General features: G+C 71.8%; 37 protein-coding genes, 5 tRNA genes, 2 pseudogenes and 1 riboswitch. Of the genes and pseudogenes, 20 read left to right on the plus strand and 24 right to left on the minus strand.

Annotated features, from left to right (window positions below):
* Nucleotides 1-429: 429 nt before the first annotated feature.
* Entirely contained in the window at nt 430-981 is a 552-nt protein-coding gene (locus AB0M27_RS34985; protein WP_067115199.1) for a MarR family transcriptional regulator, read from the minus strand.
* A 110-nt stretch (nt 982-1,091) separates the two neighbouring features.
* Here AB0M27_RS34985 and AB0M27_RS34990 point away from each other — a divergent pair, with 110 nt between their 5' ends.
* Complete coding sequence (locus AB0M27_RS34990; protein WP_365727914.1) at nt 1,092-2,381, plus strand: MFS transporter; 1,290 nt, start codon at nt 1,092-1,094, stop codon at nt 2,379-2,381.
* A 171-nt stretch (nt 2,382-2,552) separates the two neighbouring features.
* Here AB0M27_RS34990 and AB0M27_RS34995 read toward each other — a convergent pair whose 3' ends face one another.
* Together AB0M27_RS34995 and AB0M27_RS35000 are read right to left on the minus strand one after the other, a co-directional pair.
* A complete protein-coding gene (locus AB0M27_RS34995; RefSeq protein ID WP_365727917.1) occupies nt 2,553-4,199 on the minus strand; it encodes a SpoIIE family protein phosphatase in 1,647 nt (548 codons plus the stop codon).
* 132 nt (nt 4,200-4,331) lie between these two features.
* Nucleotides 4,332-5,711 (minus strand): NAD(P)/FAD-dependent oxidoreductase, encoded by a 1,380-nt coding sequence (locus AB0M27_RS35000; RefSeq protein WP_365727918.1) that lies wholly within the window; start codon nt 5,709-5,711, stop codon nt 4,332-4,334.
* A 375-nt stretch (nt 5,712-6,086) separates the two neighbouring features.
* Between AB0M27_RS35000 and AB0M27_RS35005 the strand changes: the two genes are divergently transcribed.
* Both AB0M27_RS35005 and AB0M27_RS35010 read left to right on the plus strand, forming a co-directional pair.
* Complete coding sequence (locus AB0M27_RS35005; protein ID WP_365727920.1) at nt 6,087-6,863, plus strand: helix-turn-helix domain-containing protein; 777 nt, start codon at nt 6,087-6,089, stop codon at nt 6,861-6,863.
* Between the two features lie 304 nt (nt 6,864-7,167).
* The gene (locus AB0M27_RS35010) at nt 7,168-9,096 is read left to right on the plus strand and encodes a sigma-70 family RNA polymerase sigma factor (RefSeq protein ID WP_365727923.1); all 1,929 of its coding nucleotides are present in this window, start codon (nt 7,168-7,170) and stop codon (nt 9,094-9,096) included.
* Between the two features lie 33 nt (nt 9,097-9,129).
* Here AB0M27_RS35010 and AB0M27_RS35015 read toward each other — a convergent pair whose 3' ends face one another.
* Together AB0M27_RS35015 and AB0M27_RS35020 are read right to left on the minus strand one after the other, a co-directional pair.
* Complete coding sequence (locus AB0M27_RS35015; RefSeq protein ID WP_365727925.1) at nt 9,130-12,483, minus strand: BTAD domain-containing putative transcriptional regulator; 3,354 nt, start codon at nt 12,481-12,483, stop codon at nt 9,130-9,132.
* A 312-nt stretch (nt 12,484-12,795) separates the two neighbouring features.
* The gene (locus AB0M27_RS35020) at nt 12,796-14,871 is read right to left on the minus strand and encodes an asparagine synthase-related protein (protein ID WP_365727927.1); all 2,076 of its coding nucleotides are present in this window, start codon (nt 14,869-14,871) and stop codon (nt 12,796-12,798) included.
* A gap of 668 nt (nt 14,872-15,539) precedes the next feature.
* On the opposite strand from AB0M27_RS35020, the gene AB0M27_RS35025 reads away from it, so the two are divergent.
* The 4 genes from AB0M27_RS35025 to AB0M27_RS35040 all read left to right on the plus strand — a co-directional run bounded on the left by AB0M27_RS35025 (nt 15,540) and on the right by AB0M27_RS35040 (nt 20,607).
* Nucleotides 15,540-16,964, plus strand: coding sequence for an MFS transporter (locus AB0M27_RS35025; protein ID WP_351208724.1), 1,425 nt, complete (start codon nt 15,540-15,542; stop codon nt 16,962-16,964).
* Between the two features lie 61 nt (nt 16,965-17,025).
* Nucleotides 17,026-18,243: an L-2-hydroxyglutarate oxidase gene (gene lhgO / locus AB0M27_RS35030; RefSeq protein ID WP_365727929.1), complete on the plus strand. Its 1,218-nt coding sequence runs from the start codon at nt 17,026-17,028 to the stop codon at nt 18,241-18,243.
* Nucleotides 18,244-18,372: 129 nt separating this feature from the next.
* Nucleotides 18,373-19,221, plus strand: a complete 849-nt coding sequence (gene trmB, locus AB0M27_RS35035) for a tRNA (guanosine(46)-N7)-methyltransferase TrmB (protein WP_365727931.1) — start codon at nt 18,373-18,375, stop codon at nt 19,219-19,221.
* Between the two features lie 42 nt (nt 19,222-19,263).
* The gene (locus AB0M27_RS35040) at nt 19,264-20,607 is read left to right on the plus strand and encodes a PrsW family intramembrane metalloprotease (RefSeq protein ID WP_365727933.1); all 1,344 of its coding nucleotides are present in this window, start codon (nt 19,264-19,266) and stop codon (nt 20,605-20,607) included.
* Nucleotides 20,608-20,764: 157 nt separating this feature from the next.
* On the opposite strand, the gene AB0M27_RS35045 is transcribed toward AB0M27_RS35040, so the two are convergent.
* Both AB0M27_RS35045 and AB0M27_RS35050 read right to left on the minus strand, forming a co-directional pair.
* Nucleotides 20,765-21,709, minus strand: coding sequence for an aldo/keto reductase (locus tag AB0M27_RS35045; RefSeq protein ID WP_365727935.1), 945 nt, complete (start codon nt 21,707-21,709; stop codon nt 20,765-20,767).
* Between the two features lie 71 nt (nt 21,710-21,780).
* Nucleotides 21,781-22,809, minus strand: a complete 1,029-nt coding sequence (locus AB0M27_RS35050) for a M23 family metallopeptidase (RefSeq protein WP_365727938.1) — start codon at nt 22,807-22,809, stop codon at nt 21,781-21,783.
* Between the two features lie 7 nt (nt 22,810-22,816).
* Nucleotides 22,817-22,963: riboswitch (cyclic di-AMP (ydaO/yuaA leader) on the minus strand.
* Nucleotides 22,964-23,274: 311 nt separating this feature from the next.
* On the opposite strand from AB0M27_RS35050, the gene AB0M27_RS35055 reads away from it, so the two are divergent.
* A tRNA-Met gene (locus AB0M27_RS35055) sits at nt 23,275-23,348 on the plus strand.
* Nucleotides 23,349-23,408: 60 nt separating this feature from the next.
* Here the strand turns inward: AB0M27_RS35055 and AB0M27_RS35060 are convergent.
* Nucleotides 23,409-24,542 carry a dihydrofolate reductase family protein gene (locus AB0M27_RS35060; RefSeq protein ID WP_365727940.1) on the minus strand — a complete coding sequence of 378 codons (1,134 nt, stop codon included), beginning with the start codon at nt 24,540-24,542 and terminating at the stop codon, nt 23,409-23,411.
* A gap of 62 nt (nt 24,543-24,604) precedes the next feature.
* Between AB0M27_RS35060 and AB0M27_RS35065 the strand changes: the two genes are divergently transcribed.
* Both AB0M27_RS35065 and ribA read left to right on the plus strand, forming a co-directional pair.
* Nucleotides 24,605-25,126, plus strand: a complete 522-nt coding sequence (locus tag AB0M27_RS35065) for a MarR family transcriptional regulator (protein ID WP_365727942.1) — start codon at nt 24,605-24,607, stop codon at nt 25,124-25,126.
* Nucleotides 25,127-25,209: 83 nt separating this feature from the next.
* Nucleotides 25,210-25,842, plus strand: coding sequence for a GTP cyclohydrolase II (gene ribA, locus AB0M27_RS35070; protein WP_365727944.1), 633 nt, complete (start codon nt 25,210-25,212; stop codon nt 25,840-25,842).
* 123 nt (nt 25,843-25,965) lie between these two features.
* On the opposite strand, the gene AB0M27_RS35075 is transcribed toward ribA, so the two are convergent.
* Both AB0M27_RS35075 and AB0M27_RS35080 read right to left on the minus strand, forming a co-directional pair.
* Nucleotides 25,966-27,444: a DHA2 family efflux MFS transporter permease subunit gene (locus AB0M27_RS35075; protein ID WP_365727946.1), complete on the minus strand. Its 1,479-nt coding sequence runs from the start codon at nt 27,442-27,444 to the stop codon at nt 25,966-25,968.
* A 19-nt stretch (nt 27,445-27,463) separates the two neighbouring features.
* Nucleotides 27,464-28,135, minus strand: a complete 672-nt coding sequence (locus AB0M27_RS35080) for an NAD(P)H-dependent oxidoreductase (RefSeq protein WP_365727948.1) — start codon at nt 28,133-28,135, stop codon at nt 27,464-27,466.
* A gap of 152 nt (nt 28,136-28,287) precedes the next feature.
* Here AB0M27_RS35080 and AB0M27_RS35085 point away from each other — a divergent pair, with 152 nt between their 5' ends.
* Nucleotides 28,288-28,983, plus strand: coding sequence for a TetR/AcrR family transcriptional regulator (locus tag AB0M27_RS35085; protein WP_365727949.1), 696 nt, complete (start codon nt 28,288-28,290; stop codon nt 28,981-28,983).
* A 141-nt stretch (nt 28,984-29,124) separates the two neighbouring features.
* Here the strand turns inward: AB0M27_RS35085 and AB0M27_RS35090 are convergent, their stop codons facing one another.
* Nucleotides 29,125-29,409 (minus strand): hypothetical protein, encoded by a 285-nt coding sequence (locus AB0M27_RS35090; protein ID WP_365727951.1) that lies wholly within the window; start codon nt 29,407-29,409, stop codon nt 29,125-29,127.
* Between the two features lie 244 nt (nt 29,410-29,653).
* On the opposite strand from AB0M27_RS35090, the gene AB0M27_RS35095 reads away from it, so the two are divergent.
* Nucleotides 29,654-30,136, plus strand: coding sequence for a DUF5994 family protein (locus AB0M27_RS35095; RefSeq protein ID WP_365727953.1), 483 nt, complete (start codon nt 29,654-29,656; stop codon nt 30,134-30,136).
* A 24-nt stretch (nt 30,137-30,160) separates the two neighbouring features.
* Here AB0M27_RS35095 and AB0M27_RS35100 read toward each other — a convergent pair whose 3' ends face one another.
* The 8 genes from AB0M27_RS35100 to AB0M27_RS35135 form a co-directional block, all read right to left on the minus strand.
* Nucleotides 30,161-31,354, minus strand: a complete 1,194-nt coding sequence (locus AB0M27_RS35100; RefSeq protein WP_365727977.1) for a PP2C family protein-serine/threonine phosphatase — start codon at nt 31,352-31,354, stop codon at nt 30,161-30,163.
* A 77-nt stretch (nt 31,355-31,431) separates the two neighbouring features.
* On the minus strand, nt 31,432-31,872 hold the full coding sequence (locus AB0M27_RS35105) for a DUF5994 family protein (RefSeq protein WP_365727955.1): 441 nt from the start codon (nt 31,870-31,872) through the stop codon (nt 31,432-31,434).
* Nucleotides 31,873-32,037: 165 nt separating this feature from the next.
* On the minus strand, nt 32,038-32,979 hold the full coding sequence (locus tag AB0M27_RS35110) for an STAS domain-containing protein (protein ID WP_365727956.1): 942 nt from the start codon (nt 32,977-32,979) through the stop codon (nt 32,038-32,040).
* 491 nt (nt 32,980-33,470) lie between these two features.
* A tRNA-Lys gene (locus AB0M27_RS35115) sits at nt 33,471-33,543 on the minus strand.
* A 99-nt stretch (nt 33,544-33,642) separates the two neighbouring features.
* The gene (locus AB0M27_RS35120; RefSeq protein ID WP_365727958.1) at nt 33,643-35,178 is read right to left on the minus strand and encodes an amino acid permease; all 1,536 of its coding nucleotides are present in this window, start codon (nt 35,176-35,178) and stop codon (nt 33,643-33,645) included.
* Nucleotides 35,179-35,289: 111 nt separating this feature from the next.
* Nucleotides 35,290-37,479, minus strand: a complete 2,190-nt coding sequence (locus tag AB0M27_RS35125; protein ID WP_365727960.1) for a DEAD/DEAH box helicase — start codon at nt 37,477-37,479, stop codon at nt 35,290-35,292.
* Nucleotides 37,480-37,714: 235 nt separating this feature from the next.
* On the minus strand, nt 37,715-38,269 hold the full coding sequence (locus AB0M27_RS35130) for a hypothetical protein (protein WP_365727961.1): 555 nt from the start codon (nt 38,267-38,269) through the stop codon (nt 37,715-37,717).
* A 290-nt stretch (nt 38,270-38,559) separates the two neighbouring features.
* Nucleotides 38,560-38,910 carry a metallopeptidase family protein gene (locus AB0M27_RS35135; RefSeq protein WP_365727965.1) on the minus strand — a complete coding sequence of 117 codons (351 nt, stop codon included), beginning with the start codon at nt 38,908-38,910 and terminating at the stop codon, nt 38,560-38,562.
* A 115-nt stretch (nt 38,911-39,025) separates the two neighbouring features.
* Here AB0M27_RS35135 and AB0M27_RS35140 point away from each other — a divergent pair, with 115 nt between their 5' ends.
* From AB0M27_RS35140 to AB0M27_RS35155, 4 genes are all read left to right on the plus strand, one after another.
* The gene (locus tag AB0M27_RS35140; protein ID WP_365727967.1) at nt 39,026-40,558 is read left to right on the plus strand and encodes a metallophosphoesterase; all 1,533 of its coding nucleotides are present in this window, start codon (nt 39,026-39,028) and stop codon (nt 40,556-40,558) included.
* A gap of 80 nt (nt 40,559-40,638) precedes the next feature.
* Nucleotides 40,639-40,711 (plus strand) — tRNA-Glu (locus AB0M27_RS35145).
* A gap of 36 nt (nt 40,712-40,747) precedes the next feature.
* A tRNA-Asp gene (locus AB0M27_RS35150) sits at nt 40,748-40,822 on the plus strand.
* Between the two features lie 24 nt (nt 40,823-40,846).
* Nucleotides 40,847-40,920 (plus strand) — tRNA-Phe (locus AB0M27_RS35155).
* 95 nt (nt 40,921-41,015) lie between these two features.
* Here AB0M27_RS35155 and AB0M27_RS35160 read toward each other — a convergent pair.
* Entirely contained in the window at nt 41,016-41,216 is a 201-nt protein-coding gene (locus AB0M27_RS35160; protein WP_365727969.1) for a DUF1918 domain-containing protein, read from the minus strand.
* Nucleotides 41,217-41,629: 413 nt separating this feature from the next.
* Nucleotides 41,630-42,082, minus strand: a complete 453-nt coding sequence (locus tag AB0M27_RS35165; protein ID WP_365727979.1) for a hypothetical protein — start codon at nt 42,080-42,082, stop codon at nt 41,630-41,632.
* A 90-nt stretch (nt 42,083-42,172) separates the two neighbouring features.
* On the opposite strand from AB0M27_RS35165, the gene AB0M27_RS35170 reads away from it, so the two are divergent.
* The gene (locus AB0M27_RS35170) at nt 42,173-42,349 is read left to right on the plus strand and encodes a hypothetical protein (protein ID WP_365727981.1); all 177 of its coding nucleotides are present in this window, start codon (nt 42,173-42,175) and stop codon (nt 42,347-42,349) included.
* Nucleotides 42,350-42,355: 6 nt separating this feature from the next.
* Here the strand turns inward: AB0M27_RS35170 and AB0M27_RS35175 are convergent.
* From AB0M27_RS35175 to AB0M27_RS35185, 3 genes and pseudogenes are all read right to left on the minus strand, one after another.
* Nucleotides 42,356-42,849 (minus strand): annotated as a pseudogene (locus AB0M27_RS35175) (ATP-binding protein); the annotation flags it as partial.
* A 128-nt stretch (nt 42,850-42,977) separates the two neighbouring features.
* Nucleotides 42,978-43,217: a hypothetical protein gene (locus tag AB0M27_RS35180; RefSeq protein ID WP_365727971.1), complete on the minus strand. Its 240-nt coding sequence runs from the start codon at nt 43,215-43,217 to the stop codon at nt 42,978-42,980.
* A 218-nt stretch (nt 43,218-43,435) separates the two neighbouring features.
* Nucleotides 43,436-43,633 (minus strand): annotated as a pseudogene (locus AB0M27_RS35185) (protein spdB); the annotation flags it as partial.
* A gap of 338 nt (nt 43,634-43,971) precedes the next feature.
* Here AB0M27_RS35185 and AB0M27_RS35190 point away from each other — a divergent pair.
* From AB0M27_RS35190 to AB0M27_RS35200, 3 genes are all read left to right on the plus strand, one after another.
* Nucleotides 43,972-44,841, plus strand: a complete 870-nt coding sequence (locus AB0M27_RS35190) for a DUF4389 domain-containing protein (RefSeq protein ID WP_365727973.1) — start codon at nt 43,972-43,974, stop codon at nt 44,839-44,841.
* Nucleotides 44,842-44,962: 121 nt separating this feature from the next.
* The gene (locus AB0M27_RS35195; RefSeq protein ID WP_365727974.1) at nt 44,963-45,160 is read left to right on the plus strand and encodes a DivIVA domain-containing protein; all 198 of its coding nucleotides are present in this window, start codon (nt 44,963-44,965) and stop codon (nt 45,158-45,160) included.
* Nucleotides 45,157-45,519 carry a hypothetical protein gene (locus AB0M27_RS35200; RefSeq protein ID WP_365727976.1) on the plus strand — a complete coding sequence of 121 codons (363 nt, stop codon included), beginning with the start codon at nt 45,157-45,159 and terminating at the stop codon, nt 45,517-45,519. Before AB0M27_RS35195 ends, AB0M27_RS35200 begins: the two co-directional genes overlap by 4 nt.
* The last annotated feature ends 99 nt before the right edge of the window (nt 45,520-45,618 follow it).

The following is a 45,618-nucleotide window of genomic DNA, read 5'->3' on the forward strand; positions in this document are numbered from 1 at the left end:
CTCCGGGCGCTTCCCTTCGGTGTTTCCGACTCTATCAGATCTTTTCTCGACCCGATTTCCTCGGTGCTTTCCAGGTTCCCCGCGTTTTCTCGCGGTTTCCCTTTCCGGCGGTTCCGACTCTATCAGATCCTTTCGGCGTCTGACTCCCAGTCAGGGGGGCTCGTCTTCCCGGCCGTTGGGCCGTTCCGACGTCTCAAACCTTAGCGGATCCGCTCGGCGATTCCCAATCGGGCCGCCGGGCTTCCATTCGAATTGAATTCGGGCACGCCGAAAAGAACCCGTCCGGGAGATCGTGCTGATGATGTGAGGTGCCGCTCGGGGCGGCTGAGTGCTACCGAAGAACCGTTACGGCTCCGTGGCAACCCGAAGAACTTTACGGATCACCCAGGGGCGTGTCAACACCCCCTGTCAAGATCTTTTACGGAGGCCTCAGTCGAGGTCGCTGAGCCGGCCGCCGGCGTCCGGCTGGGCGTGCTCCACCCGGCGCAGGAGCCTGGTCAGGACCTCGCCGAGCACCCCGCGCTCCGCCGGCGTGAGGTCCTGGAGCAGGTCCTCCTCGAAGACGGTCGCCAGGCGCATGGCCTCCAGCCACTTCTCCCGGCCCTCGGGGGTCAGCTCGACGATCACCCGGACTCGGTTGGACTCGTCGCGCTCCCGGGTGACGAGTCCCTCGGTGACCATGCGGTCGATCCGGTGGGTCATCGCGGCCGGCGTGAGGCCGAGCCGCTTGGCGAGGTCGCTGGGGCCCATGCGGTAGGGGGCGCCGGAGAGGACCAGCGCCTTGAGCACCTCCCACTCCGCGTTGCTGATGCCGAGGGCGGAGGTCTGGCGGCCGTAGGCGACGTTCATGCGGCGGTTGAGCCGGGACAGCGCCGACACGATCTTCTCGACCTGGGGGTCGAGGTCCTGGAACTCGCGCTGGTAGGCGGCGATCTGCTCTTCGAGCGTCGGCTCCGTGACGTCAGGGGCGGTGTCGGCCATGGCCGCAGTATCGCACGTGGGTGCTTTGCATTGAAGTCCTTCCATGTGTAATCTTTAGCTTCGAACTTTAGGTTTGAAGTCTTCAGGTCTAACTAGTGAGAGAGGTGAACGTGACCAGGGCGATGGGCGCAGCGATGCGCCGGATCCACGTGGGCAACGCACTCAGCGCGTTCGGGCTCGGCTTCACCGTCCCCTACCTGTACGTCTATGTGGCGCAGGTGCGGGGCCTGGGAGCCATGACGGCCGGACTCGTGCTCGCCGTCTTCGCCGTGGCCGCGCTGATCGTGCTGCCGTTCGCCGGCAGGGCGATCGTGCGGCGCGGCCCGCTGCCGGTTCTGCTCGCCGCTCTGGTCACCGCCGCGCTCGGCGCGCTGAGCCTGGGGCTCGCGGGCAACGCCACCGCCGTACTGCTGTCGGCCGCGGCGCTCGGTGCCGGGCAGGCCGTGATGCAGCCGGCGCTGGCGACGATGATCGTGGACTGCTCCACGGCCGACACGCGGTCGCGGGCGTTCGCGATGCAGTTCTTCCTGCAGAACCTGGGGCTCGGTGTAGGCGGCTTCATCGGCGGTCATCTCGTCGACACCACGCGCGTGTCGTCGTTCACGCTGCTGTTCACGATCGAGGCGGCGATGTTCCTGCTGCTGGTCGGCGTGATGGCGACCGTGCGGATGCCTCACTCGCCGCGGATCGAGGACGCGCCCGCGCGGTCGGCGAAGGGCAGCTGGAAGCAGCTGCTCGGGAACCGGGCCATGGTGCAGCTGTGCGTGCTGGGCTTCGTGCTGTTCTTCGCCTGCTACGGCCAGTTCGAGTCCGGGCTGAGCGCCTACGGTGTCGAGGCCGCCGGGATATCCACCTCCGCGCTGGGGACGGCCTTGGCCGCGAACACGTTGATGATCGTGGTCGCCCAGTTCGCCGTGCTGAAGTTCGTGGAGCGTCGTCGGCGGTCCCGGGTCATCGCCGGTGTCGGTCTGATCTGGGCCATGGCCTGGCTGGCCGCCGGGTACGCGGGGCTGGGGCACGGCAGCCAGGAGATGGCCACCGCCGCCTTCGTCTCGACCTACGCGCTGTTCGGGCTGGGTGAGGCGATGCTGTCGCCGACCGTCGCGCCGCTGGTCGCCGACTTGGCTCCCGAGGGGATGGCCGGGCAGTACAACTCTGCGTTTGCGCTGGTCAAGCAGTTGGCGCTGGCCGTCGGTCCGGCGGTGGGCGGTCCGCTGGGTGCCTCGCTGCACGCGCCGTACGTCGTGACCTTCCTGCTGTTCTCGCTGGGGATCACGGTGCTTGCGCTGCGGCTGGGGCGGCGGCTCACCCCCGTCCAGGACCGGCCGTGGCCGGCGCGCGGGAGCCTGGTGGTTGCCCGGGGTGGGGCGCCTGCGGAGCCGGTGGCCGCGGAGGCGTAAGGCACCCGGTGCTGTGGCTGGGCACCTGTGGGGCGCTGCTCGCTGAGAGGTGCCGCTGCGGCGGCGAGCGCCTCGAAGCGACGGGACTGCAGCTTCCCAGGGGCGCGGGGAACTGCGCGAGCAGCCCACCACGCCCCCGCACCCGGCAACGGGCAGAACCCCGAACGGCGTCTAGCTCTTCGGCAGTACGAACTCGCACCACACGGCCTTGCCGCCGCCAGGCGTTCTGCGGCAGCCCCAGTTCGACGCGATCGTCGCCACGATGGCGATGCCCCGGCCGGACTCGTCCCCCGGTTCCGCTCGCCGGCGTCGGGGAAGGTGGTCGTCCCCGTCCGTCACCTCGATGATCAGGCGGCGGTCGGTGCGGCGGAGCCGCAGGCGCATGGGGGGCGTGCCGTGCTGGAGCGAGTTGGCGACGAGCTCGCTCGCGGCGAGCACACCGAGATCGTGCAGCTCGGCCGGGAAGCGCCAGCTCGTCAGCACGCCGGAGGCGAACGCACGCGCGCGTGGGGCCGCCTCCACGCCGCCGAGGAGTTCCAGGGCCGCGTTGCGGAAGAGGTCGCCGTCGGGGCCCGTACGGGCGGGGTGCTGGAGGACGAGTACGGCGACGTCGTCGTCGTGGTCGGCGGTGACACCGGCCGAGCGGACCAGGCGGTCGCAGATGACCTGTGGGGTGCCGGTCGCGCCGGCGAGGGCGCCTTCGAGGGCCGCGATGCCCTCGTCCAGGTCCTCGTCGCGGCGTTCGACCAGGCCGTCCGTGTAGAGGACGGCCGTGGAGCCCGGGCCGAGGGCGATGGAGCCGGAGGCGTGCATCCAGCCGCCGGTGCCGAGTGGCGGGCCGGTGGGCTCGTCGGCGCGGGAGACGGTGCCGTTCTCGTCGCGGACCAGGATCGGCAGGTGCCCGGCGGAGGCGTACACCAGCCGGCCCTCGTTGGGGTCGTGGACGGCGTAGGCGCAGGTGGCGATCTGGTTGGCGTCGATCTCGGTGGCCAGGCCGTCCAGCAACTGGAGCACCTCGTGCGGGGGGAGGTCGAGGCGGGCGTAGGCGCGGACGGCCGTACGCAACTGACCCATGACCGCCGCCGCCCGCACACCCCGGCCCATGACGTCGCCGATCACCAGGGCCGTGCGGCCGCCGCCCAGGGTGATCACGTCGTACCAGTCGCCGCCGACCGCGGCCTCGGTGCCGCCGGGCTGGTAGGTGGCGGCGATGCGCAGGTCGTCGGGTTCCTCCAGTTCCTGCGGAAGCAGGGAGCGCTGGAGGGTCACCGCCGTCTCGCGCTGGCGGCGCTCGCTGGCGCGCAGCCGTTCGGCGGCCTCGGCGTGGTCGGTGACGTCGGTGGCGAAGACGAGCACGCCGCCGTCGCGGTCGCCGCCCTTGTCGACCGGAGTGCAGGTGAAGGTGTACGAGCGGCCGTCCACGGCCTTGCGGGACTTCAGGGTGCGGGGCTTGCCGCTGCGCAGCACCTGGTCGAGGAGCGGGAGCAGGCCCAGTTCGGCGAGTTCGGGCAGCGCCTCGCGGGCGGGGGTGCCCATGGGCCGTACGCCGAAGGCCGCCACGTAGGCGTCGTTCACGTACGCGATGCGGTGGTCGGGGCCGTGCACCAGGGCGACCAGGGCCGGGACACGGTCGAGGACGTCTCGCGCGGGCAGTTCGTCGACGGCGGGCACCAGGGGTGTGCCGTCGGCGGGCTGCCCGGCGCGGGCCGCCGGGACGGAGCCCTCCCCCCGCCGGTCCGGGGAGACCGGGGTCTCGGTCCGCGCGGCGGCGCGGCGCTGCGTTCCGGGGAGCCGGGCGCTCCAGCGCGTGAAGTTCACTTGGGAAGAAGCCTCGTGGGTGCTTAAGGGCGGGCGGGTGACCCGTCCGAGGACGTGGGGCAGTCTGGCAGGGGGCAAGCCGCGGCGACATCCGTCAGACGCCTGGGCGGGCCGTGGAGTTCCTGGGTCCGGTCAGGACGACCCCTTCGGGTCGTCCGAGGGGCTGTGAGGAGGCTTTCCACCGGCAGCGAGTTCGAACTCCGCTCGCGGATGTTCGAGCGAACCGAGCGAGACGATCTCCCTCTTGAACAGCCCGGCGAGGGTCCATTCCGCCAGGACACGGGCCTTTCGGTTGAAGGTGGGCACCCTGCTGAGGTGGTAGACGCGGTGCATGAACCAGGCAGGGTAGCCCTTCAGCTTGCGTCCGTAGACCTGGGCGACGCCCTCGTGCAGGCCGAGGGAGGCGACGGAGCCGACGTACTTGTGGGCGTACGTCTCCAGGGGCTCGCCGCGCAGTGCGTGGGCGATGTTGTCGCCGAGGGTCCAGGCCTGGCGGACGGCGTGCTGGGCGTTGGGCGCGGTCTCGGTGCCGGGTGCGGCGGCGGTGACGTCGGGTACGGCCGCCGCGTCTCCGGCCGCCCAGGCGTGCTCCGTACCGTCGACGGTCAGCTGGGCGGTGCATTTCAGCCGGCCGCGCGCGGTGAGCGGCAGGTCGGTGGCGGCGAGCAGGGGGCTGGGCTTGACGCCGGCCGTCCACACGACCGTACGGGTCGGGAAACGCTGGCCGTCGCTGAGGATGGCGACGCGGTCGGCGCAGGAGTCCAGGCGGGTTTCGAGGAGCACCTGGATGTTGCGGCGGCGCAGCTGGGTGACGGTGTAGCGACCCATTTCCTCGCCGACCTCGGGGAGGATGCGGTCGGAGGCCTCCACGAGGATCCACTTCATGTCCTCGGGGCGGACGTTGTGGTAGTAGCGCGCGGCGTAGCGGGCCATGTCCTCCAGTTCGGCGAGCGCCTCCACACCCGCGTAGCCGCCGCCGACGAAGACGAAGGTGAGGGCCGCGTCGCGGATCGCGGGGTCGCGGGTGGAGGAGGCGATGTCCATCTGCTCGATGACGTGGTTGCGCAGGCCGATGGCCTCTTCGACGGTCTTGAAGCCGATGCCGTACTCGGCGAGGCCGGGGATGGGCAGCGTGCGGGAGATCGAGCCGGGGGCCAGCACGAGCTCGTCGTAACCGAGGAGTTCGGCCGGTTTTCCCTCCTCGGCGGTGGCGAGGGTGCGGACGGCGGCGGTGCGCACCGCGTGGTCGATGGACGTCACCTCGCCGACGACGACATGACAGTGGTTTAGGACGCGACGCAGCGGTACGACGACATGGCGAGGCGAGATCGAACCCGCGGCCGCCTCCGGAAGGAACGGCTGGTACGTCATGTAGGGGTCGGGAGTGACGATGGTGATGTCGACGTCACCCCGCCTGAGCTCGCCCTTCAGCTTCCGCTGCAGACGCAGTGCCGTGTACATCCCGACGTAGCCGCCGCCGACAACCAGAATGCGCGCACGTTCCTTCACCATCCCATGACGCACCCGGCGCTGTTGTTTGTCCACAGCCCCGGCAATTTGTGTGACTGGCGGCCGGATGTGCGTGGGGCCGGGCACGGTGCCGGGACGGGACGAAAGGGGGCAGGTCAGCAGGGGCTGGCGATGGGGCGCGAAGGTGCGGAAACGGGATGTACGAGACCCGTACTCCGATCGGGGGGCGCACTGTGCGGAACCTGCCCCTTCTGAATTGACTTCCTCTCAACTATGTTCGTGTGACAACGGGGTGTAGGGAATGTGCTCGAACGGGTGCCGCGACGGGCGGACCCGGTCGAGAACGACGTCAGTTCCACGCACTTCGGATCACACGCGGGGAGTCTCCGGGGGGAGACGTCATTACCGGGGGAACACATGCATGTTCAGAACACGCATTGGTCATCTGCAGCTGCCATCGCACCGGGTGGCGGAACGATGAGCGCGGCGGTGGGCAACGGACGCGCGGACGCGGCGCGTACGGCCCCGCTGCGGGTGGACGCACAGCGCAATCTGGAGCACGTGCTGCGTGCGGCGCGTGAGGTCTTCGGCGAGCTGGGATACGGCGCGCCGATGGAGGACGTGGCCCGGCGGGCCCGGGTGGGTGTCGGCACGGTGTACCGGCGCTTTCCCAGCAAGGACGTGCTGGTCCGGCGGATAGCCGAGGAGGAGACCGCCCGGCTGACCGAACAGGCCCGGGCCGCGCTCGGGCAGGAGGACGAGCCGTGGTCGGCGCTGTCCCGGTTCCTGCGGACGTCCGTGGCGTCGGGGGCGGGGCGGTTGCTGCCGCCGCAGGTTCTGCGGGTCGGCTCCGCCGGTTCCGCCGAGTCGGGTGGTTCGGGCGTGACGTCCGCCGAGGAGGCTCGGGTGCCTCAGCAGCGGGCGCAGCCGGCGGCCGGTGAGCTTCGGCTGGTGCCCGGGGAGGCCTCCGGGGCCGCCGACGACAGCGGGGTCGGGGCGTTGCTCGATGTGGTCGGGCAGTTGGTCGACCGGGCTCGGGCGGCCGGTGAGCTGCGGGCGGATGTGTCCGTGGGGGATGTGCTGCTGGTGATCGCCACGGCGGCGCCGTCTCTGCCGGATGCCGCGCAGCAGGCGGCGGCTTCGGCTCGGTTGCTGGACATCTTGCTGGAGGGGTTGCGGTCGCGTCCCGCGTAGGGGGTCCCGCCGTCGGCGGCCGCGGGTGGGTGCCTTGTAGGCGGTTCGGGGTGGGTGGACCCGTAGTCGTCGGGCTGCGGGTCCGTCGTGGCTTGTCGCGCCCACCCGGCGGAGCCGCATTCCGACACGGGCCCGCGCCCCTGGGGAACTTCGGCTCCCTCATCCGAGTGGTGGTCGGGGGTTTGTGCTGACAAGAACCCTCGGATGAGTGGATGCCGCGAACATAGGGACCTTGAACAAAAAACCATGTGGCACCCTGAGCCGGTGACGGGTTGGGCTGGACCGGTGTCGGGGGCTTTCCGCGATGGGCGTTGACGGGTGGGACGAGTCACGCGACGCGAGCGCGGAGGCCGCCGCCGGCCTGACCCCGCCCCAGGTGCCGAATCAGGGCGGGCGTCCGGCTTCCACCGGCGGGCGGAGCGAGAAGAGCGTGCCCGCCCAGCGTGACGGCAGCGTGCTGCCGCCGCCCCGGGAGGTGCCGCCCGACGACGGCGAGCTGATCGAGCGGATGCGCGGCGGTGACGACTCCGCGTACGAGGAGCTCTATCGGCGGCATGCGGACGCCGTACGGCGGTATGCGCGCACCTGCTGCCGGGACGGGCACACCGCCGACGACCTGACGGCCGAGGTCTTCGCCCGGATGCTGCAGGCGGTGCGCGGCGGATCGGGGCCCGAGCACGCCGTGCGGGCCTATCTGCTGACCTCCGTGCGACGCGTCGCCGCGCACTGGACCAAGTCCGCCCGGCGCGAGCAACTCGTGGACGACTTCGCCGTCTTCGCCCAGCAGGCCTCGCGCGCCTCCGAAGCGTCCGACGCCACTGCGCCCACTGGCTCCTTCGGAGCGGGCCTGGACCTCGGCGCCGATGTGCGCGCGATGCACGAGGCCGAGCAGTCCATGGCGATGCGGGCCTTCCGCTCGCTGCCCGAGCGCTGGCAGGCCGTGCTGTGGCACACCGAGGTGGAGGACGAGTCCCCGAGCGAAGTGGCCGTGCTCTTCGGGCTGGACGCCAACGGCACGCGCGTGCTGGCGAGCCGCGCCCGCGAGGGGCTGAAGCAGGCCTATCTCCAGGCCCACGTCAGCGCCTCCCTCGCCGGTGACGAGGAGTGCGCCCGCTACGCCGACCAGCTCGGCACCTACGCCCGGCGCAAACTGCGTATCCGCGCCGAACGGGGCCTGCGCAAGCACCTGGAGGAATGCGCCAAGTGCCGGCTGGCGGCCACGCAGATCGAAGAGGTCGCCGGCGGTATCCCCGGTGTCGTCCCGGTCGCGGTCATCGGCTGGTTCGGGGCCGCCGGGTACGCCAAGGCGCTCGGCGTCATCGCCGGCAGCGCCGGGGCGGGGGCGGCGGGTGCCGCCGCCGCGGCCACCGGGTCGTCGTCCGGCGGGGCCGGCGGTGCGGGCGGTGCCGCGGCCTCGGAGGGGGTCTGGGCACCGGCGAAGGCGGGGATCGCAGCCGGTGTGGTCGCGGTGGCCGCCGCCGCGGTGGTACTGGCCCTGGTGAACGACAGCCATCCGCCGGCGAAGGAGGTCGCCAAGCCGACGCCGTCCGCGCCGGTCGCGCAGCCCCCGGCGCCGAAGCCGACCCCGTCGAAGAAGAAGCCCTCGCCGGAGCCGGTCGTGCTCGCACGCGAGCCGACCCCCACCCCGACACCGACGCCCACACCGAAACCCACCCCGACGCCGACGCCCAAGCCCACCCCGACGCCCAAGCCCACCCCGACGCCGACGCCGACGCCGACGCCCCCAACGAAGCCGACGCCCAGGCCGACCCCGACGCCCACTCCGCCGCCGGCGACCACCGTCTACGAGCTGAGCGATCTCGGCTACGACGTCGAGGGCGACGGCACCAAGCCCGAGATCCGGCTCGGCGAGAGCAGCTGGGTGTGGCAGCGCTACGGCATGTCGATCGACGGCAGGCAGTACGCGCGCGGGGCGACCGTGCACGGCGAGTCCTCCGTCACCATCGCCCTCAACCGCCAGTGCGGCTCATACGACGCACTGGCCGGCGTGGACGACATGACGCTCGACCTCGGCAAGGTGTCCTTCTCCGTCTGGGCCGACGGGGTCCGGCTGTGGCAGTCCGGGATGGTCAAGGGGCGCGACCAGGCCGTGGCCGTCCATGTGGACCTCACCGGGCGCAGGACCGTACGGCTCGTCGTACGGCCGCACAGCAACGTCTTCGACCAGGCGGCGCTCGCGGACTGGGCGGAGTCCCGGTTCACCTGCCGGTAGGCCGGAAGGCCGGTGGGCGGCTGCCGCCGTCCCTCACCGGGCGCGGTCGACGGCCGCCTCCTCGGCGCCGAGCTCGCGCAGCACGTCGGCCACGTCGAGGGACGCTCCCCGGGCGCGCTCGGCCGCGTACCGCTCGGGTGGCAGGGTCGCGCGGGCGCCGGCCTGCACCCGGGCGGCCTCACGGCCTTCCGGCTCGGGACGCGGATTACCGTCACGCCAATGGTCCGCGGCGGCGAACAGCCGGACCGCACCCGGCAGATCGCCGCACCGGGCCCGCAGACCGGCCGCGATGTCCACCAGCCCCGCCGTGATCGTCTCGGCGCACCGCTGGGCCACGGCCTCGCGCAACGCCCCGGCGACGATCGGCAGCCCGTGCGCGGGGCCCGACTCGTCGGCGGCGAGAAGCGCCTCGACGATGCGCAGGGCCGCCTGGAACTGCGGTGGTGGGGTGCCGCCGCGGGCCGCCGCGCGGGTCTCCTCGTACAGCTCGCGGGCACGGGCGGTCTGCCCGTCGTGCAGGGCGATGTGGGCGAGCAGCAGCCGTACGAAGGCACGCGACTCCGGCACCGCGTAGCGGTCCGCGGCCGCTCCCGCCTCGTCCAGGGCGGCCAGCGCGGTCTTCGGGTCGCCGGAGCGGTAGGAGATCTCGGCGAGCCGAGCCAGCAGGAACGGCGACTCGGCGTAGGCCCCCACCTCGTAGGCCAGGCGCAGTGCCTCCTCGTACTCACCGCGCGCCTCGGCGAACCTGCCGCGGGCCATGGCCGCCTCGCCGGCCGCGCTGCACACCTGGGCCCGCATCCAGCGGTCCCCGACGCGCCGGCTGAGCGTCCGCAGCACGGCCAGGTCCTCGTCCACGCCCCGCAGGTTGCCCGGGGAGTCGACGATCACATGGGTGCGGAACATCAGGGAGACGCCGATCTCCCAGTCGCCGCCGTACGCCCGGCAGTTGGCCACGGCGGCGGCCATGTCCGGGCCGACGTCCGCCGGGCCGCCCAGGTAGTAGGCGGTCAGCGGCCACACGATGCCCGGGAGCCGGGCGGCCCGGGGACCACCGTGCTCATAGGCGGCGCGGACGCGCGCGAGGTACTCCGGGGCGCGCGGGTCGGCCGCCAGGTGCTCGGTACTCGACTCGGAGGTCAGGAACAGATCGAGCATCCGCAGATCCATCCGCAACTCCCGCAGCGGATGCCCGGCCTCCCCGTCGGGCACGGCGAGAAAAGCGCCGATCGGATCGGCCGACTCCACCAGGGACACCAGGTCGGTGGGGCCGGCGCCGCGGGTGGGCGGGGCATCCGAAGCCGACCGAGCGTCCCGTGCCACGCCCAGGCGAAGGACCAGCCGTACCCAGGCGACCGCTTCCTGTCGGTGGTTGCGGAGCCACCAGAACCAGCCGATGGCCAGGACGATCGCGCCCGCCTCCGGCTCGTCGCCGGCGCGTACGGAGCGGTCCAGGGCAGCCCGGATGTTGTCCAGCTCGGTCTCCAGGCGGGAGATCCAGGGAAGTTGGTCCGCCGAACGCAGGCGCGGCTCGGCCTCCTCGACCAGCGCCCGCACCCACGCGCGATGCCGCCGCTCGGCCCTGGCGCGCAGTCCGGGGACCTCGACCGCGCGCTCGGTGGCGTACTCGTGGATGGTCTCCAGCATGCGGTAGCGCATGCCGCCGGAGCCGTCGGGACCGCTGGCCGCGGCCACGACGAGGGACTTGTCGACGAGGGCGCCGACCAGGTCGGCCGCCGGGCCGGTGCACACGGCCTCGGCCGCCGCGAGGTCCCAGCCGCCGGCGAACACCGACACCTCGCGCAGCACCGTGCGCTCGCGTTCGTCCAGCAGGTCCCAGGACCAGTCGACGACCGCGCGCAGGGTCTGCTGGCGGGGCAGGACCGTACGGCTGCCGGAGGTGAGCAGGCGGAAGCGGTCGTCGAGCCGGTCGGCGATCTGCCGCGCGGTCAGCAGCCTGAGCCGGGCCGCGGCCAGCTCGATGGCGAGCGGCAGCCCGTCCAGGCGGCGGCAGATCTCCGCCACGGCCCCGGTGTCGGCGAGCACCGCGTCGGCGTCGGGACGGACGGCCTTCGCGCGCTCGCCGAACAGGCGGTGCGCCTGCTCCGGGACCAGGGGCTCGACCGGGCGCACCGACTCACCGGGGACGCCCAGGGGTTCACGGCTGGTCGCGAGGATCGTGAGCCCCGGGCAGTGGGTGAGGAGGGTCTCGGCGAGGGCGGCGGCCGCGCCGATGACATGTTCGCAGTTGTCAAGGATCAGAAGTTGGCTGCGCGGGGCGCAGTACTCGATCAGCAGGGCGACGGGGTCGGCCTGCGGGGTCGCCAGCTCGTTGGTCCGCAGCACGGTCTCGCGCAGACCGAGCGCGCTGACCACGGCGCCGGGCACCGCCTCCGGATGGTCGAGCGGGGCCAGCTCGACCAGCCATGCCTGCGGGAGCCCCGCGGCGGCCTCCTCGGCGAGGCGGGTCTTTCCCGAGCCGCCCGGTCCGGTGAGCGTGACCAGGCGGGCCCTGTGCAAGTCCGAACGAATGGCTTCGAGTTCTGGTTCCCGCCCGACGAAGGACGTCAGGCGGGGGCGGAGATTGCCGGTGCGCTCGGGCGGTTGAACGGGAGCCGGCGGCGTCGGTGACTTCGGTGGCTGTGGCTGTGGCTGTGGCTGTGGCTGTTGTTCCTGCTGTCCGAGCAACGACGCGTGCAGCGCTCTGAGTTCCGGGCCCGGGTCGGTGCCGAGGGTGTCGGCGAGGGTGCGGCGGGCGGACTCGTACGCGGCGAGGGCGTCGGCGGGGCGGCCGCTGTCGCGCAGGGCGCGGATGAGCAGGGCGTGCAGGGGCTCGTCCAACGGGTGGGCCGTGGTGAGTTCCGTGAGCTCCGGTACGACGTCCGGGGCGCGGCCGAGGTCGAGGGCGGCGGCGGCACGGGCGCGGGTGGCCTCCAGGCGCCGGGCCTCCGGGCGGGTGGCGGCGGTGCGGTCGGGGAGGTCGGCGAGGGCGGGGCCGTGCCAGAGGGCGAGGGCCTCGGTGAGGATGCGGTCGGCGGTGGCCGGGTCGCCGGTGGTGAGGGCCTTGGTGCCGGCGTCGACGAGGCGTTCGAAGACGTACAGGTCCACGTCGTCCTCGGTCGCCTCGAGGCGGTAGCCGCCCGGGATGGAGGCGACGGTGTGGCGGCCGAGGATGCGGCGGAGGCGGCCGACCAGGGCCTGGAGGGCGGCGGGGGCGTCCTGCGGCGGGTCGTCCGCCCAGATCTCGTCGATCAGCGTTTCGGGGGTGGTGGGGCGGGATGGGCGGAGGGCCAGGGCGGTCAGGAGTGTGCGGAGGCGTCGGCCGCCGATGGGTACGGGGGTGCCCTCGTCGTCCGCTGCTTGGGCTACGCCCAGAATTCTGTACCGCACCCGGTCATTGTCGCGGGGGACTCGGGGTGGGGCACGGGGGTTTCGTCAGCGGTGCCTGATCGGTGCCCCGCGCTGGGGCCGGCCAGGGGTCAGGCGCTGCTCGCTGAGAGGTGCCTCCCCAAGAGGGGGTACCCCCAGCAGCTACGGCGACATGGCGACCCGCAGGCGACGGCGGCGATGAACGCCTCGTAAGGGGCGCGGGGAACTGCGCGACCAGCCGCCACCGGCCGCAGCCGGCAGACGGCGGGAATCACCCCCGCGGGGGCCTGGGGGGCGGCAGCCCCCAGTAGGGCGGGGACAGCACCCCAGCCGTCACGCGCCGGAGGCCAGAGCGTCCCTCCTCGGCTGGATCCCGGAGGGCACGGCACGCGCGCGTGCCGGTGTTCCCGTCCAGCACGTCCCCCGGCGGGACAGGAGGCGGTGGAGCCAGAGTTCGAGGGAGATGAGGTCGGCGAGGCCGTCGAGGGGGAGGGGGTCGCCGGCGGCGGCGTCGCGCAGGGCCTTGCGGATGACGCGGGCCTCCACCAGGCCGGCGTCGGCCAGCAGGGGCGTGGAGAAGAGGTCTTGGAGCGGGTCGGCCGCCACGCGCAGGCCCGCGCGTGCGGCCGCCGCCGAGGAGGCGTGGGAGGGGGCGCCCCAGCCGGGCGGGAGGTCGGTGACACCGGCGCCCTCCAGGACCGTACGGAGGATGGAGGAGCGGGCACCTGGTTGGACGCGGAGCGCTTCCGGGAGGGCGCGGCAGGCGCGTACGACCTGGTTGTCGAGGAACGGCGCGTGCAGGCGCTGGGAGCGGACCTCGGCGGCCTGTTCCAGGACGCGCAGGTCGGCGGCGTGGCGGGCGAGGGCGGCACGCGCGCGGTACTCGCCGGGACGCTGGGCGCCGGTTGCCGAGCGGCCCGCCTCCGCCTGCAGCAGAACCGATACTTCGGCCAGCGCCTCCCCCGTCAGCCAGCGGGCCGCCGGTCCGGGTCTGGCCCAGGTCAGCGCGGCGAGGGACGCGCCGACCGCTCCCCCCGGCTCGTCGAAGTGGCGCCGCATCAGCCGCTCGGCCAGCACCTCCAGGCCGGTCCGGTAGGGCGTACGGGCGAGCCGGCGGGCGGCGCCGTACACGCGCGCGGGGACCATCACCGAGCCGTCGGCCTTGGCGAGCGCGGCGACCGGGCGCACCAGATGGCGCCGTTTGCGGTCCATCAGGAGGTCGGCGAGACGGGCGGGGTGGGCGTCCAGGACCTGGCGGGCGCCGTGGCCGGTGAAGTGGTCGGCGCTGCCGGCGGCGAGCCGGGCGCGGTGCCGGGCGGCGGTGACCAGCGAGGGTCCGGGTTCGTCGGTCAGGGGGCCGTCGAGTTCGGCGTACGGCAGGGTCTCCTCGGCGCCGGTGACGACGACGTGGTGCAGGCGCGGGTTGGCGGCGAGGGCGCCGGCGCGTTCCAGTTCGGCCTCGCGGCCGCCGACGGCCAGGTCGTTGAAGGTGACGGCGAGGAGCCGTTCGCCCGCGCCCGTGCCGTGGCCGAGGAGCGTGCCGGGTCTGCCGGGCAGCCCGGCGGCCAACAGCGCGAGGGTGCCGGAGGCGGGGCCGCCGGAGAGGTCGGCGCCGATGCCGGGCAGGGGCATCCCGCGCCGGGCCCGCCGCTCGGCCGGGCCCATGCCCGGCACCGGACCGGGGTCGAGGTCGGGCACGTGCCGGGGCGCCGAGAGCCGGGTGCGGACCGCCTCCACCAGCGCGTCCCGTACGGCGTCCACAGCGCGGTCGGGGTCGGCCGGGGGCGCGGCCACGGCGAGGGAGGCGACCGGCTCGTACCCGGCGATCTCCCGCGCCCCGGCGCGCAGCACGAGCGCGTGTCCCGGCGGAACCCGCCGTACGCCCTCGTACGGGGTGGTGTCGCGCAGCGCGGCCGGCACGTCCGGGGCGGCGAGCAGGGCGGCCAGGTGGCCGAAGTCGAGGTTGGCCTCGATGAGGTCGGCGAGGGGCAGCGCTGCGGTGGCGTAGGCGGTGCCGCCGGCCCAGGGGGTGTGGAACACCGGGCGGGCGCCCGCGAGATCGCCGCAGACGGTGATGCGGCGGCCGACCTTGGCGACGGCCGTGTAGCTGCCCGGCCAGGTCGTCAGATGGCGCAGTGCGCCCCCACGCGCGGTGAACAGGCCGCGCCGCAGCTCCTCGTCGGAGGCGCCGCAGATGCCGAGGACGGCGATGCGGTTGTCCCCGTCGGCCTTCACCACGCGCACCTCGTCCGTGCGCCAGTCGCCGACGGCCCAGAGCGGATCCGGGTCGCCCCACAGGAGTTGGGAGCCGACCGGGTGCAGGGTCTCGCCCTCGTAGCCGGTGGCACCCGCGGAGCCGATCCCGGCGACGCCCGCGGCGGTGCTGCTCCAACCCACCAACCACCGCATCGACGCCTCCACAGGCTGTGGACAACCGTGCACCACACGAACCGGATCCCCATGCTGCCACGAGAGACGCGTTGTGGAGGGGCGGCGGCACCGGCTTCGATCGAGGGAAATGCCCGGCGGGCATGCGGGCGGTGCGACTCGAATGCGCCCCCCGTACGCTCCCCCAAGACGCCCTTCACGCCTTCAAGTTGCATGGTCGGAGCGCATGTCAACCGCAGTGGACGGGAGTGATTTTCAGCCAAATATGTTGAGCGGAACGGAATTTGAGCACGCTCCGTACAGGCCTGCGGAGAGCGCGGCGGCGCGGACACGCGCACAGTCCGGGAGGCGGGCATCGCCTCCCGGACCGGTCCGCCACCCGCGGGGATGAAGGTGGCGGTGTCCCCCAGCCCACTGGATCCAGTACAGCGGGCCGACCCACGCAAGAGCCATGGAACCGCTCCCCCGATGGCCGGAGAAGAGCGCACGGACGGGCGCACGGCCACACGCGCGGGGGCACGCGGCGACAGGCCGTGCACGGTGCGTACAGGACCGCACTTCCGTACGGACCACAATCCCGCCATCCGGAACAATGCCCCTTAACGCTTGGGATGCGGCGAACTACGCTGGGTTTACGAATGCCGCATGGTTATGCCAGCGCGGCAGCCGTCTGTGTCGAGGGGTGGCGCATGTCCAGGGAGCAACGCGGGCCGAACGAAAAACTCGGCGCCGTTCTCGCCCTCGCGGGAATCAGCAACGCAGGACTCGCGCGACGCGTCAACGACCTTGGCGCCCAACGCGGGTTGACACTTCGCTACGACAAGACCTCCGTGGCGCGCTGGGTGTCGAAGGGGATGGTGCCGCAGGGCGCGGCGCCACACCTCATCGCGGCCGCCATCGGACAGAAGCTCGGCCGCCCGGTGCCGCTCCACGAGATCGGCCTGGCGGACGCGGACCCCGCGCCCGAAGTGGGCCTCGCCTTCCCCAGAGACGTCGGACAGGCGGTGAAGTCGGCGACGGAGCTGTACCGTCTCGACCTCGCCGGGCGCCGGGCCGGCTCCGGCGGCATCTGGCAGTCGCTCGCCGGATCGTTCGCGGTGAGCGCATACGCAACGCCTGCCTCGCGCTGGCTGATAACCCCCGCCGACAGCTCGGTCGCGCGGGAGGCGGGCTCCGCCGAGGGTTCCGGCGCACCGATCAAAGTCGGCCACAGCGATGTGCAGAAGCTGCGGGAGGCCGCCGAGGACGCCCGGCGGTGGGACTCCAAGTACGGGGGTGGGGACTGGCGTTCGTCGATGGTGCCGGAGTGTCTGCGGGTGGAGGCGGCACCGCTGCTGCTCGGCTCCTACTCCGACGAAGTGGGCCGCGCGCTCTTCGGGGCGTCCGCCGAACTCACCCGGCTCGCCGGGTGGATGGCCTTCGACACCGGTCAGCAGGAGGCGGCACAGCGGTACTACATCCAGGCGCTGCGCCTCGCGCGCGCGGCGGCGGACGTCCCGCTGGGGGGCTACGTCCTGGCCTCCATGTCCTTGCAGGCGACGTATCGCGGCTTCGGTGACGAGGGGGTCGATCTGGCGCAGGCCGCGCTGGAGCGCAACCGCGGGCTCGCGACCGCGCGCACGATGAGTTTCTTCCGGCTGGTGGAGGCCCGGGCACACGCGCGTGCGGGGGATGCGCAGGCGGCGGGTGCGGCGCTGAAGGCGGCCGAAGGATGGCTGGAGCGGTCCCGGGAGGGCGACAACGATCCTTCTTGGCTTGGTTTCTATGGATATGACCGTTTCGCTGCGGATGCGGCCGAGTGCTACCGGGATCTGAAGGCCCCGCGACAGGTGCGGAGGTTCACGGAACAGGCCTTGTCGAAGCCGACCGAGGAGTTCGTTCGCTCGCACGGCCTGCGACTGGTCGTGTCGGCCGTCGCCGAGCTGGAGTCCGGGAACCTCGACGCCGCCTGTGAGCAGGGGGTGCGGGCCGTGGAGGTGGCCGGTCGGATCTCGTCGGCGCGCACGACCGAGTACGTGAAGGACCTTCTGCACCGGCTGGAGCCGTACGGGGACGAGCCGAGGGTGGTGGAGCTGCGGGAGCGGGCCCGGCCGCTGCTGATGGCTCCGGCCTGAGAAGGGTCACACTCGCGTTTGAAGGCGTTGTCAGTGGCGCAGTGCACTATCGAGGTGGGAGGTGGTGCAGGTGCCGGTCGGGGCGTACGACTGTGATGTGCTCGTGGTCGGTGGGGGGATCGTCGGGCTGTCCACGGCGTATGCGATCACCCGGGCCGCGCCGGGCACGGCGGTCACCGTGCTGGAGAAGGAGCCGGGGCCGGCCCGGCACCAGACGGGGCGCAACAGTGGGGTCATCCACAGCGGGATCTACTACCGTCCGGGCTCCCTCAAGGCGCGGTACGCGGTGCGGGGCGCCGCCGAGATGGTGAAGTTCTGCGCCGAGTACGGCATCGCGCACGCCGTCACCGGCAAGCTGATCGTCGCCACGGACCGCGAGGAACTGCCCCGGCTGCACGCGCTCGTGCAGCGCGGCCGGGAGAACGGCATTCCGGTGCGGGAACTGGGCCCCGCGCAGATCGGTGAGTACGAGCCCGAGGTCCGGGGGCTGGCGGCGATACACGTCGGTACGACGGGGGTGTGCGACTTCGTCGGCGTCGCCCGGCACCTGGCGCAGGCCTCTGGGGCGGAGATCCGTTACGGCGCCCGGGTCGTACGTATCGACCGTCGGCCGGAGCGCGGCGTGGCCGTACTCACCTCGGGCGGCGACGTCGTACGCGCGCGCGTGCTGGTGAACTGCGCCGGGCTGTACTGCGACGAGATCGCGCGGCTGACCGGGGACGAGCCCGAGGTGCGGATCGTGCCGTTCCGCGGGGAGTACTACGAGCTGGCGCGGCCGGAGCTGGTGCGCGGGCTGGTGTATCCCGTGCCGGACCCGGCCTTCCCGTTCCTCGGGGTCCATCTGACCCGGGGCATCGACGGAGGCGTACACATCGGACCCAACGCGGTGCCGGCCCTGGCCCGGGAAGGGTACGGCTGGGGGGTCGTACGCCCCCGGGAGCTGGCCGGGACCGTGGCGTGGCCGGGGTCGTGGGCGATCGCCCGGCGGCACTGGAGATACGGCGCGGGAGAGCTGCACCGCTCGCTGTCGAAGGGGGCGTTCCTGGAGGCGGTGCGCAGGTTGTTGCCCGGAGCGGAGGCGGACGATCTGGTGCGGGCCCCTGCCGGGGTGCGGGCGCAGGCGGTGTTGCGGGACGGGACGCTGGTGGACGACTTCTTGATCAAGGAGGGGGCTCGTGCCGTGCATGTGCTGAACGCGCCCTCGCCTGCGGCCACCGCTTCCTTGCCGATCGGGCGGGAGACAGGGCGCCGGGTGCTGGACATGCTCGGTTCGCTGTAGTGGCCGTACCAGGGGGCTCGCCCCCGGACCCCTGGTCGCCCCTCTGCCCACCCGCCTCGGTCGGCTGGGAAGGCGCCGTCCCGGGCACCGGTTCGTTCGTCCGTGCCACGCCGTAAAATCTGTCCTACTGTGTCTGACTTCCTCAACGCCCCCGAAGCCCCCTCGCCGACCTCCCACCGCCCCGGCGTGTCCATCCGGCATGCCCGGGCCAAGGGGGAGCCGCGGTTTCCGGACGGGCCCAAGGCCGATCCGGCCGGGTCGCACTTCGAGCGGCGGATCCGGAGTTTTCAGCCGCGGCGCAGCCGGGTGACCGCCGGGCAGGCGGACGCGCTGCAGCGGCTGTGGCCCAACTGGGGGCTGGACATCGACGGACAGAAGGTCATCGACCTCGGCGAGCTGTTCGGGAACGACAGGCCCGTCGTCCTGGAGATCGGCTTCGGGATGGGCGAGGCCACCGCGCAGATGGCAGCCGCCGACCCGGACACCAACATCCTCGCCGTCGACGTGCACACCCCGGGCCAGGGCAATCTGCTGGGTCTCGCCGACCGCAACGGGCTGTCCAACGTCCGGGTGGGCAACGGGGACGCGATCATCCTGCTCCGGGAGATGCTCACCCCCGACTCGCTCGACGGGCTGCGGGTGTACTTCCCGGACCCCTGGCCCAAGAAGCGGCATCACAAGCGGCGGCTCATCCAGGCCGAGTTCCTGACGCTCGCCGCGACCCGGCTGAGGCCCGGCGCCATCGTGCACTGCGCGACCGACTGGGAGCCGTACGCCGAGCAGATGCTCGAGGTGCTCAGCGCGCATCCCGGCTTCGAGAACACGCAGGCGGACGGCGGTTTCGCCACGCGCCCCGAGTTCCGGCCGCTGACCCGTTTCGAGGGGCAGGGACTGGAGAAGGGACATGTGGTGAAAGATCTGCTCTTCCGGCGCGTACCGCACCAGGACCGCCGTCCGTCCGGACATCAGGACCGATAAAACGCTCCAGCCCCTCGTCCCGTCACCGTTAGGGTCGATGCCGTGGCCACCAGTCCTCCGTTTCCGACGTATCCCCCGGGCCCCCACGGCCCCGTGCTCCGCCATCCGCACTGGTGGCAGCGCAGGTGGGTGCGGTACGGAGCACTGATCACCCTGCTCGCGCTGTCCGGTCTCGTCATCCTCGCGCTGGTGCGCAGACAGACCGGTACCGAGGGGTTTCTCGTCGGGCTCGGCCTCGCCGTGCTGCCCGTGCCCTGGCTGATAGCCGCCTTCCGCTGGCTGGACCGGGTCGAGCCGGGCCCCTGGCGGAACCTGGTCTTCGCCTTCGCCTGGGGAGCGTGCGCGGCGGCGCTGATAGCCATCGTCGCCAACAGCTTCGCGACGAAGTGGATAGCCACGGCCACCGCCGATCCGGCCGGTGCGAACACCCTCGGCGCCACGGTGATAGCGCCGATCGTGGAGGAGTCCGCCAAGGCCGCCGCCGTCCTGCTCGTCTTCCTCTTCCGCAGACGTGACTTCACCGGGATCGTCGACGGGGTGGTGATAGCGGGCATCACCGCCACCGGCTTCGCGTTCACCGAGAACATCCTCTACCTCGGTACGGCCTTCGGGGCCGACCAGCTCAGCGGCGGCCGCGGCATCGCCTCGGTCACCGCCGCCACCTTCTTCGTGCGCATCGTGATGTCCCCGTTCGCGCACCCCCTGTTCACCACCCTCACCGGCCTCGGCTTCGGCATCGCCGCGCTCTCCGCCCCGCGGCAGCGGGTCCGGCGGATGCTGCTGCCGGTCTGCGGCCTGCTGCTCGCGATGAGCATGCACGCCTTCTGGAACGGCTCCTCCACCTTCGGCGAGTTCGGGTTCTTCGCCGTCTACGGCGGATTCATGGTCCCCGTGTTCGGGCTGCTGACCTGGCTCTCGATCTGGACGCGGCAGCGGGAGCTGCGCACCGTGCGGGAGGAGCTGCCGACGTATGTGCTGGCCGGGTGGCTGGGGCCGGCCGAGCCGTTCGCGCTCGGGTCGATGCGGGCGCGGCGGACGGCTCGTGACTACGCTCGGCACCACGGCGGCCGGCCGGCGGCGCGGACGGTGGCGCAGTACGAGGCGTACGCCACCTCGCTCGCCTTTCTGCGGCACCGCGGGCGCACGGGGAAGGCCGGGGCCGACTTCGTCGTACGGGAGCGGGAGCTGCTGGACGAGCTGTGGAAGCGGAGGGATGTGGCTCGGCCGGCGTTGGAGTATGCGGCGCGAGTGGCTCCGCCGGTTCGGCCGATGTACGCGGCGCCTGTGCCGGCGCCTGCGGCGCATTGGCCGGGTTACGGCTACCCGGGGCCGGGTTACGGCTATCCGGCGGCGCCCTACTCCGCTTACAACCCGTATCGGTCCTAGCCGGGTGGGTGACGGAGGGTTCGGCACCGCCGGATTGCCCCGTTGTGGCTGAGAGCCGTTGCGGCGGAAAGAAAGTGGCCGCAGGCGGCGGAAGCGGCGGAAGCGGCGGAAGCGGCGGAAGCGGCTGACAGAAGGTAGCCCGCAGCCGGCGCAGGAATCAGGCCGACGCCTCCGTCAGGCTCGCCGCCTCCTCATCCGTCAGGTTCAGGTCCACCACACCCAGCAGTGCGGGGAGCTGCTCCACCGTGCGGGCCGAGGCGATCGGGGCCGTGATCGTCGGCTGGGCGGCGAGCCAGGCGAGGGCGACCGTGGCGACGGGGGCGTCGTGGGCGGCGGCGATCTCGTCCAGGGCGGCGAGGACCTTCTGGCCGCGCTCGGAGTCCGCGTACTCCTGGGCCCGGCCCGCGCGGGCGCTGTCGACCTGGGTGCCGGGGCGGTACTTGCCGGTCAGGAAGCCCGCGGCGAGGGAGAAGTAGGGCACCGAGGACAGGCCCTCCTTGGCGGCCAGGTTCTGCAGCGGGCCCTCGTAGGTGTCGCGGGAGACCAGGTTGTAGTGGGGCTGGAGGGCGACATAGCGGGCCAGGCCCTCACGGTCGGAGAAGTCGAGCGAGGCCTTCAGGCGCTCGGGGCTGATGTTGGAGGCGGCGATGTGACGGACCTTGCCCGCCTTCACCAGCTCGTCCAGCGCGCCGATGATCTCCTCGACCGGGACCTCGGGCTTGTCGAAGTGGGTGTAGTAGAGGTCGATGTAGTCGGTGTCCAGACGGCGCAGGGAGGCGTCCGCGGCGGCCTTGATGTTGGCGGCGGACAGTCCCTGGAACTCGGGGTGCTGGCTGACCTTGGTGGCGATGACGACACGGTCACGGTTGCCGCGGGACTTGACCCACTTGCCGATGACCGTCTCGGACTCGCCGCCCTTGTGGCCCTCGATCCAGGCCGAGTAGGAGTCCGCGGTGTCGATGAAGTTGCCACCGGCGGCCGTATAGGCGTCCAGGACGGCGAAGGAGGTCTCCTCGTCGGCGGTCCAGCCGAAGACGTTGCCGCCGAGGCAGAGCGGGAAGACCTCGAGGTCGGAGGAACCGAGTGTGCGCAGAGAAGTCATGCTCTACATCAACACCGGCGGCGGATGATCGCATTCCGCCGCCGGTGCGAAGTCCCTCGTACGGACGGCTGTCAGGGGTTGAGGCCCTTGTCGCGCAGCCACGGCGCCGGGTCGACGGCGGTGGCCTGGCCGTTCGGGTGGACCTCCAGGTGGAGGTGGGGGCCGGTGACGTTGCCGGTGGCGCCGACGCGGCCGATGACCTGGCCGGTGGAGACCTTCTGGCCGACGGAGACGTTGATCGATGACTGGTGGCAGAACCACAGCTCGGTGCCGTCGTCCAGGGTGATGACGGTGCGGTAGCCGTAGGCGCCCGCCCAGCCGGCCTGGGTCACCGTGCCGCTGTGGACGGCCTTGATGAGAGTGCCGGTGGGGGCGGCGAAGTCGAGGCCGGTGTGGTAGCCGGAGGACCACATCGCGCCGGGCTGCCCGAAGGTGCCGGTGATCGTGTACGAGACGACGGGCAGCTGGTACTGCTTGGCCAGTTCGGCCAGCCGCTTGGCCTCGGCGGCCTTCTCGGCGTCGGCCTCCGCCTTTTCCTTGGCGGCGGCGGCCTTGGCGGCGGCCTCCTTCTCCGCCTTGGCGGCCGCGGCGGCGGCCTGCTGGTCGGCCGCGGCGATCGCGGCGGCGGTGGCCTTGTTGTCGGCCTGGCCCTTCTGCTGCTCGGCCTGGGCCATGATCCGGTTGCGCAGGGCCTCGCCGGCGTTGCCGCTGTCGGCGCTGTCGGTGGTCACGCCCACGTGGCTGAGTCCGGTGGTGGTGGCCTGCGGCGTGTCGGAGGAGCCGCCGTCGAAGATGTGCTCGACGGAGTCCAGGTCCGGCATGGATATGGAGACCGGCGGCTTGCCGGTGTTGGCGCTGGCCATGCCGCCCGCGCCGACCGCGGCCATCACGCCGACGCCGAGGACGGTGGAGCTGCGTGCGAAGCCGCCGCGCTGCTTGGCGACGCGGTGCCGGCCACGGACCGGGGCGACGGAGTCCTCGGTGGGGTCCCACTCCTCCCAGGGCCCCTCCTCGGCGCGGTAGGCGCCGTAGCCGAAGGTCTCCGGCTGGGCTTGCGCGGGCACGAACGGGGCTTCTGGGGCGGGCCGGTTGGACGCCACTCGGGCGCACTCCTTTCCTTCCTCCGCCTACCGGGTTAGCTGACGGGTTCGGAGCAGGAAGGTCTCCTACGCGCGTATACCGGCTGGCATCCGCGCGATTCACCCCAATGTGGTGGTTCCCCGGTTCCCTTGCGGGATTCGGCGCGTGCACACGGAGCCGCCTCTTGTGACGGCTGGGACAACCGCGCTGCGTTATCGAACGTTAATAGACCTGGCAGCCACTTTCCAAGCCGTTCGGCTTGATCATTAACGCTTTCGACGGCGGACTTACCGGTCAGGAGCACTGCAAACCGGGCGAGTTGGCCATCGCTCAGGAGCGTCCGCGTTTTTGATGGTGACTCAGATGTTATGCGGAGGGCGGTCGTCCGGTCACCGTCGGTGAAGGCGATCACGGGCGTGGTGCGGCGTGGGCGACCGGTGTGCGCCGATCGGATGAGTGCGTGGTGTACAGTAGAGACACAACGACGCGGGGTGGAGCAGCTCGGTAGCTCGCTGGGCTCATAACCCAGAGGTCGCAGGTTCAAATCCTGTCCCCGCTACTGAAGGCTCAGGGCCCGGAATCTCTTGGATTCCGGGCCCTGAGCCTTTGATCGGGCGCCTCAGCCCAGCAGATGCCCGTTCGGCGCCTTGGCGGGTCCCTCCAACTCGGGCAGGACGACCACCTCGGCACCCGCCTTGACCAGAATCCCCGTACCGTCGGCCGCCGCCACGAACGTGTCCGGCTCGCGCCAAGCAGTGACCACCCGCCGTACCCCCGCCCGAAGAATGAGCTCGGCACAGGGCGCGGGCCGCGAGGCCCGCCGGGCGCAGGGCTCCAGGCTGCTGTACACCGTGGCGGCAGCCAGTCGCGGATCCGCCGGGTCGATCTTCGCGAGCGCGGCCTCCTCCGCATGCACCACGGGATCGTCACCCTCCCGGGAGTGCCCGCGGGCCAGCTCCGTACCGTCGGCGGCCACCACCACCGCGCCGACGCTGAACGCCGTCTCCGAGGGCGGACACAGCGCGGCGAGTTCACATGCGGTGCGCAGCCAGTGACGGTCGGCGGCGGTGGCGACGGGACCGCTGCCGGGCGCGGTGGGCTCGTAGCGCATGAGAACCACGTCCTCGATACGGCGGGTCTCGGTCAGGCGCAGCCGACCGGCCTGGTAGTTGCCGGGGCCGAACAGACGGGGCGCGGCCGGGTCGCCGACGAAGAGCGGCGCGAGGACCAGCTGGAGCTCGTCGGCGAGGCCCAGCTGCAGCAGCTGGGTGTGGACCGTGCCGCCGCCCTCGACCATCAGCCGTCCGACTCCGCGCACGTCGTGCAGGTGGGTCAGCAGGGCCCGCCAGTCGAGGCCGGGGCCGAGCGGGACGATGTCGGCGGCGTTGCCGACGCGGCGGGCGGCCTGCTCGGCGCCCTGGTCGGTCGTGTAGACGAGCTTGGCGCCGCCGGTGTGCCAGAAGTTTGCGTCGGGGTCGAGGTCGCCGGTGGCGGTGACGGTCACCTTCAGCGGGTACTCCGGCCGGCCCGCCCGGACCCGGGCCGCGCGGCGCTCGGCGGAGTTGACCAGCAGCCGCGGGTTGTCGGCGCGGATCGTGCCGGCGCCGATCAGGATGGCGTCGACGGAGGCCCGTACCGCGTCGACTCGGTCGAAGTCGGCCGGGCTGGACAGCAGGAGCCGGTCGGGGCCGGTGTCGTCCAGACAGCCGTCGAGGGAGACGGCGGCGGAGAGCAGCACGTACGGGTACGACATCGGCGCGGTCTCCCTGCGAGGCGAGGCTTGGTTCAAGTTTGAAACAAACTTACACTGGCGGCATGACGACCCGCTGGCTCAGCCCCGAGGAGCAGCGCGCCTGGCGCGCGTATCTCGCCGCGACGCACCTCCTGGAGGACGCGATCGACCGACAGCTCCAGCAGGACGCCGGCATGCCGCACCTGTTCTACTCCGTGCTGGCCAACCTGTCCGACGCGCCCGACCGGCGGCTGCGGATGACCGACCTCGCCGAGACGCTGAAGATCACGCGCAGCAGGCTGACGTACGCGGTGACCCGGCTCGAGCGGGACGGGCTGGTGCGCCGGGAGGACTGCCGCTGGGACAAGCGCAGCAGCATCGCCGTACTGACGGACGAGGGGATGGCCGTGCTGGAGCGTACGGCACCGGGGCATGTCGAGACCGTGCGCGCCACCCTCTTCGACCGGCTCACGCCGGAGCAGGTGGGGCAGCTGGAGGAGATCTGCACGGGGATCGCACGGGGGCTACAGGGCGAGGGCGCCGAGTCCGGGGCGGAGGACGTGCCCTGGAGGCGCCGTTCCTCGTGTTCCTCCTCCGACAATTGATTGCTTTAACTTTGAAGCATGGGGTAGGGTCCCCCGTGACCCGCTGCTTCAAATCTGAAGCAACAGCCTCCGGAGGGACCCGCATGCCCGACACCCCCGCCGCCACGCCGCGCGCCCGCGTCCGGGTACCGCTGCGCTTCCAGGACGGCTACAGCGTCGACGCCGAACTCGTCACCTTCCACGGCCTGGCCGACGGCCAGGAGCACGTCGCCGTCGTCCTCGGAGACCTCGCCCCCGGCACCGTCCCGCTGGTGCGCCTGCACTCCGAGTGCCTGACCGGCGACGTCTTCGGCTCGGCCCGCTGCGACTGCGGACCCCAGCTGCGCGAGGCGGTCGAGCGCATCGCCGACCGTGGCGGCGTCCTGCTCTACCTCCGCCAGGAGGGCCGCGGCATCGGCCTCTACAACAAGCTCGACGCGTACGCCCTCCAGGACCAGGGCCTCGACACCTACGAGGCGAACGCCGCGCTCGGCCTGCCGGAGGACGCCCGCGACTACACGGCCGCCGCGCAGATGCTCGCCGCCCTCGGCATCGACGAGCTGGACCTGCTCTCCAACAACCCCGACAAGGCCGAGCAGTTGTGCGCGCTGGGCGTCGTGGTCCGGGACCGGGTGCCGACCGGCGTCTTCACCACGGCCCACAACCTCCGCTATCTGCGTGCGAAGGTCTTCCAGACCCGCCACACCCTCCCGCTGGCCGAGCTGAACGTGGGCTGAGGTCGGAGGGCGGCCGGGGTGATCGGCAGATTCGTTCCATCGTCCCCCGCGCCTGGGCTCACCTGACCTGCGGGTTCCTCTCCGGCGCAGGCAACGAACCTGCCCATCACCGCACGTGCCGAATTACCGAGGCGGTTGCCGACGGCCCGGAAGGGCCGACGCCGGCAGGGCCGACGCCGGCAGGGCCGCCAGGGCCAGGAGGGTCGCCGCGACGGCGTACGCGGTGCGGAAACCGGACGGGTGCAGGCCCGCCGTGCCCAGCACCACCGACAGCACGGCCGTGCCGACGGACGCGCCCAGCTGGGAGTCGATGCTCAGCGCGGTGCTCGCCGCGGCGAGGCGGTCTGCGGGCAGGTTCCGGCTCGCGGTGGTCATCGTCGGCATCAGGACCATGCCGGCGCCGACGCCCATCACCATGACCGACGCGACCATCCGCCAGGGCGCGACCCCGGGCACCCCCACCTGCCAGGCCGTCAGCGCCATCCCGAGGGCGGCCACCGCGATGCCGGCCGGGATCAGCCGACGCGGTGCCACCCGGTCGATCCGCCGCGCCGCGAACTGCATCGTCGTACCGACGACGAGACCGACCGGCGCGCCCAGCAGTCCGGCCGCCGTGGCGCTGAGGCCCCGTTCCTGCTGCCAGTACAGCGGGCCGAGCAGCATCGAGCCGAAGTAACCGCAGGTGAACAGGGCGAGCGTGCCGACGCCGGCGGCGAAGGTGCGGTCGCGCAGCAGCCGCAGGTCCAGCAGCGGCGCGGGCGTGGTGAGCGCCCGGCCAACGAAGGCCGCGGTGAGGGCCACGCCGGCGAGAGCCGGCACGAGGGCACCGGGCGTGGTGAAGTCGCCGCGCTCGCCGCCCCGGGCGAGGCCGTACAGCAGCAGGGCGAGGCCGGGGGACAGCATCAGCAGGCCGGGGAGGTCCAGCCGTGCGGCGGTCCTTCCGGCCCCGGCGGTCCTTCCGGCCCCGGGCGTCGACGGCGTCGCGGGCATCGGTGTGTCCGGCGGCAGGAGTCGTAGCGCGAGGAGCAGGGCGAGGACGCCGACGGGCAGGTTGACCAGGAAGATCCAGTGCCAGGAGGCGGCGTCGACGAGCCAGCCGCCGAGCACCGGACCGGCGACCGGCCCCACCAGGATGGGCAGCCCCGCCACGGCCATCGCACGGCCGAGCCGGGACCGGTCGGCGGCGCCCATCACCATGGCCATGCCGACCGGCTGCAGCAGCCCGCCGCCGAGCCCCTGCACCGCGCGGAAGGCGATGAGGCTGCCCGCGTCCCAGGCGCAGGCGGCGAGCAGCGAGCCGAGGGTGAAGAGGGTGAGCGCGGTCACGTAGGTGCGCTTGGGGCCGATCCGGGCCATGGCCCAGGCGGCGGTCGGGATGACGGCGGCCAGTGCGAGCGTGTACGCCGTGGTGGTCCACTGGACGGTCTCCAGCGAGGCACCGAAGGACTGCGAGAGCCGGCGCAGCGCGACGTTGACGATCGTCATGTCGAGCACCGCCATCACCATGCCGACGACGGTGACGGCCAGGGTGCGGTTCAGGGCGGTGTCCGGGTCCGGTGCCGGACGGGCCGGGGCGGCCGCGGCGCGTGAGTTCGTGCGCATCTCTCCCCCCACCCCGCCCTCAGCCGGCGTACGGGCGCTCGGCCCGCGCGGTCCGCAACGCCCGGCTCCACCAGGCGAGTTGGCCGAGCATGCCCTTGGCGGCGCCGACGCACACGGCGGCATCCCGGGGCGCGCCGTCCTCACCGAGGCCGGACCAGGGGCCGTGCAGGCTGACCGAGTCGCGCACGGTCGTCGCGTGCAGCTCGGCGAAGACCAGCCGGAGCTGCTCGACCGCGCGCAGGCCGCCGCCGAGGCCGCCGTACGACACGAAGCCGACCGGCTTGGCCTGCCACTGCTGGTGGTGCCAGTCGATGAAGTTCTTCAGGGACGCCGGGAAGCTGTGGTTGTACTCGGGCGTGACCACGACGAACGCGTCGGCGGCGGCAAGCCGCGGCGAGACGTCCCGCAGCGCGGCTGTGGCCGCGGGGCTCGGGGCGCCGCCCCAGGCGGGCAGCGCCAGCGGGAGGTCGAGCTCGGCGAGGTCGATGACGTCGAGGTCGAGGCCGGTGTCGTCGGCGGCGGTGCCGAGGAACCAGTCGGCGACCGCGCGGCCCTGCCGGCCCTCCCGGACACTGCCGACGACCACGGCAACGCGCAGCGGTGCCTCGTCCGTGGCGACGGGCGCGGCTTCGGCTTCCTCGCCCGCTTCGGCTTCCCTGCCGGCTTCGGCTTCCTTGCTGATGACGGACATGGGTGTCCCCCTTCGGTCGCACTCCTGGCTTTGCTCCGGGCGGGTCGGCCGCCGGTTGTACGCGGCCCCCGCTCAGCAAAGTACAACGAGCGTTGTAAAAAGTACAACGCTCGTTGTAGGTCGGGTAGAGTGGCCCGTCAGAGGAGGCAGGTGTGGGCGAAACGAACGAGGCCCGGGTGGCGCGGGCGCGACGCGAGGTCTCGCCGCGCAAGCTGGAGAAGCAGATGGCGATCGCTAGCGCGTCCTGCACGCTCTTCGGCCGCGAGGGCTATGCGCGCGCGTCGGTCGACGCGCTGGCCGCCGAGGCCGGCGTCTCCACGCGCACGCTGTACAACCACTTCCCCGGCGGCAAGGCACAGCTCTTCCAGACCGTGGTGACCTGGACGTCCAACGAGGTCCGCGACGCCCAACTGGCCCGTCTGCGCGTGGTGCTGGACCCTGGGCGACCACCGCGCGCCGAGGACCTGGAACGCGATCTGGTCGCCCTGGCCCGCGGGTTCGCCGACCTCATGACCGACTACCCGAACCACTTCGCCCTCGTCCGCCACATCCATGCCGAGGCCGACCATGTGCCGCCGGAGGTTCTGAAGGCCTGGCACGAGGCGGGCCCGGAGCCGGTCGGCCGAGCCGTCACCGAGGCGATGACCCACCTCGCGGACGCCGGCCTCCTCGACCCACACGGCGACCCGGCCATGACCGCCGCCCACTTCATGGCCCTGACGACCCACACCCTCGTCCAGTCCACCCACTACGGTGTCCTCCCCCTCCCGCCGACGGAGACGGACCGCTTGATCAGGGGCGGGGTGGCAGCGTTTCTGCGGGCCTATGGGGTGGGTGCGCGGCGGTGAGGGCGGCCGCGGTCTCGTCCCGCAGCCGCCGAACCGTCCGCCCCGGCAGCGTTCGATCCGCAGGCCCCCGGCACATCCGCGCATGCGTCACACGGGGATTGAAGTCCCGGCCCGAAAAGCAGCGACCGGGCGTGGAGCGTGTCACTCGCTCTGCCTGGGGTCACCCCACTCCTCTTCCTCCTCCATGTACCGGATGCCGTCATGGGACAGTGAGACGGTGGCGGGCGTCTTGTGCGACGTCCACTCGACGGTGATCAGGCCCTCGTCGGCCAGGTAGGCGCAGGCCGCGGACAGGTCGTCGTCGGGCAGCCGGAGCACCTCGCGCAGTGCCGCCCCGCTGACCTCAGGTCGGTTGCGCTCCATGGCTCCGTAGAGTTGCCGGAGGATGGCCTTGCGGTAGGTCTTGCGTTCACGGAGTGTCGTCATGGCTGGCGCTCTCAGGCTGGTCTCCGAGGCTGCTGATACCGACAGGCAGCCGGCCCTGCGGCCTCGCTCACAGGCTCCGCCGCCCGGGTGCCCCGCTGCGCAGCCCCTCATGCGGCTTCCCCTCGCTGTATGCGGGCGTCCCGGCGATTCCCGGCGACGCCGGTGCTCGCGGTGATGGGGAGTAGCGTGGTCAGAAGCGAGGCGCACCCCGTGTTCGCACCGGATCCCGGACAGGTGGTCCTCCATGACCGGCTCCGACATATCCCCTGGTTCCAGGCACCTGCCGAGTGGTGTACACCATGCCGTTCGGCCGGGGAGCGCACTCCTCCGGCTGGAGACGACGGCATCGCGCGAAGGCATCCTCGACGGGGCGTGGTGGCCGCGGTCGCGTGACATCGGTGCCGAGCTGCCCGCGCTGCTGAGCGCCCTCACCGAGCACCTGGGCCCCCTGACCCGCGTCGGGCTGGATGCCACGGCCTGGGAGGGGCTCCCAACACGGATCGTCGTCGGCGACCACGTAGTACACGTGGACTCCTTCGCTGTGGGTGACGACACGGTCCTGATCACCCGGGGCGACCGGGACCTCTTCTCGCTGCTGGTGGTCCCACCGGACACGCCGCCCGAGGCCGCCCGAGCGGCGATGGCCCAGGCCGTCCTGGCCGGCAACATCAGCGAGGCGGAGCAGATCCTCATCGACACGGGAAGCGGTGAGAGGCCGTCCGGCTGACCCCTGTCGTGGCCGGTGGTGCGGTCAGCCGCGCCACTCCACCAGGAGCAGCGTCGCGTCGTCCGTCGTGTATCCGCCGCGCGCACGCATGAGGGTGTGCGACAGGGAGCGAGCCACCGCCCGGACCCCGCGGCCGGTCCTCTCCAGCCGGTTCACCCAGTCGATCAGCTGGTCCTCCCCGAACTGCTCCTCACCCACAGCGTGTTCCTCGATCAGTCCGTCCGTGAAGCAGAGGACGCGGTCTCCGCGCTCCAGGTTCAGCTCGCCGACCTCTGGCTCAGCGCCGCCCAGACCGACCGGGAGGGTCGTGGGGGCGTCCAGCCGACACATGACGCGATGATCGCGCACGAGTACCGGTGGCGGGTGTCCCGCGTTGACCCAGTGCATCCGCCCCGTGGCCGTGTCCAGCCGCATCATCTGGGCGGTGACGAAGTGGTCCGGGCCGAACTGGTGTGCCACGGCGCCGTCCATGGCGGCGTAGATCTCCGACAGGCCGGTGCCGAGGCGGCGGGCGTGACGGTAGGCGCCGATGGCCACGGTGGCCATGGTGGCCGCGCCCAGGCCGTGCCCCATCGCGTCGATCATGGCCACGTGAAGGATGTCGCCGTTGAGCGCGTAGTCGAAGCTGTCGCCCGCCACGTCGTAGGCGGGCTCCAGGATCCCGGCCACGGCGACCCGCGGCATGATCATGGCCAGAGGCGGCAACAGGGACCACTGGATCTCGGCGGCGACGCTCATCGGCTCACCGCGGCGGGTGGAGAAGAACAGGTCGGAGTAGCCGTGCTTGGTCACCAGCAGGTCGGCCACCAGGCCGGAGAGCCTGGCCAGCAGCCGCCGGTCGTCGTCATCGATCCGGTCCAGCGTCACGGCCATGACGCCCACCTCGTCGCCGCCGTCCAGCAGCGGCAGGTGGACCCGTACGCCGTCGGCCTCGGGCACCTCGACGGGCTGGGCATCGAGAAAGCACCGGCCCGCGGCGGAAGCGTCGATGTCCTGCGGATCCCCGCCCGTGAGGCCCTCACCGCGCAGAGGTACGAGCAGCAACTGGCCGTAGTCCTGGAGCAGCACCTGCGGACATCGGCCCCCCAGCCGCTCCAGCACGTCGGCGACCAGCGGTCCGATGAGGTGGGGCGGGAGCTCGTGCGCCCGGTCGAGAAGCGCCCCCAGAAGCGCTTCCCCGAAGCTCTCGGAGCGGTCCGTGCCCGGTTCGGCCGTCATCCGCTCACCCACCGTGATCCACACGGACACCGGCGGCGGGGTCGACCGGCGAAAGGACCACCCGTCTCATCACTCCATCATGGGCCGTGCTGTTCCCCGGCGCCCTCCCGGCCGAAGCCGTCCTCGACATGTGCCAAGGTGCGCTGAGCCGACAGCGGGTTCCACGGATCGGCGGCGGCTGTCAGCAGGCGCTCGGCGGTTCCGGCCGGCTCGTCGGGCGGGACGACCAGCAACTCCCAGCGCCCCACGGTGCCGCAGTCCAGGGTGATGGCATGTTCCTCGGCGGTGACGTCGCTCAGGACGACCTCGATCACGTGCTCGGGCGCCGACACGGTCAGCGGCGCGTCAGGCCATGCCGCAGCGCCCACCGTGACGCGGGTGACCGTGCCACGGCCGGGGTCGAGCGAGCCCACGAGCGCGGGCAGCTCCAGTTCCAGTGCGTCGCAACGCGGCCACCACGCTCCGTCCAGCGGGCCGTGGCTGGCCTCCGGCGTGAGCCTCAGCCGTGCCAGCGGCATCCTGTACGTGTGCGCGCCACCCGGTGGCCGGTCTCCGGCAGGCGGTGTGAGGGAGTCCATCGCGCGATCCCGTCCCGGGCTGCCTCGGAGCTGCCCTCGTCCGTCACTCGCCGGGAACGGCGCTGTCGTGATCATGCGCCCGACATGCTCTCGGTGTCTCCCAGGCTACGCCCGGCCTGGACCGGCGGCCCGAGGCGCTGGCAGCGACAGTCCGCTTTCCCGGGACAGGGTCAACACGCAAGGAGCGCCCCGACCGGGCAGCCCGACCATCTCCCCGTGGTTCCGCCAGCCCCAGGAGTCGTAGGCGGCTTGTCCGGCCCTGTCGGCCGGATGGAGAAGGACGACTCCGAGCTCGGCATGCCCATCGGCCAGCAGACGCTGTTGCAGACAGCGGCCGATGTCGCAGTGCTGAGCGTGCTGGCGCGCCACGACCTGGGTGAGGAGCAGGAACCGGGCGCAGCCGGTGAGCCGCTGGATGCTCTCCTGCAACCCTCGCTCGGACCGGGCACCGGGGCTCACCGGAAATCCGAAGGCGCACCCCACCAGCACCGTCGTCTCGGCGGCCAGCAGCGCGAAGCCAGGCCGACGGGCGCTGACGGTAAGCCGCCGCAGGAAGTCGTCCCGCAGGAAGGGGCCGGCCACGGCCAGCTCGGCGATGTCCTCGCTCATCCCCTCCACCTGCCGGCGAGTCAGTCTGCGCAGGCGGATCCCGTCCTTGACGACCGGCGCACCGGCGCGGTCGCCGGGCGTCTGCGTCCCGCCGGCTGACGGGCCCGCCGCGGACGTGTCCAGCAGATCGCGGAGCAGGGACGCGGAGCCGGTGACGGCGAGGAGCCGGGTGATCTGCGCGCACGGATGGTGCAGGTGCAGGCAGGAGTGCACGCGGCCGGCATGCCGTGACGCCGTCAGGAAGACGTCCAGACCCTTGGCGTCACACGAGCCGACCGTGGTGAGATCGACGTCGATGGCGGTCATGCCGTCGCGCAGGCACTGCTCCAGCGCGGCCCGCAGCAGGGGCGCCGAGGCCGGCCAGATGTCGCCGACGAGCGTGACGAGGGCCCGCTCCCCCCGGTCACGCCGGTGGATGTCCAGGCGCCGCACGGCCATCACCCCGCCCTTCGGCAGGGAGACGCAACGACCAGGGAAGGGTGCGGAGTTGTTGTGATCGCGGCGGGCATGATGCCGACCCGTCTCCGCACCGCCGCTCGGACGGCCCGGGGTTCGTCTCTCGCCGAGGACGACCCGGCAGGACGGCCGGAGTGCGTGATGCCCTCGGTATCTCCACCGTACGCCGCCGGCCGACTCGACCCGCAGCACCGGACGGGCTCACCCGTAAGGCCCGTAAGGAGCGCACCGCCTGCCGAGGCTCATGGAGACATCCGGGGCAGACGGCCCACTCGTGGGGCACACTGCCGTACCTCACGCCCGCCGAGTATCCGCTGAGGGCGGCCTCACACAAAGCCACCGCAGGTGAACGCGCTCCCCGCTCACGCATCGCTCACGCAAGGGCCCGAAAACGAGTCAGCGTCCGAGCCAGCCGAAGCCGACCCGGACGCTGCACAGCAGGTCAGATGGGTTGCCCCCCTGCCTGCAACCTGTAGGCCCTGTGGGACTCGAACCCACAACCAATGGATTAAAAGTCCACTGCTCTGCCAATTGAGCTAAGGGCCCAGGCGATGTTGCCTGTCCGAGCATAGCCGGACGAGGCCGTGTCTCCGATCGGGTATCGGTGACGCGGCCGCGTCGGGAGGGGACCGAGGCTCCGGATGGTCACTTTTCTACCGGGTTCGGGGCGATGACGGTCCGCTGTGCGCTGAGGAACCAGTGGCGGGCCGAGGCCAGCCACCAGGTCGCGGCGAAGCCGAGGACGACCAGGACGGCGACGGGGGCGTAGTTGAAGGTCTTCCAGGTGACCGGGGAGACCTGCGGGAGCATGAAGAGGATCGTGATCGCCACGACCCAGGTCACGGAGACGATTCCGATCAGGACCGACCAGCGGCCCAGGTGCCAGGGCCCGCGTTCGAAGGCGGCGCCCCTGCGGACCCGCAGGAAGGTCGGGATGACGTACGCGATGTAGAGGCCGATGACGGCGATCGAGGTCACCGCCGCGTACGCCGTCGAGTTGATCAGGTAGGGCAGGCCGAGGGCGAGAGCGGCCAGCGCGGCCAGCCAGACCGCCGCCACGGGGGTGCGGGTGCGCGGGCTGACCGTGTGCCAGACGTGGGAGAAGGGCAGCGCGCCGTCACGTGAAAAGGCGTAGATCATGCGGCTGTTGGCGGTCACCGAGGCCATGCCGCAGAAGAGCTGGGCGCCGATCACCACCAGCAGCAACAGCTTTCCCGTCGTCGCTCCCAGCGCGTCCAGGAGGATCTGCGCCGGGGGCGCGCCCGTCGGGGACGTCAGTTCCTTGTCGTACGACTGGATCGCGAAGGTGAAGCCGAGCAGGAGCACGAAGCCGGCGATCCAGGACGTCCAGATCGAGCGGACGATGCCCTTCGGGCCCGCCGTGGACGCGTCGTGGGTCTCCTCGGTCATGTGGGCGGAGGCGTCGTAGCCGGTGAAGGTGTACTGGGCCATCAGAAGGCCGAGCAGGACGACGTACGTGCCGCTGCCCCAGCCCGTCTCGTTGACGAACTTCGTGAACACGAACGTCGCCGACTGGTGGTGGTCGGGGACGAAGGCGAGCGCGCCGACGATCACCGCCACGCCCAGCACGTGCCACCACACGCTCACGTCGTTCAGGAATGCGACGATCCGCACGCCGAAGGTGTTCAGCAGGCCGTGGAGGACGAGGATCGCCGCGAACAGCAGGACCGTGCGGCCCGGGGTCACCTCGAAGTCGAACTGGAGGTTCAGGTACGCACCGAGGAAGGAGGCCGCACCGAAGTCGATGCCGGCGGTCACCGCGACCTGGCCCAGCACGTTGAACCAGCCGGTGAACCAGGCCCAGGCCGCCGCCGAGCGCGCGGGTGCCAGGCGGTGCGCCCAGAAGTACAGGCCGGCCGAGGTGGGGTACGCCGAGCAGACCTCGGCCATCGACAGGCCGACGAACAGGGTCATCAGGCCGACCGACACCCAGCCCCAGGTGATCACCGCGGGGCCGCCGGTGGTCATGCCGAAGAGGTAGAGGGTCAGGCAGCCGGACAGGACCGAGATGATCGTGAAGGAGACGGCGTAGTTCGAGAACGCCGACATCCGGCGGGCGAGGACCTGGGTGTAACCGAGCTGGGCCAGTCGTTCCTCGTCCGACAGGCCGGACGGGCCGGACGTTTCCTGCTGCCCGCTCACTCTCGCGTCATCTGTCATGCCCCCAGCAATTCCCTCACAGGGGGCGTGACATGCGTCACCCGGTGGCGAAAAAGGGCCCGTACGACGTGGTCGTACGGGCCCTTCAGGTCACTCGGACCTCACTCGGCGTCAGCCGTTGCGCTTCCAGCGCGGCTTGTCCTCGCGGCGGCCGAAGGAGCCGTTGCCGCGGTGGTCGTCACGGCGGCTGTAGGGGCGCTCGTGGCCGCCGGAGCGGAAGCCCGGGCGGTCGTCGCGGCGGTCGCGGTTGAACGGGCGGTCGCTGCCCCGGTGCCCGCCGCGCTCGTCCCGGCGGAAACCGCCACGGTCGCCACGGTCGCCGCGGTCCCGGTCGAAGGACCGGCCGCCGCGGTCGTCACGACGGTCACGGTCGAACGGACGGCGGTCGTCACGGCGCTCGAAACCACGGGCACCACGGTCGTCCCGGCGCTCGAAACCACGCTCACCACGGTCCCGGTCGAAGGAGCGGCCACCGCGGTCGTCACGGCGGTCGTCACGGCGGTCGCGGTCGAAGGGACGGCGGTCGTCACGACGGTCACGGTCGAACGGACGGCGGTCGTCACGGCGCTCGAAACCACGGGCACCACGGTCGTCCCGGCGCTCGAAACCGCGGCCACCGCGGTCACCACGGTCGTCGCGACGGTCGTAACCACCGCGCTCGCCCCGCTCCTCACGGCGCTCGAAGCCCCGCTCACCGCGGTCCCGGTCGAAGCCGCGCCGCTCCCGGCGCTCGTACGGCGCCGAAGCCGCCGGACGCTCCTCGCGCTCGGTCTCTCGCTGCGCCGGCTCCTCGGCCACGGCCGCGAGCTCCTCCGCCGCCGTCGCCTGGGCCTCGGCCACCGCCACCTCGGGGTCCTCGCCGCGCTCGCGGGCGACCCGGGCGACCAGCCGGTCGGACTCCTCGCGCAGCTCGGTCGCGCGGCGCTGGGCGCGCTCCAGCTGCTTGGTGAGCTGGGCGACCTCGCGCTCGGCCTGCTGGGCGGCGTTGGCGGCGGACTCGGCCTGGACCTCGGTCATCGAGCGGGCGCCGGTGATCTCGGCGACCTCCGGGTCGAAGGTGGCGCCGCCCTGGATGATGTGGCGGGCCGCGTCGACGCCGGCGTCCTCCATCAGGCGGAAGATCTGGCGCCGCTGGTGCGGAAGGGACAGGGAGACGACCGTGCCGGTGCGGCCCGCTCGGGCGGTGCGGCCGGCGCGGTGCAGGTAGTCCTTGTGGTCGCCGGCCGGGTCCACGTTCAGGACCAGGTCGATGCCGTCGACGTGGATACCGCGGGCGGCGACGTCGGTGGCGACCAGGACGTTGACGTACCCGTCCTTGAAGTCGGCCAGGGTGCGGGTGCGGGCGCCCTGGGTCATGCCGCCGTGCAGCGCGTCGGCCTTCACGCCGGCGTCGCGCAGCTGCTCGGCGACGCGGTCGGCGCCCAGCTGGGTGCGGACGAAGATGATCGTGCGGCCCTTGCGGGAGGCGATCGCGGCGGTGACCGGCGCCTTGTCCTTGGGCTTCACGATGAGGATGTGGTGCGACATGGTCGTCACCGCGCCCTGGGCCGCGTCCACCTCGTGGGAGACGGGGCTGTTCAGGTAACGGTCGACGAGGGTCTGGATCTCGTTCTCCATCGTGGCGGAGAAGAGCATGCGCTGGCCGCCGGCCGGGACCTGGTCGAGCAGCTCGGTGACCTCGGGCAGGAAGCCCAGGTCGGACATCTGGTCGGCCTCGTCCAGGACGGCGATCTGCACGTCCTCGAGAGAGCAGGCGCCGCGGTTGATGATGTCGCGCAGCCGGCCCGGGGTGGCGACCAGGATGTCGACGCCGCGCTCCAGGGCGTAGATCTGGTTGCCCATCGAGGTGCCGCCGCAGACGACCTTCATCTTCAGGCCGACGACGTCGCCGTACGGCTGGAGCGCGTCGGCGACCTGCATGGCCAGCTCGCGGGTCGGGGTGAGGATGACGGCGCGGGGCCGCTTCTTCTCGGTGCGGCCGCCGGCCAGCTGGGCCAGGGTCGGCAGGCCGAAGGAGAGGGTCTTGCCGGAGCCGGTGCGGCCACGGCCGAGGATGTCCTTGCCGACCAGGGCGTCCGGGATGGTCGCGGCCTGGATCGGGAAGGGGGTCGTTACGCCGTTCTGCGCGAGCTTGCGCACGACGCCCTCGGGCAGGCCGAGGTCGGCGAAGGTGGTCTGGGGGGTGGTGTCAGCGGCCTCGGGGGCCTCGGTGATCTCGGACGTCGCGTCGGTGAGCTCCTTGTCGAGCTCGTTGAGCTCGTTCTCGGACACGACGAACTGATCAGTACTGGACACGGACATGCGAATGCGAAACCTTCCGGAGTCTCTTCGGCACGCGCCCGTCAACTCCGTGATTCGCTCACGACCGCCTCAATGCGGTCCGCCACGGCAAGGGAGAGTACGCGCCACACGGCGCGCTCTGCGGTGGCGCCGGGCAAATGGGATCAAACGATCTACCACCATACGCACCCACCACCCCTGAGCGCAAACCGGCTCCATATCCGCAGGTGAGCCACGTCTCCGGCACCGTCGGAGATCACGCCGCGACGTCCGCCCCGGGCGCCGGTGCCGGTTCGCGCTCGACGAGCTGTGTTCCCGTCCCCTCGTGGGCCGAGGAGGACGGCTCGGCCGACGGGGGCTCGGAGGTCGCGGGCGGCGGGGTGGAGGCGGGTGGCTCGGGTGGGGCGGAGGTGGCCGGCGCCGTCGGCGGGGCGTTGGTCGGCGCCGGGCCCCCGGGATCGGCGGTGGTGCCGGGCTTGCCGGGCTTCGCCGGGGCCGCGGGCGAGTCGCCCTCGCCGGACGAGGAGGTGGCCGACGGGGAGGCCGACTCCTCTCCGGGCTTCTTCTTGCCACCGTGCTCGTGTTTGCGGTCGCCCTCCTTGCCGTCGTGCCCGCCGGGGCCGCCGGCGCCGTCCCCCGGGCCGCCGTCGGGTGCCTCGCCGCCGTGCTGCCCCGCCGAGTGCGAGGGCCTGGCCCGGCCCGCGTCGTCACCCACGTTCACACAGCCGGCGGCAGCGGCGAGGGTCAGCACCGTGACGGTGAGCCGGACGGGTACGGACAAGGGGCGCACGGCGGCCACCTCCGGAGGCATGGAAAGGAGTCAACCTCCCCAACTCCCGCCGCCCACAAGAGGACACGCGCCCCGCACGCCTCCCCGCCCAACCACACGCCGATCGCAGCCACGCCGCCGCACACGCGTCGCCCGCCGGCCGGACACGCGTCGCTGCTCAGTCGGACACGCGTCGCTGCTCAGCCGCGGATGCATCGCGCCCGGCCGCGCACACGCGAGTTCTCGGCAGCACCCATATCACCGCCCGGCCGCACACGCGCCGGTACTCGGCCACACTCACGCCACCCCCGCCGCCCGCGCCCAAGAGCGTCTCACCCATACCCAAGGGTGTGCAGCCGGGCGTCGTCGATGCCGAAGTGGTGGGCGATCTCATGCACCACCGTCACCTCGGTCTCCACCACGACGTCCTCGCGCGACTCGCACATCCGCAGCGTCGGCCCGCGGTAGATGGTGATCCGGTCCGGCAGCACCCCCGCGTACCACTCGCCCCGGTCGGTGAGCGGCGTGCCCTCGTACAGGCCGAGCAGGTCGGGGTCGTCGGCGGGCGGTTCGTCCTCCACGAACACCGCCACGTTGTCCATGAGCCGCATCAGCTCCGGCGGGATCCGGTCGAGCGCCTCGGCGACCAGTTCCTCGAACTCCTCGCGCGTCATCTCCAGCACATGGTCATTGTCCGGTACGAAGGCCCGTACGAGAGCGGTGCGGCACCGCATATCCGCCCCCGTACACGGGCATACGGCCCCAATGGTCCGCGTCTCCGTCGCAGCCCTCCACACGATGACGAACCGCACGCGCATACGCCGCCGCGGCACCCGCCCGCTCCCCGCGCTGGAACTCGCCGCCCGCCCCCGCCCCTGGCTCCGCGGCCTGGGCCTCGCGGCCGTCGTCCTCCTCGGCGCCTGGCTGGGCCTGCTGATCGTCGGAAACGTACGGGCCCCGGTCGGCCCCATGAACACGACGATGGCACTACGCCCGTCGCTCACCGGCGGTACGAAGATCAACGTCTCGCCGCTGGGCGCGCTCACCCTGGACAGCCATGTGGCCCCCGTCCGTCTGGACGTCAACGTGGACCAGCTGGACCCGCTGCGCGCCCAGGCCCTGGTCGACCACCCCGAGCGAATCTCCGGCCTCCAGGACGAGGTCGCCAAGGACGTCGAGCACGGCACGCTGGACCTGGCGGTGCGCTCCTGCGTCGCCGTGGTCGCCGGCGCCACGGCCCTCGGTCTCGCCGTCTACCGCAGCCCCCGCCGCGCCCTGGCCGCCGGCGGCCTCGCCCTGACCCTGCTGGCCGCGTCCGGGGCGAGCGCGTACGCCACCTGGAACCCGAAGTCGGTCCTGGAGCCGAAGTTCTCCGGGCTGCTCAGCTCGGCGCCGGCGGTGGTCGGCAACGCACGCAGCATCGTCTCCGACTTCGACGTCTACCAGAAGGAGCTGGCCCGCCTGGTGACGAACGTGACGAAGCTCTACGACGTCACCTCCACCCTCCCGGCCTACCAGCCGGATCCCTCCACCATCCGGGTCCTGCATGTGTCGGACATCCACCTCAACCCGGCGAGCTGGAAGATCATCGCCTCGCTGGTGGAGCAGTACAAGGTGAACGTGATCGTCGACTCCGGCGACACGATGGACCACGGTGTGGCGGCGGAGAACGGCTTCCTGGACCCGATCCGGGACCTGGGCGTGCCGTACGTCTGGGTGCGGGGCAACCACGACTCCCGGATCACCCAGCGCTATCTGGAGCGGATGAAGAACGTGCACGTCCTGGACGACGGCCGGGCGCGGACGGTCGCGGGACTGCGTTTCGCGGGCATCGGCGACCCGCAGTTCACCCCCGACCGCTCGGTGGTGCCCGGCGGGGACGCGGCCGAGCGGCTGGCGGGCGACCGGCTGGCCAGCGCCCTGCGCGACCAGCGGGCGACCGGCACCCCGGTCGACGTCGCGATCGCCCACGAGCCGTCGGCGGCCCGTGAGACGGACGGCGAGGTGCCGCTGGTGCTGTGCGGCCATCTGCACCACGAGGGGGACGAGATGCTGCCCTACGGCACCCGGCTGCGCATGGAGGGTTCCACGGGCGGGAGCGGGCTGCGGGCGGTCGAGCACAAGTACCCCGCGCCCATCGAGGCCTCGATCCTCTACTTCGACCGCGACAGCCACCGTCTCCAGGCCTGGGACGCGATCAAACTGGGCGGACTGGGCGAGACGACGGCCGAGGTCAGCCGCCATCTGGCGGACGAGAACCGACCCAGGACCACACCTTCCCCGGGCACCCCCTCCCCCTCTTCCCGCACCTCGTCCGCCCCCTCGCCGTAAACCGTTTTGGCGATACTCCCCGCCATCCCATATGCTTCTCACGTCCCCGACGCGCTGAGAAGCGCCCAGGCGGGCCGATAGCCCTCATCGTCTAGCGGCCTAGGACGCCGCCCTTTCAAGGCGGTAGCACGGGTTCGAATCCCGTTGGGGGCACGCAATACCGTGTGCGACACTGTTGCACGCAAGCTTGGTCCTGTGGAGCAGTTTGGAGTGCTCGCCACCCTGTCAAGGTGGAGGCCGCGGGTTCAAATCCCGTCAGGACCGCTGGTGTTTCACATGAAACACCATGGCTGGGTAGCTCAGTTGGTACGAGCGTCCGCCTGAAAAGCGGAAGGTCGCCGGTTCGACCCCGGCCCCAGCCACAGCCGCCCCACTAGGGCAAACACCCCCTCCGGGATATCCCGGAGGGGGTGTTTTCGTGTCGGCTACGCCAACCGGTACGCCAACGGTCTCGCCGCTACAGCGTGTCGCTGGCCTTGCGGTGGTCGACCACCGTGTTGGGCCCTGGGCTCATGATCGTCTCGTGGCCGTCCTCAGACCTCACCCTGTACGGCGGCGCTCCGTCCGGCCCGAGAACTTCAACGATCTCCACGACGTGATCCTGCTTTCCGACGACGCGTCCGTGGACGACGAGCCGATCCCCTTTGCTGGCTTTCACAACGTTCTCCCTCAGGTAGAGATGCGCGTCACTTCGAAACCCACAGTGGCGCCCGCAACCGTGGATTCCAGGGATTCCGCAACAAGATCACCTGTACGGGCAGGTCCCGCTCGCCTGGCTGCCGATCCAGGTATCAGGTGAGGGTGTCGCCAAGCTTCCGGAGCGCCTTCCGCTGCTCGTCCAGGGAGGCATGCGCGTAGACCTTCATGGTCATTCCGATGTCGCTGTGCCCAACGATCTGCCGGACGATGGGGGCGGCACCCCGAGATCCAGCAGCAGCGAGACGGCCGAGTGCCGGAGATCGTGAAACCGGATCTCCAGACCGAGACGTTTCCGGAGCGAGTACCGGCTACGCCGGAGGTTGTCCGGCTCCAGCGGGGTGCCGATGCGGGAAGAGCAGCGCGGCGCGGTGGTCATGGGTCGTGCTGGATGTCTCCAGTTCCTTGGTAGGCGCGCGGGTCGTAGACCACGCTGGCGTCGTCCAGGTCCATCAGGCGGCGGGCGGGCTTCGGTCGCGGCGCGGGCGATGTCGTCGGGGCAGGCCTCTCAGCGAGGGCCGTGCGGTATAGCAGGGCGGCTTTGCGCAGGAAGTACTCCCGGTCCAGGCCCTGAGCGATGGGGGCGTTGGCGCTCGTGCCGGCGGTCCATCCGAGTTCGTCGCTGATGCTGGGGGCGGCGGCGTATGCCTGCTCGGGCGTCGCCCACGACTGACCGGCGGGGCGGTGGTCGGCGGTGACGTGCAGGCGGATGCGCTCGCCGTCGCGGGTCCGGTGCCGGCGGACGGCGCCGGTGGTGAACGCGGTGCTCAGTGCGGTGGTGACGCGGTGAGCGTCGACCGGGTCGCGAATGATGCGGATCTCGAACACAAACTGTCCTTCCGTGGTAGGTAGTCGGGCATGACGGATGGACGGCGGACAGCCGGGTACGGGACGCCCCGTTGGGTACGCCGCTTGGTGATGCTGGGCATCGCTGTGCCGTTCTACGGCTGCGCCGCCGCTGTCTCGCACTTCTGGGTGGGACAGTCGTGGAGCGACGCTCTGCCGATGGCCGTGTCGCTGGGAGCCGCGTGCCTGATCACTCTTGAGGTCCTGGCGACCAGAGACCACGGGCGGACTGGCCTGGACAGCCGCTGAAGTCCGGGTGCGCACGCGGGCGTCGGTGCCGACGACGGCGGCGATGTCGGCGAGCGGGTCACGCTTCTCGCCCCGGTCGATGGCGTGCGGGTTGGTGACGCTGTCGCGCATCGCCTTGGCGCGAGCGGCGATCACCTTCGCGTCGTCGGTGCTGATGTAGTGCGTGCGCACCGTGATGGACGACTGGCCCTTGGGGATCTCGATGCCGTCGGAGGCGACGACCAGGGCTCCTTGTCCAGCCCCGGGCGCAGCAGGTTCGGGGCCGCGCCGCCGTCGACGGCCTTGTCACCGAGCGCCACGCGTGCCTGTGACTCGGTGCCCGGCGCGAGCGATGCCCGCGTGTGGGTGCCCTCCCGGACCAGCTTGGGAAGGTCGGTCGGGTCCTGGGTGCCCTGCCACAGCAGCGCGTTGACCGTGTGTCCCTGGTTGTGCATCTTCCTGGCGGCCATGAAGTACCGGGAGGTGGAACCGGAACCGCCGTAGGGCCGCTTGTCCTCGTCCACTGTGCAGGTGAACGACGTTGCCGCTCATGGCGGGCAGACTCCTGACTGCCCCGCATCGGGGCGAAGCTCAGGAAGAGCAGGGGCGTTGCGCGCGGGCCGGGCCGGTAGGGGCCCGGCCGTGGTGGTCACCACCAGCGGGAGGGCTTCTTCGCCACGTTGGCCTTGGCGGCCTCGGTCACGATCCACTGCCGCTCGATCCGCAGAGCCGTGATTTCCGAGATCAGTCGGGTCTCGGCGCTCTGCCATGCGCTGTCGAGCTTCTGGTCCGCGCTGGCGGTGTCGTTGCCCCGGGCACGGCGGCCGCACCAGCGAGGGCCGCTAAAGTCGCCCGCATGGGTGGGGAAACCGAGGCGCGAAGCGTTCAAAGAACCAAGAACCGCACGTGCCTGAAGTGCGATGAGCCGCTGCCGGACAGCGCACGGCGCATACCGCGCCTGTTCTGCTCGTGGCGCCATGCGACATCGGGCGTGTTGATGACCGTGTTCATCGTCATCGTGCTGCTCGTGCGACTGTCTCACTTGTGGGCGCTGTTCGACTGAGCCGACCAGGGCCAGGCGCCACCGCTATCCCGGCAGCGCCCCCGTCAGACGGCCACTCGCTTCCACCCGGCCCGCAGGCGGACCTCGGAGGCGGAGTGGCCGGCCGCTCGGAACCGGGATGCCATCTCCCGGTAGGACAGGGCCGGATCTTCGCTGTGGCGGATCTCGTCCACCAGCGCATCAAGCGCCTCATCCGAGAGGGCGGGCCCTTCCAGCGCGGGCGCCGCAACCGGCTCGTCGGGTCGCTACAACGCCCGCTGATCCATCCCGCTCACGGCTTCGCGATCTCGCAAGCCGTACCCAACGACGTGATTCATGCCTCCGAGCGGCTTGCATCACACGGCTTCACAAGCCGACTCATCCCAGAGAGCACCCAGGGCACCCCGCATCGAGCCGGTGACACGGCCAGCACGTCTTGCGCGCAGGCCCGAAGCCTGCCCGATCCGCCGGGGCGGTTCGCACCCTCAACCGCGAGCAAGCCGGTCACCCGGTTGCTCCTCACCGCGCGTGCACCGGGCCGACCGGCGTGATCCTGAAGCTCTGAGCCGAGCGACAGTCGCGGACCTGACAGGAGCTGGCTATGGCAGACCGTACATGGGCGCCGCACCCCGCTCCCCCGCCGGAGGTACTCCCGGAGTTGGATCTCCCCGAGCCCGGCCGGCAGCGCCGCTGGACCGTGCTGCTGCGCTGGCTCCTGCTGATCCCCCAATACATCGCCCTGCTCTTCCTGTGGATCGCCGCGTCCGTCGTCATGGTCGTCGGCTGGTTCGCCGCCCTGATCACCGGACGGCTACCCGAACCGATCGCCTCGTTCCTGACCGGCTACCTCGTCTACGCGACCCGCGTCACCGCCTACGCGATGCTGTTGGTCGACACCTACCCGCCGTTCGCCTTCCTGGCGCCCGACCACCCCGTCCAGGTCGAGGTCCATCCCGGGAAGCTCAACCGCCTCGCCGTCCTGTTCCGCATCATCCTGCTCGTCCCCGCCGCCGTCGTGGTGGAGCTGCTCATGTACGGCTGGTACGTGATCTGCCCCATCTTCTGGCTCATGGTGCTGATCCGCGGCCGGATGCCGCGCCCGCCGTTCGAGGCGACCGCCGCCACCGCCCGCTACAACATGCGCCTGTACGCCTACCTGATGATGCTCACCGCGGCCTACCCCAAGCGGCTGTTCGGCGACGCGCCCGCCCCTGGCGAGCAACCCCGCTCAGCTACCCGCCCGCTGCTGCTCAGCGGCGCGGGCAAAGCCCTGGTCGTCCTGTTCCTAGTTCTTGGGGCCGCGCTCTTGATCTTCAACGGACTCATCAACGCCACCACCAACACCAGCACCACCTCACTGCCTTCAGCCGCCTCCCAGACCAGCCCCCGTGAAGGAGTGGTGACACGACTTGGCGTACGCCAACAGCAGCGCACAACCACGGCTGTCGGCCGTCCCCGGCACCCTCTATGATCAGGCCGCGCCCCACCTGGACGCGGCCTGAACAGCGGAAGGTCGCCGGTTCGACCCCGGCCCCAGCCACAGCCAGAAGGCCCCGTTCAGCGAACGGGGCCTTCGTCGTAGGGGGACATTCATGGCCGATGACTTCCGGGGCTTCGACATCGCTCGGCGTGGTTACGACCGCGCCCAGGTGGACGCCTATCTGACCCGGCTGGCCGAAGGTACGGCATCCGGGGCACCGCCACTCTTCGACATCGTCCGGCGTGGGTATGACCGTGCCCAGGTGGACGCACGGGTCGCACAGCTGCTGAATGGGGGGACGGGGAGATGAGCCAGGACCAGGCCGCAGCCGTGACGGGGGAAACCCAGCTGGAGAAGGTCCGGGCGCGATACGGGCTGCTCGCGGTCATCGTCAGCAATGTCGCGATCGTCGCGGTCGCGATCGTCGGGGTGTGGCGGCTCGACGGGGACAAGTCCGTGATCGTCGGCATCCTGACCGCCGCGTTCACCGCGGTCAGCAGCATGACCACCGCCTACCTGGGCATCAAGGCCGTCTCCAACACCGCGCGTTCCATCGCTCTCGGGGACGGTGGCCGATCCGCCCGTCAGCACGGCGCGCCGGCAACCACCAAAGCTCCGGAGCCCACCACGGTTCCCCCCGCGCCGCCCGCACAGCGCACCACGTCCTAGAAGGCTCATGAAGATCTTGGTGAGGGGCTGTCCGGCCGTAGGCCGGGCAGCCCCTGTTCGCTATGCGGTGGCAGGGGCGAGTTGCCAGGTGCCGCCAGT

It is taken from the genome of Streptomyces sp. NPDC052107, assembly GCF_040680215.1.
Classification (GTDB): domain Bacteria; phylum Actinomycetota; class Actinomycetes; order Streptomycetales; family Streptomycetaceae; genus Streptomyces.

Excerpts from the sequence above, each read along its gene's own strand:
- AB0M27_RS34985 (WP_067115199.1), bottom strand. The coding sequence starts at position 981 with ATGGCCGACACCGCCCCTGACGTCACGGAGCCGACGCTCGAAGAGCAG.
- AB0M27_RS35000 (WP_365727918.1), bottom strand. The coding sequence starts at position 5,711 with ATGGTGAAGGAACGTGCGCGCATTCTGGTTGTCGGCGGCGGCTACGTC.
- AB0M27_RS35005 (WP_365727920.1), top strand. The coding sequence starts at position 6,087 with ATGCATGTTCAGAACACGCATTGGTCATCTGCAGCTGCCATCGCACCG.
- AB0M27_RS35010 (WP_365727923.1), top strand. The coding sequence starts at position 7,168 with ATGGGCGTTGACGGGTGGGACGAGTCACGCGACGCGAGCGCGGAGGCC.
- AB0M27_RS35020 (WP_365727927.1), bottom strand. The coding sequence starts at position 14,871 with ATGCGGTGGTTGGTGGGTTGGAGCAGCACCGCCGCGGGCGTCGCCGGG.
- AB0M27_RS35025 (WP_351208724.1), top strand. The coding sequence starts at position 15,540 with ATGTCCAGGGAGCAACGCGGGCCGAACGAAAAACTCGGCGCCGTTCTC.
- AB0M27_RS35045 (WP_365727935.1), bottom strand. The coding sequence starts at position 21,709 with ATGACTTCTCTGCGCACACTCGGTTCCTCCGACCTCGAGGTCTTCCCG.
- AB0M27_RS35060 (WP_365727940.1), bottom strand. The coding sequence starts at position 24,542 with ATGTCGTACCCGTACGTGCTGCTCTCCGCCGCCGTCTCCCTCGACGGC.
- AB0M27_RS35065 (WP_365727942.1), top strand. The coding sequence starts at position 24,605 with ATGACGACCCGCTGGCTCAGCCCCGAGGAGCAGCGCGCCTGGCGCGCG.
- ribA (WP_365727944.1), top strand. The coding sequence starts at position 25,210 with ATGCCCGACACCCCCGCCGCCACGCCGCGCGCCCGCGTCCGGGTACCG.
- AB0M27_RS35075 (WP_365727946.1), bottom strand. The coding sequence starts at position 27,444 with ATGCGCACGAACTCACGCGCCGCGGCCGCCCCGGCCCGTCCGGCACCG.
- AB0M27_RS35080 (WP_365727948.1), bottom strand. The coding sequence starts at position 28,135 with ATGTCCGTCATCAGCAAGGAAGCCGAAGCCGGCAGGGAAGCCGAAGCG.
- AB0M27_RS35090 (WP_365727951.1), bottom strand. The coding sequence starts at position 29,409 with ATGACGACACTCCGTGAACGCAAGACCTACCGCAAGGCCATCCTCCGG.
- AB0M27_RS35095 (WP_365727953.1), top strand. The coding sequence starts at position 29,654 with ATGACCGGCTCCGACATATCCCCTGGTTCCAGGCACCTGCCGAGTGGT.
- AB0M27_RS35100 (WP_365727977.1), bottom strand. The coding sequence starts at position 31,354 with ATGACGGCCGAACCGGGCACGGACCGCTCCGAGAGCTTCGGGGAAGCG.
- AB0M27_RS35105 (WP_365727955.1), bottom strand. The coding sequence starts at position 31,872 with ATGCCGCTGGCACGGCTGAGGCTCACGCCGGAGGCCAGCCACGGCCCG.
- AB0M27_RS35110 (WP_365727956.1), bottom strand. The coding sequence starts at position 32,979 with ATGGCCGTGCGGCGCCTGGACATCCACCGGCGTGACCGGGGGGAGCGG.
- AB0M27_RS35120 (WP_365727958.1), bottom strand. The coding sequence starts at position 35,178 with ATGACAGATGACGCGAGAGTGAGCGGGCAGCAGGAAACGTCCGGCCCG.
- AB0M27_RS35125 (WP_365727960.1), bottom strand. The coding sequence starts at position 37,479 with ATGTCCGTGTCCAGTACTGATCAGTTCGTCGTGTCCGAGAACGAGCTC.
- AB0M27_RS35130 (WP_365727961.1), bottom strand. The coding sequence starts at position 38,269 with ATGCCTCCGGAGGTGGCCGCCGTGCGCCCCTTGTCCGTACCCGTCCGG.
- AB0M27_RS35140 (WP_365727967.1), top strand. The coding sequence starts at position 39,026 with ATGACGAACCGCACGCGCATACGCCGCCGCGGCACCCGCCCGCTCCCC.
- AB0M27_RS35170 (WP_365727981.1), top strand. The coding sequence starts at position 42,173 with ATGCTGGGCATCGCTGTGCCGTTCTACGGCTGCGCCGCCGCTGTCTCG.
- AB0M27_RS35190 (WP_365727973.1), top strand. The coding sequence starts at position 43,972 with ATGGCAGACCGTACATGGGCGCCGCACCCCGCTCCCCCGCCGGAGGTA.
- AB0M27_RS35195 (WP_365727974.1), top strand. The coding sequence starts at position 44,963 with ATGGCCGATGACTTCCGGGGCTTCGACATCGCTCGGCGTGGTTACGAC.
- AB0M27_RS35200 (WP_365727976.1), top strand. The coding sequence starts at position 45,157 with ATGAGCCAGGACCAGGCCGCAGCCGTGACGGGGGAAACCCAGCTGGAG.